Origin of the sequence: Streptomyces sp. NPDC087215 (assembly GCF_044744885.1) — a bacterium.
Taxonomy (GTDB): Bacteria; Actinomycetota; Actinomycetes; order Streptomycetales; family Streptomycetaceae; genus Streptomyces.
Genome location: NZ_JBIUZD010000017.1, coordinates 1 through 55,629, shown reverse-complemented (window position 1 = coordinate 55,629; position 55,629 = coordinate 1). Strand labels below are relative to the sequence as shown.

Annotated in this window: 56 protein-coding genes (1 of these 56 only partly in view); 22 read left to right on the top strand and 34 right to left on the bottom strand. The window is 73.9% G+C overall.

Going from position 1 to position 55,629, the window contains the following annotated elements; genetic code table 11:
* A protein-coding gene (locus ACIO92_RS30070) for a DeoR/GlpR family DNA-binding transcription regulator (RefSeq protein ID WP_402283592.1) crosses the window boundary here: on the bottom strand, window positions 1-117 show its beginning. Its footprint begins 690 nt before the window's first position; only the first 117 of its 807 coding nucleotides appear in the window; it begins with the start codon at window positions 115-117; the stop codon falls past the left edge of the window.
* Between the two features lie 149 nt (window positions 118-266).
* Between ACIO92_RS30070 and ACIO92_RS30065 the strand changes: the two genes are divergently transcribed.
* Both ACIO92_RS30065 and ACIO92_RS30060 read left to right on the top strand, forming a co-directional pair.
* A complete protein-coding gene (locus ACIO92_RS30065) occupies window positions 267-1,190 on the top strand; it encodes a sugar isomerase (protein ID WP_366443680.1) in 924 nt (307 codons plus the stop codon).
* Between the two features lie 34 nt (window positions 1,191-1,224).
* Window positions 1,225-2,061: a class II fructose-bisphosphate aldolase gene (locus ACIO92_RS30060; RefSeq protein ID WP_366443681.1), complete on the top strand. Its 837-nt coding sequence runs from the start codon at window positions 1,225-1,227 to the stop codon at window positions 2,059-2,061.
* Between the two features lie 173 nt (window positions 2,062-2,234).
* Here ACIO92_RS30060 and ACIO92_RS30055 read toward each other — a convergent pair whose 3' ends face one another.
* Window positions 2,235-2,681: a nitroreductase family deazaflavin-dependent oxidoreductase gene (locus ACIO92_RS30055; protein WP_366443682.1), complete on the bottom strand. Its 447-nt coding sequence runs from the start codon at window positions 2,679-2,681 to the stop codon at window positions 2,235-2,237.
* 198 nt (window positions 2,682-2,879) lie between these two features.
* Between ACIO92_RS30055 and ACIO92_RS30050 the strand changes: the two genes are divergently transcribed.
* Window positions 2,880-3,863 carry a serine/threonine dehydratase gene (locus ACIO92_RS30050; protein WP_401240523.1) on the top strand — a complete coding sequence of 328 codons (984 nt, stop codon included), beginning with the start codon at window positions 2,880-2,882 and terminating at the stop codon, window positions 3,861-3,863.
* A gap of 38 nt (window positions 3,864-3,901) precedes the next feature.
* Here the strand turns inward: ACIO92_RS30050 and ACIO92_RS30045 are convergent, their stop codons facing one another.
* Complete coding sequence (locus ACIO92_RS30045) at window positions 3,902-4,312, bottom strand: hypothetical protein (RefSeq protein WP_366443684.1); 411 nt, start codon at window positions 4,310-4,312, stop codon at window positions 3,902-3,904.
* Between the two features lie 128 nt (window positions 4,313-4,440).
* Here ACIO92_RS30045 and ACIO92_RS30040 point away from each other — a divergent pair, with 128 nt between their 5' ends.
* A complete protein-coding gene (locus tag ACIO92_RS30040; protein WP_366443685.1) occupies window positions 4,441-4,974 on the top strand; it encodes a GNAT family N-acetyltransferase in 534 nt (177 codons plus the stop codon).
* A 19-nt stretch (window positions 4,975-4,993) separates the two neighbouring features.
* On the opposite strand, the gene ACIO92_RS30035 is transcribed toward ACIO92_RS30040, so the two are convergent.
* Together ACIO92_RS30035 and katG are read right to left on the bottom strand one after the other, a co-directional pair.
* The gene (locus tag ACIO92_RS30035) at window positions 4,994-6,253 is read right to left on the bottom strand and encodes a serine hydrolase domain-containing protein (RefSeq protein WP_402283596.1); all 1,260 of its coding nucleotides are present in this window, start codon (window positions 6,251-6,253) and stop codon (window positions 4,994-4,996) included.
* 242 nt (window positions 6,254-6,495) lie between these two features.
* On the bottom strand, window positions 6,496-8,727 hold the full coding sequence (gene katG / locus ACIO92_RS30030; RefSeq protein ID WP_402283598.1) for a catalase/peroxidase HPI: 2,232 nt from the start codon (window positions 8,725-8,727) through the stop codon (window positions 6,496-6,498).
* 229 nt (window positions 8,728-8,956) lie between these two features.
* Here katG and ACIO92_RS30025 point away from each other — a divergent pair, with 229 nt between their 5' ends.
* The gene (locus tag ACIO92_RS30025; RefSeq protein WP_366443688.1) at window positions 8,957-9,367 is read left to right on the top strand and encodes a Fur family transcriptional regulator; all 411 of its coding nucleotides are present in this window, start codon (window positions 8,957-8,959) and stop codon (window positions 9,365-9,367) included.
* Window positions 9,368-9,490: 123 nt separating this feature from the next.
* Here ACIO92_RS30025 and tpx read toward each other — a convergent pair whose 3' ends face one another.
* Complete coding sequence (gene tpx / locus ACIO92_RS30020; protein WP_366443689.1) at window positions 9,491-9,991, bottom strand: thiol peroxidase; 501 nt, start codon at window positions 9,989-9,991, stop codon at window positions 9,491-9,493.
* Between the two features lie 231 nt (window positions 9,992-10,222).
* Here tpx and ACIO92_RS30015 point away from each other — a divergent pair, with 231 nt between their 5' ends.
* From ACIO92_RS30015 to gap, 3 genes are all read left to right on the top strand, one after another.
* Entirely contained in the window at window positions 10,223-11,500 is a 1,278-nt protein-coding gene (locus ACIO92_RS30015; protein ID WP_402283600.1) for a ricin-type beta-trefoil lectin domain protein, read from the top strand.
* A gap of 221 nt (window positions 11,501-11,721) precedes the next feature.
* The gene (locus ACIO92_RS30010) at window positions 11,722-12,681 is read left to right on the top strand and encodes a helix-turn-helix domain-containing protein (protein ID WP_366443691.1); all 960 of its coding nucleotides are present in this window, start codon (window positions 11,722-11,724) and stop codon (window positions 12,679-12,681) included.
* 120 nt (window positions 12,682-12,801) lie between these two features.
* Window positions 12,802-13,797 carry a type I glyceraldehyde-3-phosphate dehydrogenase gene (gene gap / locus ACIO92_RS30005; protein WP_366443692.1) on the top strand — a complete coding sequence of 332 codons (996 nt, stop codon included), beginning with the start codon at window positions 12,802-12,804 and terminating at the stop codon, window positions 13,795-13,797.
* A 76-nt stretch (window positions 13,798-13,873) separates the two neighbouring features.
* Here gap and ACIO92_RS30000 read toward each other — a convergent pair whose 3' ends face one another.
* From ACIO92_RS30000 to ACIO92_RS29935, 14 genes are all read right to left on the bottom strand, one after another.
* Complete coding sequence (locus ACIO92_RS30000; RefSeq protein ID WP_366443693.1) at window positions 13,874-14,419, bottom strand: HAAS signaling domain-containing protein; 546 nt, start codon at window positions 14,417-14,419, stop codon at window positions 13,874-13,876.
* On the bottom strand, window positions 14,416-14,787 hold the full coding sequence (locus ACIO92_RS29995) for a PadR family transcriptional regulator (protein WP_402060107.1): 372 nt from the start codon (window positions 14,785-14,787) through the stop codon (window positions 14,416-14,418). Before ACIO92_RS29995 ends, ACIO92_RS30000 begins: the two co-directional genes overlap by 4 nt.
* 110 nt (window positions 14,788-14,897) lie before the next feature.
* Window positions 14,898-17,978: a glycoside hydrolase family 3 N-terminal domain-containing protein gene (locus ACIO92_RS29990; RefSeq protein ID WP_402283603.1), complete on the bottom strand. Its 3,081-nt coding sequence runs from the start codon at window positions 17,976-17,978 to the stop codon at window positions 14,898-14,900.
* Between the two features lie 68 nt (window positions 17,979-18,046).
* Window positions 18,047-19,993 (bottom strand): ricin-type beta-trefoil lectin domain protein, encoded by a 1,947-nt coding sequence (locus ACIO92_RS29985; protein ID WP_402283605.1) that lies wholly within the window; start codon window positions 19,991-19,993, stop codon window positions 18,047-18,049.
* Between the two features lie 205 nt (window positions 19,994-20,198).
* Window positions 20,199-20,354: a hypothetical protein gene (locus tag ACIO92_RS29980; protein ID WP_402283607.1), complete on the bottom strand. Its 156-nt coding sequence runs from the start codon at window positions 20,352-20,354 to the stop codon at window positions 20,199-20,201.
* Window positions 20,348-20,494, bottom strand: a complete 147-nt coding sequence (locus ACIO92_RS29975; protein WP_402060115.1) for a hypothetical protein — start codon at window positions 20,492-20,494, stop codon at window positions 20,348-20,350. Before ACIO92_RS29975 ends, ACIO92_RS29980 begins: the two co-directional genes overlap by 7 nt.
* Before the next feature lie 160 nt (window positions 20,495-20,654).
* The gene (locus tag ACIO92_RS29970; RefSeq protein ID WP_402283609.1) at window positions 20,655-21,962 is read right to left on the bottom strand and encodes an NADase-type glycan-binding domain-containing protein; all 1,308 of its coding nucleotides are present in this window, start codon (window positions 21,960-21,962) and stop codon (window positions 20,655-20,657) included.
* Between the two features lie 4 nt (window positions 21,963-21,966).
* Entirely contained in the window at window positions 21,967-22,536 is a 570-nt protein-coding gene (locus tag ACIO92_RS29965) for a phage tail protein (RefSeq protein ID WP_351788143.1), read from the bottom strand.
* Window positions 22,533-24,521, bottom strand: coding sequence for a putative baseplate assembly protein (locus ACIO92_RS29960; RefSeq protein ID WP_366443699.1), 1,989 nt, complete (start codon window positions 24,519-24,521; stop codon window positions 22,533-22,535). The genes ACIO92_RS29965 and ACIO92_RS29960 overlap by 4 nt, the downstream gene beginning before the upstream one ends.
* 10 nt (window positions 24,522-24,531) lie before the next feature.
* On the bottom strand, window positions 24,532-24,930 hold the full coding sequence (locus ACIO92_RS29955; protein WP_366443700.1) for a GPW/gp25 family protein: 399 nt from the start codon (window positions 24,928-24,930) through the stop codon (window positions 24,532-24,534).
* Between the two features lie 13 nt (window positions 24,931-24,943).
* Window positions 24,944-26,758, bottom strand: a complete 1,815-nt coding sequence (locus ACIO92_RS29950; RefSeq protein ID WP_366443701.1) for a VgrG-related protein — start codon at window positions 26,756-26,758, stop codon at window positions 24,944-24,946.
* Window positions 26,755-27,495: a LysM peptidoglycan-binding domain-containing protein gene (locus ACIO92_RS29945; RefSeq protein WP_366443702.1), complete on the bottom strand. Its 741-nt coding sequence runs from the start codon at window positions 27,493-27,495 to the stop codon at window positions 26,755-26,757. The genes ACIO92_RS29950 and ACIO92_RS29945 overlap by 4 nt, the downstream gene beginning before the upstream one ends.
* A 1-nt stretch (window position 27,496) precedes the next feature.
* Window positions 27,497-27,934, bottom strand: coding sequence for a phage tail protein (locus ACIO92_RS29940; RefSeq protein WP_351788129.1), 438 nt, complete (start codon window positions 27,932-27,934; stop codon window positions 27,497-27,499).
* Window positions 27,935-27,998: 64 nt separating this feature from the next.
* Entirely contained in the window at window positions 27,999-28,688 is a 690-nt protein-coding gene (locus ACIO92_RS29935; protein WP_402283613.1) for a hypothetical protein, read from the bottom strand.
* Window positions 28,689-29,007: 319 nt separating this feature from the next.
* On the opposite strand from ACIO92_RS29935, the gene ACIO92_RS29930 reads away from it, so the two are divergent.
* Window positions 29,008-30,198 (top strand): hypothetical protein, encoded by a 1,191-nt coding sequence (locus ACIO92_RS29930; RefSeq protein ID WP_402596799.1) that lies wholly within the window; start codon window positions 29,008-29,010, stop codon window positions 30,196-30,198.
* Between the two features lie 773 nt (window positions 30,199-30,971).
* Here the strand turns inward: ACIO92_RS29930 and ACIO92_RS29925 are convergent.
* The 4 genes from ACIO92_RS29925 to ACIO92_RS29910 all read right to left on the bottom strand — a co-directional run bounded on the left by ACIO92_RS29925 (window position 30,972) and on the right by ACIO92_RS29910 (window position 33,644).
* Window positions 30,972-31,124 (bottom strand): DUF6760 family protein, encoded by a 153-nt coding sequence (locus ACIO92_RS29925; protein ID WP_351788123.1) that lies wholly within the window; start codon window positions 31,122-31,124, stop codon window positions 30,972-30,974.
* Window positions 31,121-31,540: a hypothetical protein gene (locus ACIO92_RS29920; protein WP_351788120.1), complete on the bottom strand. Its 420-nt coding sequence runs from the start codon at window positions 31,538-31,540 to the stop codon at window positions 31,121-31,123. Before ACIO92_RS29920 ends, ACIO92_RS29925 begins: the two co-directional genes overlap by 4 nt.
* Window positions 31,540-31,983, bottom strand: a complete 444-nt coding sequence (locus ACIO92_RS29915) for a phage tail protein (protein ID WP_351788117.1) — start codon at window positions 31,981-31,983, stop codon at window positions 31,540-31,542. Before ACIO92_RS29915 ends, ACIO92_RS29920 begins: the two co-directional genes overlap by 1 nt.
* 95 nt (window positions 31,984-32,078) lie before the next feature.
* Window positions 32,079-33,644, bottom strand: coding sequence for a phage tail sheath subtilisin-like domain-containing protein (locus ACIO92_RS29910; RefSeq protein ID WP_366443705.1), 1,566 nt, complete (start codon window positions 33,642-33,644; stop codon window positions 32,079-32,081).
* A gap of 309 nt (window positions 33,645-33,953) precedes the next feature.
* Here ACIO92_RS29910 and ACIO92_RS29905 point away from each other — a divergent pair, with 309 nt between their 5' ends.
* Window positions 33,954-35,600: a hydrolase gene (locus ACIO92_RS29905; RefSeq protein ID WP_402283618.1), complete on the top strand. Its 1,647-nt coding sequence runs from the start codon at window positions 33,954-33,956 to the stop codon at window positions 35,598-35,600.
* Between the two features lie 144 nt (window positions 35,601-35,744).
* Here the strand turns inward: ACIO92_RS29905 and ACIO92_RS29900 are convergent, their stop codons facing one another.
* The 5 genes from ACIO92_RS29900 to ACIO92_RS29880 form a co-directional block, all read right to left on the bottom strand.
* On the bottom strand, window positions 35,745-37,757 hold the full coding sequence (locus ACIO92_RS29900) for an ATP-binding protein (protein WP_366443707.1): 2,013 nt from the start codon (window positions 37,755-37,757) through the stop codon (window positions 35,745-35,747).
* Window positions 37,754-38,398, bottom strand: coding sequence for a DUF4255 domain-containing protein (locus tag ACIO92_RS29895; protein ID WP_402283620.1), 645 nt, complete (start codon window positions 38,396-38,398; stop codon window positions 37,754-37,756). Before ACIO92_RS29895 ends, ACIO92_RS29900 begins: the two co-directional genes overlap by 4 nt.
* Window positions 38,398-39,105, bottom strand: a complete 708-nt coding sequence (locus ACIO92_RS29890; RefSeq protein ID WP_401240574.1) for a LuxR C-terminal-related transcriptional regulator — start codon at window positions 39,103-39,105, stop codon at window positions 38,398-38,400. Before ACIO92_RS29890 ends, ACIO92_RS29895 begins: the two co-directional genes overlap by 1 nt.
* Before the next feature lie 336 nt (window positions 39,106-39,441).
* Entirely contained in the window at window positions 39,442-39,639 is a 198-nt protein-coding gene (locus tag ACIO92_RS29885) for a hypothetical protein (RefSeq protein ID WP_366443711.1), read from the bottom strand.
* A gap of 120 nt (window positions 39,640-39,759) precedes the next feature.
* Window positions 39,760-40,491: a TetR/AcrR family transcriptional regulator gene (locus ACIO92_RS29880; RefSeq protein ID WP_366443712.1), complete on the bottom strand. Its 732-nt coding sequence runs from the start codon at window positions 40,489-40,491 to the stop codon at window positions 39,760-39,762.
* Between the two features lie 152 nt (window positions 40,492-40,643).
* Between ACIO92_RS29880 and ACIO92_RS29875 the strand changes: the two genes are divergently transcribed.
* The 6 genes from ACIO92_RS29875 (at window position 40,644) to ACIO92_RS29850 (ending at window position 50,118) form a co-directional block, all read left to right on the top strand.
* Window positions 40,644-42,125: a flavin-containing monooxygenase gene (locus ACIO92_RS29875; protein ID WP_402283623.1), complete on the top strand. Its 1,482-nt coding sequence runs from the start codon at window positions 40,644-40,646 to the stop codon at window positions 42,123-42,125.
* 47 nt (window positions 42,126-42,172) lie between these two features.
* Window positions 42,173-43,135, top strand: coding sequence for a diiron oxygenase (locus tag ACIO92_RS29870; RefSeq protein ID WP_366443714.1), 963 nt, complete (start codon window positions 42,173-42,175; stop codon window positions 43,133-43,135).
* Window positions 43,136-43,419: 284 nt separating this feature from the next.
* Window positions 43,420-45,060, top strand: coding sequence for an FAD-dependent oxidoreductase (locus ACIO92_RS29865; RefSeq protein ID WP_366443715.1), 1,641 nt, complete (start codon window positions 43,420-43,422; stop codon window positions 45,058-45,060).
* 307 nt (window positions 45,061-45,367) lie between these two features.
* On the top strand, window positions 45,368-45,961 hold the full coding sequence (locus tag ACIO92_RS29860) for a TIGR03086 family metal-binding protein (RefSeq protein WP_366443716.1): 594 nt from the start codon (window positions 45,368-45,370) through the stop codon (window positions 45,959-45,961).
* 186 nt (window positions 45,962-46,147) lie between these two features.
* Window positions 46,148-47,347 (top strand): MFS transporter, encoded by a 1,200-nt coding sequence (locus tag ACIO92_RS29855; RefSeq protein WP_402283626.1) that lies wholly within the window; start codon window positions 46,148-46,150, stop codon window positions 47,345-47,347.
* Between the two features lie 77 nt (window positions 47,348-47,424).
* On the top strand, window positions 47,425-50,118 hold the full coding sequence (locus ACIO92_RS29850) for an AAA family ATPase (protein ID WP_402283628.1): 2,694 nt from the start codon (window positions 47,425-47,427) through the stop codon (window positions 50,116-50,118).
* A gap of 4 nt (window positions 50,119-50,122) precedes the next feature.
* Here the strand turns inward: ACIO92_RS29850 and ACIO92_RS29845 are convergent, their stop codons facing one another.
* Complete coding sequence (locus tag ACIO92_RS29845; protein WP_366443719.1) at window positions 50,123-50,269, bottom strand: hypothetical protein; 147 nt, start codon at window positions 50,267-50,269, stop codon at window positions 50,123-50,125.
* Window positions 50,270-50,356: 87 nt separating this feature from the next.
* Window positions 50,357-50,722: a class I SAM-dependent methyltransferase gene (locus tag ACIO92_RS29840; protein ID WP_402060135.1), complete on the bottom strand. Its 366-nt coding sequence runs from the start codon at window positions 50,720-50,722 to the stop codon at window positions 50,357-50,359.
* 228 nt (window positions 50,723-50,950) lie between these two features.
* Here ACIO92_RS29840 and ACIO92_RS29835 point away from each other — a divergent pair, with 228 nt between their 5' ends.
* Window positions 50,951-51,637, top strand: a complete 687-nt coding sequence (locus tag ACIO92_RS29835) for a TOPRIM nucleotidyl transferase/hydrolase domain-containing protein (RefSeq protein WP_366443721.1) — start codon at window positions 50,951-50,953, stop codon at window positions 51,635-51,637.
* Between the two features lie 82 nt (window positions 51,638-51,719).
* Window positions 51,720-52,223: a GyrI-like domain-containing protein gene (locus ACIO92_RS29830; RefSeq protein ID WP_366443722.1), complete on the top strand. Its 504-nt coding sequence runs from the start codon at window positions 51,720-51,722 to the stop codon at window positions 52,221-52,223.
* Between the two features lie 77 nt (window positions 52,224-52,300).
* On the opposite strand, the gene ACIO92_RS29825 is transcribed toward ACIO92_RS29830, so the two are convergent.
* From ACIO92_RS29825 to ACIO92_RS29815, 3 genes are all read right to left on the bottom strand, one after another.
* Entirely contained in the window at window positions 52,301-52,927 is a 627-nt protein-coding gene (locus ACIO92_RS29825) for a hypothetical protein (protein WP_402060139.1), read from the bottom strand.
* Window positions 52,928-52,932: 5 nt separating this feature from the next.
* Complete coding sequence (gene htpX / locus ACIO92_RS29820) at window positions 52,933-53,853, bottom strand: zinc metalloprotease HtpX (RefSeq protein ID WP_366443724.1); 921 nt, start codon at window positions 53,851-53,853, stop codon at window positions 52,933-52,935.
* A 171-nt stretch (window positions 53,854-54,024) separates the two neighbouring features.
* Entirely contained in the window at window positions 54,025-54,147 is a 123-nt protein-coding gene (locus ACIO92_RS29815; RefSeq protein WP_402283640.1) for a hypothetical protein, read from the bottom strand.
* Between the two features lie 157 nt (window positions 54,148-54,304).
* Between ACIO92_RS29815 and ACIO92_RS29810 the strand changes: the two genes are divergently transcribed.
* From ACIO92_RS29810 to ACIO92_RS29795, 4 genes are all read left to right on the top strand, one after another.
* A complete protein-coding gene (locus ACIO92_RS29810) occupies window positions 54,305-54,499 on the top strand; it encodes a hypothetical protein (protein ID WP_402283632.1) in 195 nt (64 codons plus the stop codon).
* A complete protein-coding gene (locus ACIO92_RS29805) occupies window positions 54,496-54,780 on the top strand; it encodes a hypothetical protein (RefSeq protein WP_402283634.1) in 285 nt (94 codons plus the stop codon). The genes ACIO92_RS29810 and ACIO92_RS29805 overlap by 4 nt, the downstream gene beginning before the upstream one ends.
* The gene (locus tag ACIO92_RS29800) at window positions 54,750-54,914 is read left to right on the top strand and encodes a hypothetical protein (RefSeq protein ID WP_402283636.1); all 165 of its coding nucleotides are present in this window, start codon (window positions 54,750-54,752) and stop codon (window positions 54,912-54,914) included. The genes ACIO92_RS29805 and ACIO92_RS29800 overlap by 31 nt, the downstream gene beginning before the upstream one ends.
* A 429-nt stretch (window positions 54,915-55,343) precedes the next feature.
* Entirely contained in the window at window positions 55,344-55,577 is a 234-nt protein-coding gene (locus ACIO92_RS29795) for a hypothetical protein (RefSeq protein WP_402283637.1), read from the top strand.
* Window positions 55,578-55,629: the final 52 nt, after the last annotated feature.

Below are 55,629 nucleotides of genomic sequence, written 5' to 3'. Positions count from 1 at the left end.
GTCCCGGCGGATCGTGGCGGCGGAGACGTCCAGTGTCGTCGCCGCCTCCTCCACCTCCAGCTTCCCCGAGGAGGCCAGGAGTTCGAGGAGCGTGTTCCACCGCTCGTGCTTGGACATGGGTCCCTCCCTGGGGATCGTGCGCACGTCCGATTCTATCCGCCGACGCATCCGGGATCTGGAAACAGAATGCATGTTTCTGCTTGAATGGCTCTGGCTTCGAACAGTTTTCATCACCACAGTGCCCCCTTCTTGCAAGGAGACCGGTCATGAGCACCACCCGTACCGCCGTGGAGATCGCTTCCCAGCCGACGACCTGGCGGCAGGCCGCCCGCACCCTCCCGCAGCACACCGCCGCCCTGCCCCGGCGCGGCGAGCGGGTCGCGGTGATCGGCTGCGGCACCTCCTGGTTCATGGCCCTGGCCTATGCCGAACTGCGCGAGTCCGGCGGCCACGGCGAGACCGACGCCTTCGCCGCCTCGGAGTTCCCCTACGGACGCCACTACGACCGGGTCGTCGCCATCACCCGCTCCGGCACCACCAGCGAGGTCCTGGCCGTCCTGTCCCGGCTGCGCGGCACGGTCCCCACCGGCGCGATCACCGCCGACCCCACGACCCCCGTGATGGACCTCGCCGACGAGGTCGCCGTCCTCGACTTCGCCGACGAGGAGTCCGTGGTCCAGACCCGCTTCGCCACCACGGTCATCGCCCTGTTCCGCGCGCACCTGGAGGCGGAGGACGCGCTGCCCGAGGGCGTGGCCACCGTCGAGGACGCCGCACGGGACGCCGAACAGGCCCTGGGGTCCCCGCTCGACGAGAGCGTCCGCGACGCCGAGCAGTTCACCTTCCTCGGCACCGGCTGGACCTACGGACTCGCCCTGGAGGCAGGCCTCAAGATGCGCGAGGCGGCCGGGGCGTGGACCGAGGCCTACCCCGCGATGGAGTACCGCCACGGCCCCATCAGCATCACCGGACCCGGCCGTGTCACCTGGGGCTTCGGAGTCCTGCCCGCCGGGCTCGCCGACGAGGTCCGCAAGGTCGGCGGCACCCTCTCCGAGAGCGACCTGGACCCGCTCGCCGACCTCGTCCGGGCCCAGCGGCTCGCCGTCGCCGTCGCCGAAGCGCAGGGTCTCGATCCCGACAGCCCCAGGAACCTGACCCGCTCGGTCGTCCTCACCGACCCCGCCGCCTGACCGCCGCCCGCACCCGCCACCCCGGAGAAGCACCATGCCGTTGACGCCGACCGATGAGATCGTCCGCCGCGCCCGCGCGGCGGGCACCGGCGTGGGGGCGTTCAACGTCCTCCAGCTCGAACACGCCCAGGCCATCGTGGCCGGAGCCGAGACCGCCGACCGGCCGGTCGTCCTCCAGATCAGCGAGAACACCGTCCGCTACCACGGCGCCCTGGAGCCGGTCGCCCTCGCCTCCCTCGCCGTCGCCCGCGCCGCCAAGACCCCCGTCGCCGTCCACCTCGACCACGCGGAGAACCCCGACCTCGTCCGGGAGGCCGTAGCCCTGGGACTCGGCTCGGTCATGTTCGACGCCTCGAAGCTCCCCTACGCGGAGAACGTCGCCGCGACCCGCGAGGTCGTGGAGCACTGCCACCGCCACGGCGTCTGGGTCGAGGCCGAACTCGGCGAGGTCGGCGGCAAGGGCGGCGCCCACACCCCGGGCGTCCGCACCGACCCCGCCGAGGCCCGCGCGTTCGTCGAGGCCACCGGAGTCGACGCCCTCGCGGTCGCCGTCGGCAGCTCCCACCAGATGCTGACCCGGGACGCGGTGCTCGACTTCGACCTGATCGCCCGGCTGCGCGCGGCCGTCGACACCCCGCTCGTCCTGCACGGCTCCTCCGGCGTCCCGGACGCGGACCTCACCACCGCCGTCGCCGCGGGCATGACCAAGGTGAACGTCTCCACCCACCTCAACAAGGCCTTCACCCGGGCCGTCCGCGACCACCTGGCGGAGCACCCGGCCACGGTCGACCCCCGCCACTACCTCACCCCCGCCCGCGCGGCCGTCGCCCACGAGGTCGCCCATCTCCTGACGGTCCTCGCACCCAACTGACCCGGCCCGCCGGACCGGGAGCCCGGCGCGGTGGCGCACCCCCTCCGCACCCCCTCCGCACCACCGCGCCGACCGGGCCCACGGAAAGCGGCCCCGACGGGGGCCGCGCTTCCGGAGCCGTACGGCGGGGCCCGCGCACCGAAGCACCCGCGCGGGCCCGCCGTACGGCCGCGTCAGCCCTCCCCGTCGATCCGCTCCGCCACGAACACCGGGATCTCCCGCTCGGTCCTCACCGCGTAGTCCGCGTAGTCGGGGAAGGCCGCCACCGCCCGCTCCCACCACGCCTCGCGCTCGGCGCCGGTGACGATCCGGGTCCGCATGTCCCACACCCGGGGGCCGTCCCGCACCTCCACGAGCGGCGAGGCGACGAGGTTGTGGTACCAGAAGGGGTGCTCGGGCGCGCCGCCCTTCGAGGCCACCAGGGCGTACGCCCCGTCGTGCTCGACCCGCATCAGCGGGGTCTTGCGGAGCTTCCCGCTGCGCGCGCCGACGCTGGTGACCAGCACGACCGGCATGTCCCGCATGGTCGTGCCCTGGGTGCCGCCGGACGACTCGTACAATTCGACCTGGTCACGCACCCACTGGCTCGGGCTGGGCTCGTACTCGCCTTCGAGGGGCATGGAAGTCCTTTCGGGTCGTTCCGGGACCCCGCTGGTCCCCGGGACGTCGTCAGTACCATCTCGTACAGTGACGCATGACGGCGGTGCGGTGGCACGACACGAGGGGGAACGGCCCGGACGGGGGAGTTGTTCCTACGGCCCGGCCCCCTCCCGGTCCCCGACCCGCCCGGCCCGCACCCGTTCCCAGGAGCCGCATCCGTGCCCAGCATCGAGTACGCCGACATCAGGACCGCCGCCGAGCGCGTCCACGGCCACGTCCGCCCCGTCACCGTCGCCCCCGCCGACCCCGGCACGCTGCCGTACGAGCTCCACTACGCCCTGGAGCTCATGCAGCACACCGGCTCCTTCAAGGCCAGGGGCGCGCAGAACTTCCTCCTCGCCCACCGCGAGGCGGGCACCCTGCCCACCGCCGGTGTCACCATCGCCTCGGGGGGCAACGCGGGCCTCGCGTGCGCCTGGGCGGCCCGGCGGCAGAACGTCACCGCGACCGTCTTCGTGCCGACCACCGCCCCCAAGGTCAAGGTCGACAAGCTCGTCGCCCTGGGCGCCGACGTCCGGCTCGTCGGCAGCGAGTACGCCGAGGCGCTCGCCGCCTGCGAGGACTTCGCGGCCACCACCGGCGCCCTCGCCTCCCACGCCTACGACCACCCGCTGATCGCCGCGGGCGCGGGCACCCTCCTCGACGAGATCCACGCGCGCGTGCCGGACCTCGACACCGTCGTCGTCGCGGTCGGCGGCGGCGGGCTCCTCAACGGCGTCGCCGTCGCCGCCCGGCACCACGGCATCCGCACCGTCGCCGTCGAACCCGAGGGGTCCCGCGCCCTCGACGCCGCCCTGCGGGCCGGTCACCCCGTCGACGTCACCGTCCGGTCCGTCGCCGCCGACTCCCTCGGTGCCCGCCGCGCCTCCGCCGCCGCGGTCGAGACGGCCCGCCACGACGACGTCCGCGGCGTCCTCGTCGGGGACGCCGCGATCGTCCGCGCCCGCCGCGCCCTGTGGGACGACCGCCGCCTGGCCGTCGAGCACGCCGCCGCCACCGCCCTCGCCGCCCTCGCGCCGCAGGACGACGGAACCGACGCGCCCTCCGGCTACCGCCCGGCCCGGGGCGAGAAGGTCTGTGTGGTCCTCTGCGGCGCCAACACCGACCCGGGCGATCTGACGGGGGAGCCCGAGGCCCGGTAGCCACGGCGACAGGACCGGCCTCCGCCACGGCCCCGGGCTCAGATCTCGATGCGGCACTCCCACCAGGGCCGGCCGGAGAAGCCGAAGGGGTCGTTGGCCGTGCGGGCGAGGACACGCGCGTCGACCGGGGCCAGCGCGGCCCGCAGCTCCCGGCGGGCGCGGGGGCGAAGGTTCCACACAGCCAGTTCCAGCAGGGTGCGGATGTGCCCGGTCGGGACGTCCGTGTAGCCGTAGCGCCACTCCTCGGCCCTGCGGGGGCGTCCGGCGAGCAGCGCCCAGCGATGCAGCGAGAGGGCGATCTCACCCCTGTCCAGGCCCCGGTCGCGCTCGAACCGGGCTATCTGCCGGTTCGCCGACGCCGACAGCCCCGGAATGACGGTTCTCCTGGCGCGCCCGGTGTCCCGAAGACGCAGCTGTGACCTGATCTCGCCCGGTGTCCGGCGAGGCATGGTGACTTCCCTGAAAGGGTGGGTGTCCGGCAGGTACCGGAACGATAACCCCACCGCCGATGATCGTCCATGCCCCGCCATCCGGACCCGCCCCCTCACCGTGACGGCGGGTGCGTCAGGATGGGGGCATGACCGAGATCCTCACCCCCCGTCTCGTCCTCCGGCGCTGGAGCGACGACGACCTCGTCCCGATGTCCGAGATCAACGCCGACTCCGAGGTCATGCGCTGGATCCGCGACGGCTCCGTCCTCGACCTCGAACAGACCGCCGAGGCCATCGAGCGCTGGGAGGACGAGTGGGACGAGGAGGGCTTCGGGCTGTTCGCCGTCGAGCTGCTCGGTTCGGGCGAGCTGATCGGCTTCGCCGGGCTCTCGGTCCCACACTTCCTGCCCGCGGTGCTGCCCGACGTGGAGATCGGCTGGCGTCTCGGCCGCTCCTACTGGGGCCAGGGCTACGCCTCCGAAGCCGCCCACGCGGTCCTGGAGTTCGCCCTCCAGGACCGCGGGCTCGACCGGCTCGTCTCCCTCATCCAGCCTTCCAACGAAGCCTCCGTGAACGTCGCGGAGAAGCTGGGCATGACCTTCGAGCGGGAGACGGTCCACCCGGAGTTCGGCCTGCCGCTCCAGGTCTACGCGATCGACCTCACCGAGTACCAGGCCTGACGACCCGGTCCCGGGACGCTCAACCGCGCTCGGGCAGGTCCCGCTCGGCGGGCAGCGACGTGACCGCGCTGTCCCCGACCGCGGCGCGCGAGGCCGCGGCGGCGGGCTTCTTCCCGCAGAACGCGGCCTCCAGCGTCCCGCCGAGCGCCGTGTTCGCCGCCCCCCGGTTCGAGGTGTTCGCCATCGCCGAGAGGCTCCGACGGCCGTCGCGGGTGGCGAAGGCGTACGTGTAGAAGCCCTGCACGGTGCCGGTGTGGCCGTACACCCGCGTCCCGCACGACAGGTCGTAACGGCGCAGGCCGAGCCCGTAGAACCGGGTGTTCGTGGTGTCGGTCGGGGTGACCGAGGTCATCGCCTCCATCATCGCCGGGGACAGCAGCCGCCCCCGCGTCAGGGCGCTGATGAAGGTGTTCAGGTCGGCGGGGCTGGAGATCACGGCCCCGGCGGACTGCGCCCAGGAGACGGTCTGCTCCGTGGAGTCGACGAGCGCGCCACCGGGCTCGTCGGGGTGCAGATAGCCGCGCGCGTGCGGTCCCGTGATCCTGACGTCGGGGTGCACGTACGAGGTGTCGCGCAGCTTCAGGGGCTTGAGGACGCGGCGCTGGTAGGCGTCGGACACCGGCTTGCCCGTGAGCTTCTCGATGAGCATCCCGACCACCACGAAGTTGGCGTTCGAGTACTTGTAGGAGACGCCCGGCTCCGTCGTACGGGGCTCGCTCAGGGACAGGTCGACCAGCTCCTGGTAGCTGAACACCCGGTTCCGTACGGACTCGAAGCCCGGCACGGTGTCGGCGAACATCGCGTTGGTGTAGTCCGCGAGCCCACTGCGGTGGGTCAGCAGGTGCCGGACCGTGATGCGGTCGTCCGGCAGCAGACCGGGCAGGTACGTGTTCACCGGGGCGTCCAGCTCCAGCCTGCCCTCCTGCACCAGCTGGAGCAGCACGACCGTGGAGAACGTCTTGCTGACACTGCCGATGCGGAAGCGGGACCGGATGTCCATCGGCGCGTTCGTGACGCGGTCCTGGACGCCGACGGCCCGGCTCCGGACCCCCTCGGGTCCGGTGAAACGGGCCATCGCGCCGGGCGCGCCGTTGGCCATGGCCGCGTTCAGGGCGGCGGTGACCCCGTCCATGTCGGGCGCGGGCACGGCGGGCGTCGTGGCGGCGGTCGTGGCGGGGGCGGGGGCGGCGAACGCGCTCGTGGCGGGGACGACACCCGCGGCGAGGGAGGCGATCAGAGCGGCGCTCACGGCCAGGCGTCGGTGCGACGTCAGGGGCACGGGATTCCTCAACTTCTTCCGGGTCGTTCGGCACGGCACACGGCCCGGTGTGCCGGGGGCACGGCGGCCATGGCCGCGCGGCCCCGGTCCCGTACCCATGGATCATGAGTGCGGGTACGCGGTGAACGGTTCCTGACACGCGGCGGACGATCCGGACCCGGCCGTTCCGAACGGCGGCCCCGACACGCGCAACCGGTCGGCCGAAAGGGATCGGCCGACCGGTTGCGCCGGGGGAGCGGGGATCAGACCGCGTCGAAGCGGTCCAGCTCCATGACCCGGCTCCACGCGGCGACGAAGTCCGTCACGAACTTCTCCCTGGCGTCGTCGCTCGCGTAGACCTCCGCGAGCGCGCGCAGCTCCGAGTTCGAGCCGAAGACCAGGTCCGCGCGGGTGCCCGTCCACCGGACCTCGCCGGTGGCGGTGTCACGGCCCTCGAACGTCGTCGCGTCCTCGGAGGTCGCCGTCCACGCCGTGCCCATGTCGAGCAGGTTGACGAAGAAGTCGTTCGTCAGGACGCCCGGGGTCGCGGTCAGGACACCGTGCGAGGACTGCTGGTGGTTCGCGCCGAGGACGCGCAGACCGCCGACGAGGACCGTCAGCTCGGGCGCGCTCAGGGTCAGCAGGTTGGCGCGGTCGACCAGCAGGTACTCGGCGGGGAGCCGGTTGCCCTTGCCGAGGTAGTTGCGGAAGCCGTCGGCCTGCGGCTCCAGCGCGGCGAAGGACTCCACGTCCGTCTGCTCCTGCGCGGCGTCCACCCGGCCCGCCCGGAAGGGGACCTCGACCTCGAAGCCCGCCTCCTTCGCGGCCCGCTCGACGCCGACCGCGCCGGCCAGGACGATCAGGTCGGCCAGCGACACCTTCTTGCCGCCGTCCTGGGCGTCGTTGAACGTGTCGCGGAGGCCTTCCAGGACGCGCAGCACCGACGCCAGCCGGTCCGGGTCGTTGACCTCCCAGCCGATCTGGGGCTGGAGGCGCACCCGGGCGCCGTTCGCACCACCGCGCTTGTCGCTGCCCCGGAAGGAGGAGGCGGCGGCCCACGCGGTCGAGACCAGCTCGGACACCGTCAGACCGGTGGCGGCGACCGCGCTCCTGAGCGAGGCGATGTCCGCCGCTTCCACCTGCTCGTGGTCGGCGGCGGGCAGCGGGTCCTGCCAGAGCAGGACCTCGGAGGGCACCTCGGGGCCGAGGTAGCGGGCGACCGGACCCATGTCGCGGTGGGTCAGCTTGAACCAGGCGCGGGCGAAGGCGTCGGCGAACTCCGCCGGTTTCTCGTGGAAACGCCGCGAGATCAGCTCGTACGCCGGGTCGAACCGCAGCGACAGGTCCGTCGTCAGCATGGTCGGCGCGTGGGTCTTCGACGGGTCGTGGGCGTCCGGGACCGTGCCCGCGCCCGCGCCGTCCTTCGGACGCCACTGGAAGGCGCCCGCCGGGCTCTTGAACTGCTCCCACTCGTAGCCGAAGAGGATGTCGAAGAAGCTGTTGTCCCAGGCCGTCGGCGTGTCGGTCCAGATGCCCTCCAGACCGCTGGTGATCGCGTCGCCGCCCCTGCCGGTGCCGTGGGTGCTGCTCCAGCCGAGACCCTGCTCCTCCAGCGCGGCGGCCTCGGGGTCGGCGCCCACGCGGTCGGCGGGCCCGGCGCCGTGCGTCTTGCCGAAGGTGTGGCCGCCCGCGATGAGGGCGACGGTCTCCTCGTCGTTCATCGCCATCCGGCCGAAGGTCTCGCGGATGTCCCGCGCGGCGGCGATCGGGTCCGGAGTGCCGTTGGGGCCCTCGGGGTTGACGTAGATGAGGCCCATCTGCACCGCGCCGAGCGGGTTCTCCAGCTCGCGGTCGCCGGTGTAGCGCTCGTCGCCGAGCCAGGTGGTCTCGGGGCCCCAGTAGACGTCCTCGTCGGGCTCCCACACGTCCGCGCGGCCACCGGCGAAGCCGAAGGTCTCGAAGCCCATCGACTCCAGGGCGACATTGCCCGCGAGGATCAGCAGGTCGGCCCAGGAGATGTTCTGGCCGTACTTCTTCTTCACCGGCCACAGCAGACGGCGGGCCTTGTCCAGGTTGCCGTTGTCCGGCCAGCTGTTGAGCGGCGCGAAGCGCTGCTGGCCCGCCCCGGCGCCGCCGCGTCCGTCGCTGACGCGGTACGTGCCCGCGCTGTGCCACGCCATCCGGACCATCAGCGGGCCGTAGTGCCCGAAGTCGGCGGGCCACCACTCCTGCGAGGTGGTCAGCACCTCGGCGATGTCCCGCTTCACGGCCGGCAGATCGAGGTTCCCGAACGCCTCGGCGTAGTCGAACTCCCCGCCCAGCGGGTTCGCCACGGCGGGGTTCTTCGCGAGGATCTTCAGGTTGAGCCGGTTCGGCCACCACTGGCTGTTGCCGCCGCTCTGGGTGGGGTGCGCGGCACGGCCGTGCGCGACAGGACAGCCACCGCCGCCCTCCTCCTTCGCGTCCACGACGATCGCTTCATGGTTCTCAGACATGGAGTCCCTTCCGGACCAGGCGGTTCTTTCGCAGTGATCAGGAAGCGCGGTCGGCCGCTCGGCCGGACACCGGCCGCTCCCCGCGGGTGGACCGGCGCGCCCTGGTGAACGCCCCCGCCCCGCCCGCCGTGCCGGAGTCTTCCTGTCCCTTGGCCATCATCGAATCCGATCCTACGATGGACGAAGTCCAAGTCAAGAAGAAACCCAATCATTCGAAGGGGTGAGCCGGATGAGTGACCTGCTGGCGCGACTGCGCGCGCGTGGCTGGCGGATGACGTCCCAGCGGCGGGTCGTCGCGGAGGTCCTCGACGGCGACCATGTGCACCTCACGGCGGAGGAGGTGCACGTACGGGCCGTGGCGCGGCTGCCGGAGATCGCGCGGGCGACGGTCTACAACACCCTCGGTGAACTGGTCGCGCTGGGCGAGGTGGTGGAGCTCTCCACCGACGGGCGGGCCAAGCGGTACGACCCCAACGCGCGCCGCCCGCACCAGCACCTGGTCTGTTCGGGCTGCGGTGTCATCCGGGACGTCCACCCGACCGGTGACCCGCTGGCCGACCTCCCGCCCGGCGAGCGGTTCGGGTTCGCCGTGTCGAAGGCGGACGTCACGTACCGGGGGCTCTGTCCGGCCTGTTCCTGACGGCCTGTTTCTGGTGGGCCGGGTGGTGCGGGTGAGGCGGCGGGTGCGGCAGGAACGGCGGGAGCCCCTCCACCCGGTGGTGGAGGGGCTCCTCGTGTGCCGCGCCGCCGTGCGGCGGACGGTCTACTTCAGGACCGCGAGCGCGTCCTCGTAGTTCGGCTCGTCGGCGATCTCGCCCACCAGCTGCGCGTGCAGCACGGTGTCGTTCTCGTCCAGGACCACGACGGCGCGGGCGGCCAGACCGGCCAGCGGGCCGTCCGCGATGTCCACGCCGTAGTTCTCGTGGAACTCGCGGCCGCGCAGGGTCGAGAGGTTCTTGACGTTCTCCAGGCCCTCGGCGCCGCAGAAGCGGGCCTGGGCGAAGGGCAGGTCGGCGGAGACGCAGAGCACGACCGTGTTGTCGAGGTCCGCGGCCTTCTCGTTGAACGCGCGCACGGAGGAGGCGCAGGTGGGGGTGTCGACGCTCGGGAAGATGTTGAGGACCTTGCGCTGACCGGCGAAGTCCTTCAGGGACTTGTCCGCGAGACCCTCGGCGACGAGCGTGAAGTCAGGAGCCTGGCTGCCCGGCGTCGGCAGTGCGCCGTTGACCTGTACCGGGTTGCCCTTCAGCGTGACCTGGGCCATGGGGAATCTCCTTCGGAGGGATGGGTGGCGACGGGGGAATCGTACGGCGTGGTGGCGGACGTGCCGGACAGGGCCTCCGGGAAGGGGGAGCCGAGCCCCCTTGACTCCCCCTTCTCTCACTTCTTAAATCATGGATGCGGCTAAGGCTCATGACCTCCATTCATGTCATGCCCATGATGTTGTGTGTCCCGGGTCCGGCCGCCTCCCCCACACCCGACGGAAGTGAGAGCCATGAGCCCCTCACGCACCTCCCGCCGCCCCCTGCTCACCGCCCTCGCGGCCCTCGCCGTGGCCGCCGCCGCGCTGGGCCTCGGCCCCGCCGGAACCACGGGCCCCGCCGGGGCGGACGTACGGCTCCGGCCCGTGGCCGGGGCCGCCGCCGTCACCTTCTCCGACGACTTCGACGGCCCCGCGGGCTCCGCGGTGAACGGCTCCCGCTGGCAGACCGAGACCGGCGACAACGTCGACAACCACGAGCGGCAGTACTACACGGCGGGCACCGCCAACGCCGCTCTCGACGGCCAGGGCCGTCTGGTGATCACCGCCCGGAAGGAGAACCCCGCGAACCACGCCTGCTGGTACGGCCGCTGCGAGTACACCTCCGCGCGGCTCAACACCGCCGGAAGGTTCACCACCACGTACGGGCACGTCGAGGCCCGGATGAAGGTGCCGCGCGGCCAGGGCATGTGGCCCGCCTTCTGGATGCTCGGCAACGACATCGGGCAGGTCGGCTGGCCCGCCTCCGGCGAGATCGACGTGATGGAGAACGTCGGCTTCGAACCGTCCACCGTCCACGGCACCCTGCACGGACCGGGCTACTCGGGCGCGGGCGGCATCGGCGCCGCCCACACCCTGCCCGGCGGCCAGGCGTTCGCCGACGCCTTCCACACCTTCGCGGTCGACTGGTCGCCCGGCCGGGTCAGCTGGTCCGTGGACGGGACCGTCTACCAGACCCGTACGCCCGCCGATCTCGGCGGCCGGACCTGGGTGTTCGACAAGCCGTTCTTCCTCATCCTCAACCTCGCCGTCGGCGGTTACTGGCCCGGCGACCCGGACGGCTCGACCTCCTTCCCCCAGCAGCTCGTCGTCGACCACGTCCGGGTGACCACCTCCGACGGTCCCGCCACCGGCGGCCCGATCACCGGCATCGGCGGCAAGTGCGTGGACGTGGCCGGTGCCGACAGCGCCGACGGCACCCCCGTCCAGCTCTACGACTGCAACGGGACCGGCGCCCAGCGGTGGACCCTGGCGGCGGACGGCAGCGTCCGCGCGCTCGGCAAGTGCCTCGACGTCACCGCCGCGGGCACGGCCGACGGCACCCGCGTCCAGCTCTACGACTGCAACGGCACGGACGCCCAGCGCTGGACCGCCGACGTGGCCCGGGACATCGTCAACCCCCGGTCCGGAAAGTGCCTGGACGCCACCGGCAACAGCTCGGCCAACGGCACCCGGCTCCAGATCTGGACCTGCGCGGGCACCGCGAACCAGAAGTGGAACGTGACCCGCTGACCGGCCGACAGGGCCGACCGCCGACAGAGCCGTCCCACGGGTGGAGCCGACCGGCCGGCGGAACCGGCCTTCGGGCCGGAGCCGACCGGCCGGCCCCTTCACGGAGGCGGCCGGTCGACCACGCCGATCCGCCGCTCCCGGGCGGGTCCGCGCCCGACCGGCCCACCGCGCCGGGCCCCTTCCGGCGTCGGCCCCGCCGCCCTCCCGCGTACGCTCGTCCCGTGCCGCCCACCCCACGCCTCCACCGTGTCGCCGTCCTCGTGCTCGAAGGGGCGAAGCCGCTGGACGTCGGCATCCCCGCGCAGGTCTTCACGACCCGCGCGAGTATGCCGTACGAGGTACGGGTGTGCGGCGCCGAACCCGGACTCGTCGCCGGGGGCGACGGCCTCTCGTACGCCGTCGCCCACGGCCTCTCCGCGCTGGCCTGGGCCGACATCGTCTTCGTCCCCGGCTACCGCTTCCCCGACCGGGAGGACCCGCCGAGGGCCGTGCTCGACGCCCTCGTCGCCGCCCATGAACGGGGCGCGCGGCTCGCCGCGATCTCCACCGGTGCCTTCGCCCTCGCCGCCACCGGACTCCTCGACGGCAAGCGCGCCACCACCCACTGGCACTACACCCACGCCCTGATGGCGAAGCGTCCGCTCGTCCGGGTCGACGAGAACGTCCTCTTCGTGGACGAGGGCAGCGTCCTCACCTCGGCGGGCGCCGCCTCCGGCATCGACCTCTGTCTGCACATCCTCCGGGGCGACCTCGGCGTCGCCGCGGCCAACCACGCCGCCCGGCGGCTGGTGGCCGCGCCCTACCGGAGCGGCGGTCAGGCCCAGTACGTGCCGCGCAGCCTGCCCGAGCCGCTCGGCGAACGGTTCGCCGCCACCCGGGAATGGGCGCTGCACCGGCTCGCCGAACCCCTCACCCTGGACGCGCTGGCCCAGCACGCGGCGGTCTCGCCGCGCACCTTCTCCCGGCGCTTCGCCGAGGACACCGGATACACCCCCATGCAGTGGGTGATGCGCGCCCGCGTCGACCTCGCCCGTGAACTCCTCGAACGCTCCGAGCGGAGCGTCGAGCAGATCGCCGCCGACTCCGGACTCGGCACCGGCGCGAACCTGCGGCTGCACTTCCAGCGCATCCTCGGCACCACGCCCAGCGAGTACCGGCGCACCTTCACCAAGGGCGAGTAGCCGCTCCCGGGGGCCTCCCCGGGATCTTGGCACGATCCTTGCGGACCGTGGCGATCACGCCTCTGTCGGGCCTGCTCCCGGCGCGCGAACCTGGTGGTACCGCAGAAGGGACACCTCATCATGACTCGCATCGCCATCAACGGATTCGGCCGCATCGGACGCAATGTGCTGCGCGCACTGCTGGAGCGCGAGACCGACCTCGAGGTCGTGGCCGTGAACGACCTCACGGAGCCCACCGCACTCGCGCGCCTGCTCGCCTTCGACTCGACCTCGGGCCGCCTCGGCCGCCCGGTCACCGTCGAGGGCGACACCCTCGTGGTCGACGGGCGCCGCATCAAGGTGCTCGCCGAGCGCGAGCCCGCGCAGCTGCCCTGGGCCGAGCTGGGCGTGGAGATCGTCCTTGAGGCGACCGGCCGTTTCACCTCCGCCAAGGCGGCCCGCGCCCACCTCGACGCCGGTGCCAAGCGCGTGCTCGTCAGCGCGCCCTCGGACGGCGCCGACGTGACGCTCGCGTACGGCGTCAACACCGACGCGTACGACCCCGAGCTGCACACCATCGTCTCGAACGCCTCGTGCACCACGAACGCGCTCGCGCCGCTGGCCGCGGTCCTCGACGACCTCGCGGGCATCGAGCACGGCTTCATGACGACGGTCCACGCCTACACGCAGGAGCAGAACCTGCAGGACGGTCCGCACCGCGACCCGCGCCGCGCCCGCGCCGCCGGTGTCAACATCGTGCCGACCACCACGGGTGCCGCCAAGGCCATCGGCCACGTCCTGCCGAACCTCGAAGGCAAGCTGTCCGGCGACTCGATCCGCGTCCCGGTGCCGGTCGGTTCGATCGTGGAGCTGAACACCACCGTCTCCCGCGACGTGACCCGCGAGGACGTCCTCGCGGCGTACCGCACGGCGGCCGAGGGCCCGCTCGCCGGTGTCCTGGAGTACTCGGAGGACGCCCTGGTCTCCGCCGACATCGTCGGCAACCCGGCCTCGTCGATCTTCGACTCGGAGCTCACCCGGGTCGAGGGCCGCCACATCAAGGTCGTCGCCTGGTACGACAACGAGTGGGGCTTCTCGAACCGCGTGATCGACACGCTCCAGCTGCTCGCCGGCTGACCCGGAAGTCCGTTCTGCCCGACGCCCCCGCCGCATCCACGGACGCGACGGGGGCGTCGGGCGTTCCCGTACGGGTTCAGCGGCGCACGGCCCGCCACAGCAGCACCGAGCCCAGCACCGGCACGCCGAGACCGAAGACCGCGACCAGCGTCAGCTCCGTCGGCCCGATGCGGCCCGAGGCGCCGAGCCCGACGCTCAGGAACAGCAGCACCGGCACGGCCGCCCCGGTGACGGTCCCGACGATCTTCTCCCGGCGCTGCCACTGCGGGGCGCGCCACAGCAGGAACAGGGTCCCGATCAGCACCGCCGCCCCCAGCAACGGGGCGAGCACGAGGAGCAGTCCCGAAGCGGCGAGCAGCGCCAGGACGCGCCGGGTGCGGGGAGCCGCGGGGGCCGCTCCCTCCTCGCTCAGGGCGGAGGCGGCCACGGTCCGCGGGTCGCCCAGTCCGGTGAGGACCGCACGGACCCGGTCGTCGTCCGTGCTCCCGTCCACTCCGTTGACCTCGATGTGCTCGCGGAGGTCCGCGAGGAGTTCGGCGCGCCGCTCGGCGGGCAGGCCGGTGGTCTCGCGCCCGACGGCGTCGAGGTAGGCGGCCGCGAGCGGGTGGTCGACGGCGTTCATGTGGGATCCCCCTGTGGGTCGGTGAGGAAGTGGTCGACGGCGTCCCTGAAGTGCGGCCACGCCCGGGTGAACTCGGTGAGCGAGGCCCGGCCCGCGCCGGTGAGCGTGTAGTAGCGGCGCGGCGGTCCGCCGGAGGCGTCGCGCAGCTCGGTGTCGACGAGCCCCTCGCGGCGGAGCCGTGACAGCAGGGGGTACATCGTGCCCTGACTGGTGGTCATGGCACTCACCGAGGACAGCTCGGCGACGATCTCGACGCCGTACTTCGGCTCGTCCCTGAGCAGCGCGAGGACGCAGTACTCCAGAACTCCCTTGCGGAGCTGGCTCGGGACCCTGCCGCCGAAGTCGTTCATTGCGTTACCAGGAGCCATGCAATGCAAGATACTCGGCGCGGGGGACTCCGACAAGCCCGTTTCCCGGGACGTGCCCCGGGAAACGGGCGGATCACCCGGCCGACCCCACCGCCGACCGGGTGCCGGGCTCAGCCCGTGGCGCGGTACGCCGTGGTCAGTCGGGCGACCGCCCCGGGGAGGTCGCCCGTGAGCAGCAGGTGGTCGGCCTCGGCGAAGGGTTTGGCCACCGCCTCCGTGACGTTCCCGCCGATCTTCTTCTGGACGATCAGCCGGGCCGTCCCGACGAGCCGACGGCCCTCCGCCGAGTCGCCCCGCCCGGCGGCCTGGAGCACCTTCGCGGCCGTCCCCAGCACCCGCAGCGCGCTCTCCCCGCCGGTCGGCACCGGGCTGAGGGTGGTGAGCCCCCAGCCGTACGGGAACTGGGGGTCGTACCGCTCGTCCCCGACGTTGACCGGCAGCTGGGACTCCGACCTCGGCCAGGTCACCGGCAGCCGACCGGTGAACGGCCGCCTGCCGTAGAGGACATCGGCGACGCCGTCGCCCTCCGTGCCCGGCAGCCAGGACGCGACGAGGGCGTCGATCTCCGGGAGCCGGTCGCCGATCAGCTGGGGGCGGCCCGAGACCACGAGCACCGCGCACGGCATCGCCGCGCACACCCGGTCCACCGCCGCCTTGTCCGCCGCGCCCAGTTCGAGGTCATGGCCGTTGCCGACGTCCCCGATCCCCTCCGCGTACGGGGTCTCGCCGACCACGACCACGCCCACGTCGTAGCCGCCGGTCGGCGCGGAGGCGTCCTTCGACCAGGCGATGTCGGCGCCCGGCGCGGCCCGGCGCATCCCTTCGAGGATCGTCGTGCCGGTGGTCGTACGGCCGGAGGCGCCCTGCCAGCTGACGGTCCAGCCGCCCGCCTGGTTGCCGAGGTCGTCGGCGTCGGACCCGGCCACGTACACCTTCTGGCCCGGCCTCAGCGGCAGGACGGGGCCTTCGTTCTTCAGGAGGACCTGGGACTTCGCCGCCGCCTCGCGGGCCACCGCGCGGTGCGCCGCGGAGCCCACCGACGGCAGGTTCGTCCGGTCCGCGTACGGCTTCTCGAAGAGGCCGAGGCGGAACTTCTGCGTCAGGATCCGTGCCACGGCGTCGTCGATCCGCGCCGCCGTGACGCGCCCGGCCTCCGCCTCGGCGGTCAGCGTCCGGGTGAACTCCCGGTAGTTCGTCGGCACCATGATCATGTCGAGGCCCGCGTTGACCGAGGTCCGCACATCACTGGCGTAGTCGCCGGGGATCTGGTCGATGGCCTGCCAGTCGCTGATGACGAAGCCCTCGAAGCCCATCCGGTCCTTCAGGACACCGTTGATCATCTCGGCGTTCGCGTGCATCTTCACCGGCCCCCGGCCGTCGCCGAGGACGTCCAGCGAGGAGTACGAGGGCATGACCGTCCCGGCACCGCGCCGGACCGCCTCGGCGAACGGTGCGAGGTGCACCGCCTCCAGCTCCGCCCGGGTGACCCGGGTGATCCCCTGGTCGATGGTGTACGAGCCGGTGGACGAGGAGCCGTAGGCCGTGCCCCCGTCGCCCACGAAGTGCTTGGCGCTGGTCAGCACCTTGTCGGCGCGGTCGAGGTCCGAGCCGTCCCGCGCGCCCTGCATCCCGTCGATCATCGTCTCCATGGCGGTGACCAGCGCCGGGTCCTCGCCGAACGCCTCGTAGGAGCGGCCCCAGCGTTCGTCCCGGGTGACGCAGACGCAGGGGGCGAAGTCCCAGGGCACCCCGGTGGCCCGCACCTCCTTCGCGGTGACGGCGCCGGTCCGCGCGGCGAGCCCGGGGTCGCGCCCCGCGCCGATGCCGATGTTGTGCGGCATGACGGTCGCCCCGACGACGTTGTTGTGCCCGTGGACCGCGTCGACGCCGTAGATCAGGGGGATCTGGAAGCGGGTCGCCCGGGTGCGCAGCTGGAAGGCGTCGATCATCGAGGCCCAGGCCTCGGGCGTGTTGGGGGTGGGCACCGAGCCGCCGCCGGAGAGCAGCGAGCCGAGCGCGTGTCCGGCGATGTCGCCCGGCGACCGCAGCGCGTTCCGCTCCGCCTGGGTCATCTGGCCGACCTTCTCCGCGAGGGACATGCGGGGGAGCAGATCGGTGACGCGCTCGCGGACCGGCAGCCGTCCGTCGAGGTACGGCAGCCCGTGCGCGTTCACCACGACCAGCGGGTTCTCGGCGGGTGCCTCGGCGCCCTCGACGGTCAGCCGCAGCGGGATCGTCTCGGCGCTCTCGGCGGCGCCGTCCCTCAGCGTCGGCACGGTCACCGATCGGGTGGTGCCGGAGGGCGTCCCGGCGGGGAACACCAACCGGCCGGAGACCGGCCGGTAGTCCTCGCCCGGCTCGGCGGTGCCGTCGCCGCCCTCCGTCGTGTACGCCACGGTGACCGGAGCGCCGGTCGGCCCGGAGCCGGTGGTGGCCACCGAGACGTCCACCCGGGCGGCGCGGCCCTCCTCGACCGGGTGCACCACGGAGCGGGTCACCACCCGGGTGGTGAGCGAGGGTTCGGCCGTCCCGTACAGCTCGACGCCGTCCAGGGCGAACCTGCCGGGCGCGCCGGTCGGCAGGGTGACGGCGTACCCCCACATCCGGTCGAGGCCGAGGATCCGGTCGATGCCGCCGACGGGCTGGTAGTCGGTGCGGTAGACGAAGGCGGAGAACGGGATCTCGACCTGGTGCCAGCCCTCCCGGTCGTCGGTGAAGGAGGTCGTCCACAGCTCGGACGCCTCGCCGTTCGCGCCACCGTCCTTGATCTCCAGGGCGATCCGCCTTCCCGAGCCGGGCGGCAGGGGCGCGGTGTTCTGCCCGTACCACCAGAAGCGGATCCCCCGGTACGCGGTCCAGTCCTGGGCCGGGCGGTCGAAGGCGAAGTCGTGGGTGAAGCCGCCCCAGCCGCCGATGGCGTAGTCGCCTTCGAGGACGGAGCCGCCCTCCGGGGCGTCGGCGCGCTCCACGAGTCTGAGGTCCGGGTGGGAGGAGGCGGTGTCGCCCCAGGTGAACAGCCCTTCGGCGGGGGGACCCGCGAACGGGACCTCGCCCTCGAAGCGGTCGACGATCCGGGGCACGGGTTCCTGCGCGGCGGCGCTCGGGGGACCGCCGGAGAGCAGACCGGTGAGTACGGCGGCGGTGGCGATCACCGCCGAGACCACCGTCCTTCGGGGACGTGCGGATGCCATGCGGGCTCCTCGGGACGGGCCGGGCCCGTCGAAGGGGACGGGGGAGAGGGGGCGGAACGGGTGCGGGATCAGGCCGGGTGGTGGGTCCACTTCTGGTTGGCCCCGCCGGTGCGGCTCCAGATCTGTGCCCGGGTCCCGTCGGCGGAGGAGCCGCCGGTGACGTCGAGGCACTTGTCCGCGCCGGTGTGGACCACGTCGTGCGTGGCGGGGTCGTACCGCCAGCGCTGGGCGGCGGTGCCGTTGCAGTTGTACAACTGGACCCGGGCGCCGTCGGCGGTCGAACCGCCGGTGACGTCGAGGCATTTGCCGAGGGCGCGGACGCTGCCGTCCCCGGCGAGGGTCCAGCGCTGGGCGGCGGTCCCGTTGCAGCCGTACGACTGGACGGGGGCGCCGTCGGCGGTGGCGCCGCCCGCGACGTCCGGGCACTTCCCGGCCGGACCGGTCAGGGCGCCGCCGGGCGGGCCGCCGCCGGGCGTCCCGGACCAGGTGAAGGTGGCGGTGGTCCGGGCCGGGAAGGTGTACGTGAACGACTGGTCGCCCCACACGACCCGGACGGACCGGGCGGAGGTCCCGCCGTTGTGGGCGATCAGTGCCTTGGAGCCGTCGGTGTTGCGCCAGGCCACGTTCTTGACGGTGCCGTCGGCGGTGGAGCCGATGCGGTACGCGCCGGGCCGGACGAACTTCGTCAGATGACCGGTCGCGTAGTACTCGATCGTGCGGTCGACCTGTCCGGCGCGGGGCCCGCCCTGCTGGACGGTGACGAGGCCGGTACAGGTGCCGCAGCCGCCGTTGTGCGGGCCCATGTCCTGGTTCAGGGCCAGGCTCCACTTGACCAGGCTGCTGCTCCAGTCGCGGGCGTGGCCGACGATGTCGTTCAGGTCCTCGTCGTGCTGGTTCGCGATCCAGGTGCCGCCGGAGTGCTCGGTGCTGAACTGCGGGACCGACGGGTACTGGTCGTGGACCTGACCGCCGGCGGCCGGGTCGCCGGAGTAGCCGTGCCAGGCGATGCCGCCGAACAGCGGGTCCTCGCGCACGCCCGCGTCGCCGAGGACCCCGGCGCCGAAGTTCGCGTAGTCGCCGTAGTTCCCGTCGTGCACCAGGACCTCGGTGTCGAGTCCCGCCGCGCGCAGGGCCGGGTGGAGGTGGTTCTTGGTGAACTCGACCAGACCGGCCGGGTTCCAGCTCATGCCCGGGTAGTCCATGGCGGCCGGGTCGCCCGGCCGGCGGCAGTTGGGCTCGTTCTGCACGGAGAGGTAGTCGACCCGCACCCCGGCGGTCCGGTGGCTCCGCACGTACTTCACCAGGTACCGGGCGTACAACGGGTAGGACTCGGCCTTCAGCCACCCCATCCGGTCCATCCGGCCGTTGTCCTTCATCCGGCCGGGGGCGCTCCACGGCACGCCCTTCACCCGCAGGTCCGGGTTGGGCCGCCGGGCCTGGACGGTGAGCAGCCGGACGTCGGTGTCGTAGCCGTTGTTCCCGAAGCCGTCCGGGTCGCAGCAGGTGTCGTCCAGGGACACGTTCCCCGGCCGGGACAGGTCGGAGGCGCCGATCGGGTTGCGGACGAAGGACAGGCCGATGCCGTCGGTGGGGGAGAACAGCGCGCGCGTCACCTCGTCGCGGGTGGCGGCGCCGACGGCGCCGCCGCGCAGCAGATGGGCGGTGGGGTCGGTGATCGACGCGCCGCCGCCCTCGAACCGCCGGTAGGTGGTGCCCTCGTCGACGGTGAGGGTGCGGTCCGCGGTGCCGCCCGCCGGTCCGAACGCGATCGGCGCCTGCGGGGCGAGCCCACGGGTGACGGTGCGTCCGCCCGCGTCGGACGTGGTGGTGAGCCGGACGTCGACCCGCTCACCGGCCGCCCGCGCGGTGCCGGGCCCGGTGAGGACGAGACTCCCGGCGAGGAGGGAACCGGCGGCGAGGACGGTGAGCGGCCGGAGGCCCTGGACCGGTCCGCGGCGCGCGGTGCCGGTGCGCCCGGGTCCACCGCCGCGCCGGAGGAACGCACGGAGACGCATAAGTGTGTTATGCACCTGACAAGCCTTTCGCCGTTCGTGCCCGGCAAGCGACAGCAGCAAGCCTTTTATCAAGGCATGAAGTTATGAGGTGCCCCGAGACCCGTCAACCCTCCGCGCGCAGGCACCCCTCTCCGGGTCCCGGAGCCGGGCGTGTCGGGTGCGCCGAGCGGTGGGGCACGCCGGGGCGGCCCGGGCGCGGGCGCCGTCACGGCAGCCGTACGCCGCCCCTCTCCGCCTCCGCCACGAGCGTCTCCTCCCCGTACGGCCCGTCCCCGTCGGCCGCCCGGTGGCGCCCGCTGATCGCGGGGAACGCCCGGCGCGCGGAGCCGACGGCGGCGACCGGGATCGCGGCGGTCACCACGGCGCCGACCGCCCCGGCGGGCAGGAGCCGTCCGGGCCCGCGCCGTCCTTCCGGACGGCGTACGCCACGAGGAGGAGGACCGGCCCCGCGACTCCGCACGACAGCGGGTTCCCCATGGACGCCCCGGCACGCTCGCGCACGGGCCCTCCTTCGCTCGGCTTCCGGGAACGGCCCGGCTTCCGGGAACGGCCCGGCTCCCGGGGAACAGTTCGGTACCCGGGATCATCGTCGTGCCCGGAGCCGTCCCCGAGAAGGGGGCCGGGAGCCCTTCCGCGCCACCGGCCCCGCCCGTCTGGGGGTTCAGGAGACCGATCGGCCGAAGAACTCCAGCTCCGCCACCGCCACCTGCTTGCGCGGGTCCGCCCGCCACGCCGTCCGCAGCACCAGTCGCACCGAGAGCGCGTCGCGCACCCGGACGTCGACCCGCTGGGTGCCGCCGTCGTTCACCCGGTGCTGGGACACCCGGGTCTCGCCCGAGGAGTCCTTGACGACGAGCTCGAAGGTCCGGGGGGTCGCCTGGCCGTCCGCCTGGGTGGTGTTCTTCGAGCTGCCGGGGGTGATGAGCAGGCTCAGCAGATCGGTCGGCTCGGCGAACGTGGCCTCCAGGTACTGGCCCGCCGAGTCCCCCGCGTAGCCGGTGCCCCACCAGGTGTTGGAGTACCCGTCACCCGCCAGCTTCGGATCCTGCGTGGGCGCCGAGTGCGAGGCCGTCCACGACACCGGATGCACCGGGACCCGCTTGGCGAAGTGGTCCTGGACGGCGCGGACGGCGGGCGGACCGCCGATGATCCCGCCCACGAGCACCACGACGGCCCCCGTGACGATCAGCGCGCGGACGGCCCACCGGCCGCGGTCCCTGGCCAGCGCGGGACGTCGGCCCGCGTAGGGCCCCTCGGCCGTGGACAGCCGCTCCGGCGTCATCGGCGTCGCGCAGTACCGGCAGAACCGGCGCCCGGGGACGTTCGTCAGCGCGCACGCGGGACAGGGCGTACCGCCCTCGACGGGCGCGGGCGCCGCCGCACCGCGCGACACGGGCCGGGCCGCTTCCGGACGGGCCGGGAGCACGGGCGCGGCCACGGACGGCTCGGCCGGACGGCTCCCCGGGACCGGGACGAGAAGGGACCGCGCGACGGTGTCGGAGGAGCGCGCGGTGGTGTCCGAGGAACGCGCGGCGGGCGCGGGAGCGGCCTCGGCCCCGGTCCCGGCCCCGGATTCGGTCCCGGCCTCGGCCCCGGATTCGGTCCCGGCGGAGGCGAGGGGTGCGGTTACGGTCGCCGTGGCCGGTTCTCGCTCCTCGCGTACGGCGGGCAGTGGCGCCGTCACCTCCTCGGCACCGGCCGCCTCCCGGCCGTCCGCACCGGACGCCCGGCCTTCGACGGCCGTCGGCTCCGCCGCGCGCTCCTCCGTGCCCGCTTCCTCGTCCGGCCGCTCCGACACCGGAGCGGGGACGGGTGTGGAGGAAGGCACGGGAGCGGAGGAGGGCGCGGGCGCCGCCGCCGGAGCGTCCCAGCGCAGGAACGCTCCACAACTGTCGCAGAACGACTGGTCCTTCGTCCGCACCGGGCTCGCGCAGTCCGGGCACGGCCGGGTCTGGGGCGCGTCACTCATCAGGTCAAGCTCCTTCGGAAGTACGGGAAGTGGTCACCGCGACCGTGAACGGAAGGTGCGCGGGACGGGCCGCGGCCACCACCGCGCGCAGCCGGTGCGGGTCCACGGCGGCCGGGTCCCCGACCCGCAGGACGACCCGCAGACCGGCCACCGGTGTCCCGGGGAACGGCCCGAGCGGCCCGGCGGACCAGCTCGCGCCGCCGCTCTCGGTGATCTCGGGGGGCACGCCGAAGGCGAGCCGGACCGCCGCCGCGAGCCCCTGCCGCGTCCCCCGGACCCGGTGCAGCGCCACGGCGGACGCCACCGCGTGCCGCCGCAGCTCGACGGGTTCCCCGCCGTCCAGCTCCGCGCCCACCCAGGTCGCCAGGTAGTCCACGAAGTCCGCCGGGGCCAGCGCGGGCGAGAAGTACGCGTCGAGCGAGTCCAGCACGTTGAACAGGGGCGCCAGGACCACATCGAGACCGGCCACGAACCGCTGGCCGAAGTCGTCCTCCGCGTACACGGCGGGCAGCGCCGCCCCCAGCGGGTACGGGGTCGCGAGCCCCGGCACCGTACCCCGCGCGGAGCCGCTCACCGCGCCTCGATCACACGGACGCGGTGGTCGAACGGGAACAGCAGCGCGGACGGCGCCAGCTCGATGCGGTCCGTCGTGTCGCCCCGCCGTCCGGTCAGCGGGTCGGCCGGATGCAGCAGCACCTCGTCCACCAGCTCCACCCCCGGCACCCGCTGGAGCGCCGCGAACACCTCCCCGGCCCGCAGCGGACGCCCGAACGGCCACCCCTCGCCGTGCGCCCCGCCCGTCAGCGGGTCCAGATACGCGTACAGCGTGTCCAGGGCGTCGGCCCGCACCCGCTCCACCTCCGCGGAGCGGAACGCGTGCAGCGTCGCCACCACCGTCACCCCCTGGTAGAACGGCGGCCCCACGGCCAGCCGCGTCCCCAGCGGGCGCCGCTCGTCCAGGAACCCGGTCACCCGCGACAACAGCTCCTCGCCCGGCACCAGTTGCTCGAACCGCAGCCGGCCGCCCCGGTCCGGCACCGCCTGCGGCACCACCAGCACCCGGACCGCGTTGTCCCCCGCCTCCGCCGAGTCCGCCGCGAGACACGCGATCCGCGCGGTCTCCGGCGCCGCGCGCCGCGCCAGCTCCTCGTAGTCCCGCGCGGTCACGGCCCGCTCCTGTGCCCGCAGGGTCACCGGCGCCCTGGTCTTCGCCTCCTCGACGGTCTCCCCGTCCACCCCGCCCCGGGCGGCCTCCCGGTTCTCCACCCGCGCGATGTACGGGATGGAGCTGCGCAGCACGCAGATCGTGGCCCGTGCGACGTTCCCCGCCCGGCCGCCCCCGGTGCCGTACCGCACCGCACGGATCGCCGCGCCCTTCGGCGGCACCGCCCCGTACTGCCGCAGCGTGCCGTCCGGCTGCCGCACCGAAGGACCGAACGCGATCTCACCGGTCGTCGCGTCCAGCGTGAAGTGCCGGTCCCCGGGGCGCGACGACGCGAAGTCCCGCACCACGTCCCACTCCTCCCAGCCCTCCTCCGGGTCGTCCCCGGACCCGGCCCCGTCGGCCCGCGCCGCGACCTGGAGCAGCAGCGGCGGCCGGTCCACCACCGGCGCGTGCGCGAGCCGCACCCGCTGCCCGGCGACCCCCTCGGACTCGCCGAGCGGCTCGTCCCGCACGGTCTCCGCGTGCGCCGCCCGGACCGTACCGCCGATGGTGAACGCCTCCGCCGCCCGTACGGTCGGCGAATCGCTGTACGACGGCAGCCCCTCCAGCGGCTCCACCACCCGGCAGCGCACCCACCCGGCCTCGTGCCCGCCGAGCCGCGACACCGCGTGCCCGGACGGCAGGTGCAGCACCACCTCGCCCGGCCGGTTCAGACCGCCGGTGGAGTCCTCGTCCACCTCGCACTCCACCCAGCCCTCGGCCGCCGACCACGCCTCCCACACCAGCGGCGGACGGCGCGGATCCACCCCCACGCCGTCGACCCGGCTGTCCAGATCGAGGACGAGGACACAGTCGGGCGCCGCCGCCGAGAGACCGAAGAGCAGCAGGTCACCGACCCGGGGCGACGGAGTGAACGCGGCCACGTCCTCCCCGCCCAGCAGATCCTGCGTACGGTCTTCCGGAGTACCGCCCGCCTCCTGGCGCACCAGCCGCGCCAGCGAACAGGGCACCACCGTCAGATCGGCGGAGGTCGCGAACACCACCGCCTCCTCCGTCTCCGTCCGCCCGGTCGACACCTCCGTCCCGGCGGGCAGCAGCACCGGCTCCGGCTGCGGCGCCGACAGCCGGAAGGTGACGTCGGCGTGCGCGGCGCCCGGCGGGAACAGCGTCACGCCCAGCAGGTCCAGGAAGGCCAGATGGTTCTTCTCCGGCACCCGGTTGAGGCGGTAGACGAGCTGGTCCGCCATGTGCGCGACGGCCTCGACGAGGGTCACGCCCGGGTCCGAGACGTTGTGGTCGGTCCACTCCGGGCACGCCTGCTGGATGTAGCGCTTGGCGTCGTCCACGAACTGCTGGAAACGACGGTCGTCGAGATGGGGGGCGGGCAGGACCATGGCGGCTCTTTCAGTCCTCGGAGGGGATGACGTAGAAGGGGAAGACGAGGTTGCGCGGGCTGTTCGCCCCGCGCACCCGGTAGTGGACGTCGATGAACAGCGTGGTCGGCTCCCCGGGCGCCGGGGCGACGGTGACGTCCTCCACCTCGATGCGCGGCTCCCAGCGGTCCAGCGAGGACATCACCTCGTACCGGATCCGGCCCATCGTCGCGTCGTTGACCGGCGAGAACACCAGCTCGTGCACCGCGCAGCCGAACTCCGGCCGCATCGGCCGCTCACCCGGCGCGGTGGCCAGGACCAGCCGCATCGACTCCTCGATCTCGCGGCCCCGCCGCACCAGGGCGATCGAACCGCTCGGCCCGGTCCGCAGCGGGAACGCCCAGCCCGCGCCGACGAAATGCTCACTCAAGACGGCCTCCTCCTCAGATCGGCAGCTTCGCCGCAATGGGGTTCGGCAACAGCGGGGTCGCCGTCACGAACGCCAGCGTGTTCACCGCCACCTGCGCGTCCGCCGACACCTTGAACCGCTGGCCCGCCTTGACGTCCACGCCCAGGCCCGCGTCCAGCCGGATGTACCCCTTCGCCGCCAGGGTCAGATCCGTCCCCGACTCCACGGTCACCCCGCGCGCGCCCGTGATGGTGACCGTGCCGTCGCTCTCCACCGTCAGCGTCGTGCGGGCCTCGTTCAGCTCGACGCTCAGCGCGCCCTTCGCCGTCCGCAGCCGGATGCCGTGCGTGGCCCGGGTCCGCCCGCCCTCCTCCCGCAGCTCCACCGTGTGCCCCGTACGGGAGGTCAGCGCACGCCACTGCACCCGCCCGCTCGTCGGATCGACCGGCGGCACCCGGTCCGTCGCCGGGGCGTGCCGGTCCACCCCGTTGTACAGACCCGCGAGGACGTACGGATGTTCGAGGGAACCCCGGTCGAAGGCGCACAGCACCTCGTCGTCCACCTCCGGCAGCATCAGACCCCCGCCGCCGCGCCCGCCCAGCTGCGCCACCCGGCACCAGCCGCTCTCGTACGTCGCCGACAGCCACGGGAACCGCAGCCTGACCCGGCCCAGCGACAGCGGGTCCTTGGTGTTGGTCACCAGGGCCACCGCGACCCCCGGCATCGGCGGCGCGGGCTCGCCACCGCCCGACGCCGTCCCGTACAGCGAGCGGAACTGGCGCCCCGACACCGTCAGCCAGGTCGCGAACTGCCGCCCCGACGCGAAGACATGACGCACGCCCGTCGCCGTGTACCGCCCCTCGAAGGGGAACCCGGCGCCCTTCACCGCCACCGGCTGCCCCGGCTTCAGCGCCGGATTGCCGGTGACGGAGACCTCCAGCTCCGCGAACGAGCCCGTCACGTCGTCCGCGAGCGCGGTGGCCGCCCGGGTCACCTCCGACTGGGTCGTGAACGGCGTCGCGGTGTACGTGAGTTCGGCGGGTCCGAACGGCGCGGCCAACTGCGCCGGAGTGATGTCGGAGATGATCTCCCGGCTCGCCACGGCCGGGGTCGGCGAGGACAGTGCCTGCTTGGTACGGGGGTCCCAGCCCCGCACGTCCACCTTCGCCACCTGCCCCGCGGCCGTCACCGACATCCGGCTGTGCAGGGTGTTCGCCCCGAAGTCCAGGACGTACGGGCTGGCCGCCGCGGGCGTGGTGTCGGACGGCGCCGTCGACGCGGGCGGCAGCGCGGCGAAGACCAGCCTGCCCGCCGTGTCCAGCGACAGCCGGACGTCGTTCTCCCGCGCGAGCCGGGACAGGAAGTCCCAGTCCGTGATGTTCGGCTGGGTCGCCAGCTCGTACACCGTGGGCGTGGCGTCCACCCGCCCGATCGGAATCCGGTTGAGCGCCGCCAGCTTCCGCACGATGTCCGAGGCGGTCATGTTCGGATAGCCCTCGACCCGCCTGCTGCGCAGCAGCCGGTGCCCCGGGTCGTACCCCCGCAGGATCAGGTACCGCCCGTGCCCCGGAGCCCCGTCCACCTCCAGGGCCGTCACCTCGCCGGTGAGCATCGGCTCACCCAGCTTCCCGTCGGTGAACGGCGACAGCACCGCCATCGCCCCCACCTTCAGGAACGGGAACTTCCCGGTGAGAGTGCCGTCCTTGTCCGCGAAGGTCAGCTGGAAGGCGGACGGCACGTTGACACTGGAGTCCACCCAGCCCTCGGTGAGCCGGACCGCCAACGGGTCCGGGAGGGGCGTCCCGTCCAACTGCACGTGCAGGACGGTGGTGAAGGTCTTCTCGCTCATGAGGTGCCCTCGATGGCCGGCGTTTCGGTGGTGGACGGGAGCAGCAGTTCCGTGCCCGGACGCAGACGCATCGGATCGTCGATGCCGTTCGCCTCCGCGATGACCCGCCAGCGCGTCGCGTCGCCGTACTCGCGCCACGCCAGGGAGGCCAGCGAGTCCCCGGCGACCGTGCGGTGCACCCGCCGGGCCGAGAGCGCGCCGGACGTCGGATTCTGCTTCTTGGTCGCGCTGGAGATCTCCGTCAGCGCGAGCGAACACGTGGCCCGGATCGGAATGCCACTGGGACTGAACAGGGTGTACGTCGCCGACACCGACGTCACGTACGCCACGAACTGCACCGTCGAGAACGATCCCCAGGAGAACCGCACCCACGGCGGCGACGGAGCCTTCGCGCTGATGCTCTGCTGCGTCACCTCACAGCACGAAAGCAGCAGTTCCACCTGCTGCTGCACGTCGTTCGAGGACGGATCGCCCGAACGGTCCAGGAACACCTCCAGCTGGAGCTCCGCCGGAAGGCTCCCGGTGAACTTCGGCGGCGCCCCCCGGTCGTACGCCACGGCCTGCTCCGTCAGCCAGCTCGCGGACCGGCTCAGCCGCAGCTCGTCCGGATTGAACTGGAACTTCACCTCGCCGAGCTTCCCGCCGTAGCTGCTCGACAGGTCCGTCGGCGGCTGGTGGATCGACAGGGTGGCCCGTGAGAGACCGCGCGCCGCTATGGCGCCCATGAGCCCGGCCATCTCAGGCGCCTCCCGCGTCGGTGAAACCGTGGTGCGCGATCTCCAGGGTCTCCGTCGCCACCGCCGGGCTCGCCGGGTCGAGCGTCGGACCCGTCCACCGCACCGGCAGCACCTCGACCAGACCCCACTGCGCCACCACCGACTTGTCCGCCCGCAGCGCCGCGATCTGCGCCGTGGGACGCGTGATCCCGGTCGCCAGCGAGGAGATCCACGCGGCGACCTTCGCGGTGTCCGGGGTGAGCGGACGGGTCAGCCGGATCGTGGAGAACGTGACACGGGTGGGCAGTTGCCACACGAAGCCGTTGTTGCCGCCCTCCTGGCGCCGCTCCACCTCGACCTCGGAGGAGAGGCCCTCGCAGCCGTTGAACAGGCCGAGGTCCTGGCCGTCGATCGTGAGCTTGAAGAAGATGGTGGAGGCGGGATCCAGCTCGTTGGGCATGGTGAGGGTCTCTCGGATCGGGGGTCACGGGCGGGGGATGCGGCGGGCGGGGTACGGGGCCGGGTCAGCGCCCGTGGTCGCGGAGGCGGCCCACCCGCTCCCGGTCGGCGCGCAGTTCGGCACGGAGCAGCCGCGACAGCGGGGTCACGAGCCGCCGGGCCAGCTCGTCGAGCTGGGTGGGGGACTCGGCGTCCGGCGCGGCGGCCCCGGAGGCCTTCCGCTGTACGGCGACGGGGGCCGAAGCCGTACGGGGCACCGGCGCGCCCCGGGTCCCGGGAGCCCCGGCGGGCACGGCCACCGAGGTCCGCTGGAGCGGTACGGGGGCGGGCGCGGGCACCGGAGGGACGGCCGGTACGGGCGCCGCCTCGGGTACGGCCTGCCGCTGTACGACGACGGGCCGGGCGACGGGCCGCACGGCGGAGGGCGCGGCCAGCGGCACGACCTCCCGCTGCACGGACGGTCCGGCGGACGGGGTGAGCAGGGGAGCGGGCGGTGTCACCGGGGCAGGGGCGGCCGGAGCACTCCCGGCGACGCCCGGTGCGAGCGGCCGTCCCCCGGCGAGCGGCAGCACGGCCGCCGCCCGGCGCTGCGCGGGGCGCGGCACCCGGACGACCGGCAGGGGTCCGGCCCGCCGCTGCACGACGGGGGCGGGCGGCGGCTCGGCCACCGGGGCGCGGGGGGCGGGAGGCGCCGCCGCCGGTTCCGGGGTACGGGGGGCGGGGGCCGCTTCCGGTCCGGGGCGCGGGTCCGCCATGGCGGGAGAGGGAGAGGGAGGGGGAGAGAGGGCCGGGACCGGTGGGGTGATGGGCGCGCCGATGGGGGAGCGCCGGGGGGCGGGGCCGACCGGGCGGGCGGGGGAGGCGGGCAGGTGGGAACGCTGGAGCGGCGCACCGAGCCCGGCGCGGGGGGCGGTCGAGGCCGCAGGAGCGGGGGATGTCGGGGCGGGCGGCTTCCTGACGACCGGAGAGTCCGGCGCGGAGGCACGGCCGACCGGGGCCGTGGGCGCGGCGGAGGCCTCCGAGGGGGTCGCCGGAGCGCGGGACGCGGTGGCCGAGGGGGTGGTCCCGCCGGACGTGTCCGGAGTGCCTGGGACGACCGGCCGTACCGGGACGGCCCGGGGTACGGGGGTGGTGGCGGGTGCCGTCCTGACCTCGGGGGCCGCCGGAGCGGGCCGTTCGCCGGGCGTGGACGGGGAGCCGGATGTGGACGGGGAGCCGGGCGTGGGCAGGGCGCCGGGGGCGCGCTGGACGGCCGGTGCGTCCGCCGGGGGCGTGGCTCCGGACGGCGCGGGGGCCGGGGGAACCGGCGTCCCGGCACGGTCGGGAACCGCCGGACGGGGGGCGTCCGCCGAGCTCCGCGCGATGGGCGGCGTCCGGGTGAGGGGGCTGGTCGACGGAGTCGGCGCGGCGCCGCCTCGGGCCGCCGCCGGACGAGGAGCGTCCGGCGCGGTCCGGGCGGCCGGTGCCGTGCCGGTGCCGGGAGCGGCGGCGGAGTGCTCCCGGGCAGCCGGGGCCCGGCCGGTGGGAGCCGTCCGGGAGGCGGGCGCGGTCGGCGGTGTGACGGGGCCGCCCTGGCCCGCCGCCTCGTGGGGAGCGCCCGGTGCGGTCCGCACGGTCGGCGTGGCTCCCGGGACGGGGGAGGGCGTGGGCGTCGACGCGCTGGAGCCGTCCCGGGCCGCCGCCGTACGGGACGTGCCCGACTCGGCCGGGGCCGTCTGGACGACCCGGGCGGTCTTCGGCCCCGCTCCGGCAGGTCCCGCCGGGGTGGCGGGCGTCTTGGGCGCGGTCGAGGGCGCGGGGAGGGGCATCGGCGTGGCGGAGCCGCCCCGGGGTCCGGTCAGGGGGGCGGCGCCCGGTCCCGCCGGAGCGGTCCCGGTGTTCACCGGCACGGACGCGCCCGGTCCCGCCGGTGCGGCGGACGGCCTCGGAGCGTCCGTCGCCGGGGGCACGGGTGCCTTCCGCGCGGTCGGTGCGGCGGGCGCCGTCCGGACCGGCGGCGGGGTGGGCGCGGTCGGCGTCACCGGGGCGACGGACGCCCTCCGGACGGTCGGCGCCGTCTGCGGCACAGGGGCCGTGGGCGCCTTCGGCGCGGTCGGCGGCACCGGGCTGCCCGATGTCTTCGGCGCGGCCGGTGCCCTCTGCACCGGCGGGGCGACCGGCGGGCTCGGCGGCGTGGACGCCGTCGTGTTCCAGTCCTCGCCGGGCGCGCGCCAGGAACGCCGGATCTGCGGGCGCCGCTGGACCGGGGCGGCGGGCGTGCCGTGAGGAGTCCCGGGCCCTGCGGGGGAAACAGGACCCGGGACGTTCTGGGGCCGTGCGGCGGACGGTGCCCCGGGCGGCGGCGCCGGGGCGGGCGGCTCGACCGGCGCGGTCGGGGCCGTCGCCCGGCGCACGGGGGCCGCGCCGACCGGAGCCAGCGGACGCGGCGGCTGCTCGGGCCGGGCGGAGACGTACGCGTCCCGCCGCACGGGCGTGGGCCGTACGGGCGCGGGAGGCGTCGCACCGCGCGGTGCGGACCCGGCGGGCCCGCTCACCGGCCCGGCCCCCGCCCGCTGCACCGCCGCGGCGGCCGGAGCGGCCCCGGCCGCCGGGCGGAAGACGCCCGGCGACCCGTCCCCCCGTACCGCGGAGGTGTCCGGGGCGGTGGCAGCGGCGCCCGCCACCGGCAGCCGGAGGCCCGGCAGTTCGGCGCCCGGCGCGGTGGGAGCGGCCACCGGCCGTACCGCGTCGAGCAGCACACCGCCGGGCGCCCCGGGCACGGCGCCGTGCCCGAGGTCGCTCTGGAAGGACGGGTTCCAGTGGGTGGCGAGGGAGGCGGAGAAGCCGTGCTCCGAGACCGTGCGCGGACCGTCGAGGACCCGCTGGACGGGCGGCAGCGCCCGCCAGGCGTCCCCCGGCGCCGCCGGGGGCGCGACGGGGGCCGGAGCCCCGTCCCGCGCGTCGCCGCGCGCTCCCCGCGCGGCCCGCCACTTCTCGAACATGCCCATCTTCTCCTCCGCCCTCCTTCCCCCGTCTTCCCGGTCTCCCGGGCCCCGCCGTCACGCCTGGGACCGCTCCACGAGCGAAGCGGCCTGGGCCACGTACCGCCGCCGGTCCGTGTGCTCCAGATCGAGGATGTCGTCCATGCCCCAGTGGAAGTGGAAGGCGAGGTACGCGGTCTCCTCCTCGATCCGGTCGGCCGCGTACGTCACGATTCCCCCAGGCGGCTCCCGGCCAGCTCGACCTCGAAGGACTCCTCGCAGTGCGGGCAGGCGACGGCGGCCCTGGTGTGGCCCTCGGCGTTGATCTGCCGGTAGAAGTCCTGGAGGAACGCCAGGTCGGAGGCGAACATGTTCTCCACCGTCCCGTCGTGGACCGACGGGAGCGTGCCCAGCCGGGTGATGACCCGGCCGAGCAGCACCACGGACAGGTAGGCCGGGTTCTCGCGGACCCGGATGTCCCGCAGCGGGAGCAGCTCGTCCCTGGCCGTGGCGAGCCGCATCGCCCCGTGGCGGTGCACCGTGCCCGCCTCGTCGACGAACCCGCGCGGCAGCTCGAACTCGAACTCCGTGCGGAGCGGCTCCTGTGGGCGGTCCTGCCGGGTCCCCGCCGATCCCTCGCGCCGCATCAGCCGAGCGTCAGCTCTTCGAAGGTGATGGTGACCTGCTCGGTGAGGGCGGCGGCGTCCCCCGCCTTGGTGGCGCTCAGCTCGACCTTGGTGCACCAGGCGTTGCGCAGGTTGTACCGCTTGACCTCGGCGAGCTGGTAGTCGAGGAAGATGATGGACGCGTCCTTGCGGGCCGAGCCCATGTCACCGGCGATGGAGGCCGAGATCCACTCGGTGAACGCGGCGGACTGGGTCGCGCCACGGGTCACCGTGCACTCGCCGGCCTTCTTCACACCGGGCAGCTTCTTGATGATCGGCTTGCCGTCCGCCGAGACCTGCTGGAACTCGATGACGTCCTGCTCCATCGAGAGACCGCTGATCTCCTGGAGGGTCTCGACCATCACGCCGTCGATCTGCAGGCCGAAATTATGGGTGGTGAGGGCGTCACCGGTGTCCAGGGACATGGGAGTTCACTCCTGTGCTGAGGGGCGGTCCCCCGCGCGCGGCGCGCGGGGAACCAGGACGGTTCGGGGTAGGAGAGCGGACGGAGCGGAGGGGACTACTCCTCCAGCTCGCCGCCGCCCCCCTGGAACTGCGCGAGACGGAAGACCACGAACTCGGCGGGCTTCACCGGGGCGATGCCGATCTCGCAGACCACACGACCGAGGTCCACGGACTCCGGCGGGTTCGTCTCCGCGTCGCACTTCACGTAGAACGCGTCCTCGGCCCGCTGGCCGAACAGCGCGCCCTGGCGCCACTCGTTGACGAGGAACGCGGAGATGTTGCGGCGGATACGGGCCCACAGCGACTGGTCGTTGGGCTCGAACACCACCCACTGCGTCCCGACGAGGATCGACTCCTCCAGGTAGTTGAAGTAGCGGCGCACGTTCAGATAGCGCCAGGCGGGGTCGGAGGCCAGGGTCCGCGCGCCCCACACCCGGATGCCACGGCCGGGGAAGGCGCGGATGCAGTTCACCCCGATCGGGTTGAGCAGGTCCTGCTCGCCCCGGGTGATCTGGAGCTCCAGGTCGACCGCGCCGCGCACGATCTCGTTGGCCGGAGCCTTGTGGACACCGCGCTCGGAGTCGTTGCGCGCCCAGACGCCCGCCATGTGCCCGGACGGCGGGACCGTACGGGTCTGGCCGCTCGCCGGGTCGAAGGACTTGATCCACGGGTAGTAGAGCGCGGCGTACCGGGAGTCGTAACCGGCCACCTCCTGGCGCCACTTGCGGACGTCCCGCGCGTTGAGGCCCGGCGGCGGGTCGAGGATCGCCATCCGGTCGCCCATCAGCTCGCAGTGCGCGATCAGACCGAGCTGCACGGCCTTGACCTGCTCCAGGTCGATGAGCCCCTGCTGGTAGGCGGCCATCAGGTCGGGCACGGCCACCATGTTGATCTCGTCGTACGCCTCCAGACCGCCGAAGCCGGTGCGGTCGGCGGAGTCACCGATGAACCGGCCGGACTCCAGGGCGGTGCCGGTGGCCGGGACCGGCGCCGGGGCCTGGACCGGCGGGGCGAGCGTCACGGCCTGCGCCTCGGGCCGCGCGAGCTGCCCGCCCGCCACGGCCTCCTCCAGCACGATGGTCTTGGAGCGCTGCTTGACCTGCGTGACCACGTAGTTGCGGGCGCTCTTCTTCGCGGAGGCGTCGAAGCTCTCGACGACCTTCTCGCCGTCCTTCACCACGAGCTTGAAACGCTCGGCGTCGCCCTCGACGTCCTGCACCTCGACGGTCAGCCGACCGCCCGCCTCGGTCCCGGCGGCCAGGGCGGCCACCCGGAAGGTGCCGAGCGCGGCGGCCTCACCGGCGACGAGCTCCAGGGGAGCGGTCGCACTGGCGGACCCGGCGGCACCCGCCGCGTCACCGCCGCCGACACGCACCACGTACGCGGCGGAACCGCCGTTGTTGAAGAAGCCGTACACGGAGTGGGCGAGGTAGTAGCCCTCCGCGAAGTCTCCGAACGACGCGACGAACTGCGACCAGTTGGTGACCAGCACCGGCTCGTCGAGCGGGCCCTCGGGCGCGAGCCCGACGAACGCGGCGACGGACGTCCCGACGCCCTCGATGGGCCGGGACCCGCTGGCGACTTCCTCGACGTAGACGCCGGGGGACAGATAGGTGGGCACGTTCGGTTGCTCCTCGCTGGTGGGGTCTGCCGACCGGGGGCCGCCGTGCCACGGAGGCACCGGCCGGGGGCGTCGGAGTCGTCGCGGCGCAGCGCTCTGACGCGTACCACTCTCCCGCGCGCGGACCGGACCGGGGGAGGGGGGAACGGGCGGTCGCGGGGGCAGCCCGAGCTGCCCGAACGTCCCGGCGAACCGCCCGATCCCCTTGCCGCTGCCGGGCCGGTCGGGCGCGTGTGGGCACGGCACGCTGCCCCCGGTCGAGGACTTTCGGGCAGCCGGACACCCACCCCGTGCCCTTAACGTTCGCCCATGACCATGTGGACCTCTCTGGACCCGGCCGAGGTGACCGTCGAGCCCGGAGCGCGGACCGGTGCGCGCCTGCGGGTGCGGAACACCGGCGACACCGTCGAGGAATACCGACTTTCGCTCGTCGGCAAACCTTCGGGCTGGTCCCGGGTCGAGCCGGACGTCCTCCGCCTCTACCCGGGCAGCGAGGGCGTCGCCGAGATCTCCTTCGCCCCGCCGCGCTCCTCGGACGTCGAGGCCGGGCCGCTCGCGTACGGCATCCGGGTCGACCCCCGGGAGAACAGCGCCGCGCGCGACGTCGTCGAAGGCCGGCTGACGGTCACCCCCTTCACCGAGACCCGCGCCGAACTGCTGCCTCCCGCGCTCGTCGGCCGCTTCCGGGGGCGCGCCCGCATCGCCGTCGACAACCTCGGCAACACTCCGCTGACCGCCTCCCTGGTGGTCCGCGACGATGCCAACCGGCTCACCTTCGACGTACGGCCCAACGCCGTGCAGATCGCGCCGGGCCGCGCCGCCTTCGGCGAACTCGTGATACGGCCCCAGGCCGTGCGGTGGACCGGCGCCCAGGAGTCGCACCGCTTCACCGTCTCCGTACGGCGCGCGGGCGACGACACCGCCCTCGACCTCGACGCCACCTTCGACCAGCGGCCCGTCCTCGGGAACTGGCTCGTCGTCGCGGGCGGCCTCCTCCTCACCGCCGCCATCGCCTTCGCCTTCCTCTGGTTCAACTTCTCCCCGAAGGTCACCAGCGCGGCCAAGGACCTGCGGGCGTCGGGCGCGCCCAAGCCCGCGCCCCAGGGCAGCGGGGACACCCTGCCCGAGGCGCCGCCCCCGCCGAGCGGCCCCGGCGCGCCCCCGCCCGGCGCGGAGAGCCCCGGCGCCCCGCCGCCCGGCACGGACGGCGGGGCTCCGCCGCCCGCCGACCAGGGCGGTCCGGGCGGCGGTTCGGGTGGTGGAGGCTCGGGCGGTGGTTCGGGAGGCGGCTCCGGCGGCGGTGCGCCGACGACCGCGCCCCGGCCCACCGAGGGCGGCGCCCCCGAGCCCGGCAGCCCCCAGCAGCCCGCCGTGCCCCCGCCCGCGCCGAAGGCGCTTCCTCCGTGGACCTACGGCAACACACCGGACGTGGTGGTCGAGTTCGCCCAGGAACGTCTCGCGGCCATGGGCGACAGCAACCCCTGCACGCTCAAGCAGTCCTGGAAGCGGGGCGTCATCGACACGCCCACCTACCACGCGATCGTCTGCTACCAGGACGCCGTCAAGGCGGCCGGTGACCAGGGGAAGAACTCCGGCGCGATCTTCGTGACCGACAAGCGGGGCACCCTCGGCCACGCCACCCTGACCTCCCTGTGGGCCCAGGGCCTCACCCCCGCCTCGGTCAAGTCCGGTTCCACCAGCTGGGAGAACTACAAGCTGATGGCGGCGTTCTGGTGGGCGATCAACCGGGACTTCAGCCCCGCCGACCTGGAAAAGGGCCGGGGCCACGCCCAGGCCGGTGTCGACTACTTCCGTACGGGCGCCGAGAAGACCGCCAAGTACAACAGCAACGTCACCGCGCACATCAAGAACTACCAGCAGTCCGTCGGCCTGTCGCCCAGCGGCACCGTCGACTGGGCGACGCTCCGCAAGATGGTCGGCGGCAGCGTCAAGTGACCCGCTGACCCGCTGACCCGGGAAGCGACAGCAGGAGGGGGCCACCCGCATCGGGTGGCCCCCTCCTGTTTCCTGTCGTTTCAGCCGGTCAGCCGGTCAGCCGGTCAGCCGGTCAGCCGGTCAGCCGGTCAGCCGGTCAGCCGGTCACGGCGACCAGGGCGCGTAGGCCGAGGGCACGAGCCGCCCCGCCTTGAGGTACTCGCGCCGCGCCCCCGCCCGGATGTCCTCACCGGTCACCGAGGAGCCACGCCCCGCCGCCAGATAGCCGGCCGTCACCGCCGCCGACCGGATCGCGCCGCCCGCCAGCTCGAACTCCCCGGCACAGCGCGCGATCTCCTCCTCGACGTCCGCCCCGCAGGGCGCGCCCGCCAGACACGTCCGCCACAGCTCGACCCGCTGCCCGGGGTCCGGGAAGGGGAAGTCCACCACCAGATCGAGGCGCCGGGTGAACGCCTCGTCGATGTTGGCCCGCAGATTGGTCGTGAGCACCGCGATCCCGTCGAACGCCTCAAGGCGCTGGAGCAGATACGCGCTCTCCAGGTTGGCGTACCGGTCGTGCGAGCTCTTCACCTCGGAACGCTTCCCGAACACCGCGTCGGCCTCGTCGAAGAGCAGCACGCAGTCCGTCCGGTCCACCTCCGAGAAGATCCGCTCCAGGTTCTTCTCGGTCTCGCCGACGTACTTGTCGACCACCGCCGACAGGTCCACCACATACAGGTCCAGGCCCAGTTCGCCCGCGACGACCTCGGCCCCGAGCGTCTTGCCCGTCCCCGAGTCCCCGGCGAACAGGGCGACCACCCCCCGGCCCCGTCCGCCGCCGGTCCGCAGCCGCCAGTCGCCCAGCACCCGGTCCCGGTGACGGGCCCGGCCGGTCAGCTCGCGGAGCATCCCCATCGGCTCCGGCGGAAGCACCAGATCGGCGAAGCCCACGGCGGGCCTGACGCGCCGGGCCCGGCTGTCGAGCAGCGGCGCCGACACCAGCCGGGCGCTGCGCTGCACCTGTGCGAGCGTCAGAGCGGTGCCCTCGAACGCGGCGAGCGCCCGCGCCGAGCGGGCCGCCCGGCGCACCTGCTCCCCGCTGAGCCGGAACGGCGCCGTGGCCTCGCCCAGGTCGAAGTCCACCGGTCCGGGGCCGAGTTCATGGCGCCAGAGGTCCCCGGTGCCGCTCGTCGAGGGCGCCCCGTCGAGCGCGATCAGCTCCGCGTCCGGCGCCCACCGAGGATCGGGCGCGTCCGCTCCGGCGAGCACCACGGTCGTGCCGGAGGACGCCAGGGCGCGCACCAGCGGACCGGGCCGGTCCGGCAGCGGCTCGACCACCAGGGCGGCGCCCCGCAGCCGCGCCTCGCGCAGCAGCGCGCGCGCCACGGCCGTCGTCCGCTCGGTCGGTTCCGTGGACTCGGGCCGGTGCCGCAGCACCGGCCGTCCGGCCGCGAGCAGCGCCGCGACCACCCCGTCCACGGCCGCCCCGGGCACCCGTTCCCGCAGGTGGACGGTGACGGCCCCGGCGGCGGCCACCCGGAGCCCGAGCCCGCTCGGCGGGGCCACCGCGGCCTCCGTGCCGGGGGAGAGCAACTCCACGCCCGCGCCCAGAAGACGCCCGTCGAGCCTGCCGTCGTCACCCAGCAGGTGCGCCACCACCCGCTCCGGTACGCGCAGGGAGCGGCCGGGCAGCGGCCGCTCCTCGTCCTCGACGTCGAGCAGCCCTCCGGCGCGAAGGGGCGCGGCGGGATGGAACCGGTCGCGGGCGCCGGGATCGGCGGGCCCGGTCCCCGCGAGGTCCAGGGCGAGCGCCACGGTGGCGCGGCGCCGTCCGACGTCGTCGTTGAGGTACCCGTACAGCGTCTCGAAGCCCCGGTCCACGTCCGGTGCGAGCGCGGCGACGAGGATGTGCGCGTCGAGCGGCGCGAGCCCGAAGGCCCGTGCCAGCGTTCCGAGCCGGTCCGTGCCGTCGGTGTCCGGCAGCGGGACGAGGCCCTCCCGCGGCGCCCGGCCCGGTTCGGCCCCCGCGATCCGACGGGCGGTGTCCCCGGTGACGTACAGACCGCGCAGCGGATCGCCCGCCGTGGGGTCGTCGGCGCTGCGGGCGTCCACGAGCGCGGCGACCCGGGTCCGCAGGACCGCCACCCGCACCCGGATGTCGTCCCCGTCGCCGCTCATGAGCCGTTCCCTTCGGGCGTACGGGCGCCGCCGGGCGCCGTGACCCGGCGCACCACCCGGGGGCGCGGGTCTCCGGGGGCGCCGCCGGTGGTCCGGACGCCGATCTCCACCTCGGTGACCGGCGGAGCCACCGGGTGCGCGGGGGTGACCGGGAACGGGGTGGTGATCACGACGTCCAGGGAGGGCTTCAGTTCGCCGCCGAGCGCCGACCAGATCTCGGCGAGCGACCGGGAGTCGGCGGGCGGTACGGCGACGGTCAGCGGCAGCACGGTGCTGATCGGGCGCACCGACTCCGGTACGGCTCCGTCCGGCAGCACCTCGTGGGGGAGCAGCAGCGCGAGGACCCCCGAGAGGAGCCGGTGCTCGTCCTCGGGCCGGGTCGTCCAGGCGGTCACCAGGTAGGAGAGCCGGAACCAGCGCGGCGGCTGAAGCCTGCGCGTGACCACCCCGTGGGCGTCCCGCTCCGCGAGCGCACCGCGTTCGCGCCGGGCGACGTCCTCCCGGATGTCGTACAGATAGGCGTTGAGCGTCGGGGCGTTGCGCCGGGCCGCCCAATCGCGCGTCGGCGCGTCGAAGGCGACCTCGCCGGTGACGGCGGGCGCGAGCAGCCCCCGCAGGGCCTCGTCCATCTCGTGGATCATCAGATGTAGCCTTCGCGGAGCGCGTACGCGACGGCATGCGCCCGGTTGGTGAGCTGGAGCCGCGTCATCAGCGCGTGCAGGACGTTCTTGACGGTGCGTTCGGAGTAGGCGAGCTTCTCGCTGATCTGCCGGGTGTCCAGGCCCTCGGCGAGCAGCCGCAGGACGTCCACCTCGCGCGGCGCCATCCCGAACAGCGGCACCGCGCCGCCCGTCGAGGTGCCCGCCGTGGAAGCCCGCTGGAGCCGTCCCACCTGGTTGAGCAGACGGCTGACGAGGTCCGGCGGCAGCTCGCCCTCGCCGCGCGCGGCGCTCTGCACCGCGCTCAACAGGCGCTGTTCGGTGGCCTGGTGGCGCCAGATGATGGCCCGTACCCCGTACTCCACGACCGCCAGCAGATCGGGCTCGCGCAGTTCCCGCGCGATGAGCACGACCCGCTGGTCCCGGCCGCGCAGCAGCCGCCGCAGTTCGGCCGTGGTCGGTTCGTCGATCCGTTCGGCGAGCAGCACGGCCACCGCCGGAGCGGTGTCCCGGCAGCCCGTGCCCGTTCTGTCCCGCCCGTCGCCCGCCAGGTCGGCGCAGTCCTGGTCAGGGACGACGTCGATGGCCGGCTGGTGCCGCAAGTGGCTGATGAGTCCGGCCCTGCTGAGGGGGTCGGACGCGTGGACGGTCACCGCCACCCGCTTGGTGAGCACTTCCGCTGCCTGCATTTTCTCACTCCCCTGGAGCACCCCGGGCGCGTCAGGACGTCCGGGCAGGTCCGTGGAGGCGGCTGTACCGGTGTCGCCCGTCCGGTGGTCGGCACACATGGTGGGCCCCCGAGGTCGACAGTTCGCGGCGGACGCCGTCGGCCACCCTGGTCGCTCCCCAGGGTCCCGTGCGTGACTCACGTCCCACTGCCGTCGCGCTAACGTTCTACTGCCGTTTTCCGGAACTCACTTGCCCCCGGCTCGCCAACTCTCGGCGCGTATGGCGCGCGTCACTGCGGAATGGGTGCTTCCGCCGTGGTGGACATGATGCGTCATCACCCGTTCGGCCTCGTGGGGTCATTCGGTGCGCCGGGTGAGGAGGACCTGTGCGAGCAGGTCCCGGGTGAGGGCGAGGTGGGACTCCTCCGGGTGGGTGGTCAGCCGGATCCTCACCCAGGCCTCGTCGAGGTCCACTCCGGTGACCCGCGAGAGTCGCCTGGCCTGCCAGGAGGTGATGGGGGACCAGATCCAGCGGTGTTCTCTGAGCGGCTTCATGGGCTGATCAACGAGAGGGGCGGACGGACGGAACAGCGCGGACCGGGTGATAGATGACCGGGCGATGGATGACCGGGTGATGGATGAGCGGGTGGAGCGCACGGCCCGGCGCGGTCCTGGTCAGCGCCCGGCCGTCCCGTCCCCCGGGGGCGTCGCGGGGCCGATCGGCTGGTCGGGGTCGAGCACCAGGCCGAGGCGGGGAGTGGCCGCCGAGAGGACCCCCCACAGGGCGTCGCCCAGGAAGAGCGTCAGCTCGTCGAGCGAGCTGCGCGTCCCGGGGTGGGCGGCCCAGTGGTTGACCACCCCGTCCACCAGACCGACCATGCCGACCGCCAGGTTCAGACTGAAACCGGCGGGCGGCTCGCGGCCGTCGAGGAACTGGTCGCCGTACGCGTCGAGGACCAGCGCCAGATCGCGGGCGACCGCCGTACGGGTGTCCGCCACGGCGGGGGAGCCGGTGAGGGGCCGCCCCCGCGCGCCGGTGCCGAGGAACTGATGGAGCCGGGGATGCTCGGCGACCCAGCCCACGTACGTCCTCGCGGCGAGGTCGATCGCGCCCCGGATCGTGCCCCTCGGGTCGAGCGCCGGAGCCAGCGAGGCCACCAGGTCCTGGAGGATGCGGGCCCGGATCTGCTCGTCCAGGTCCTCCCGGCTCCGGAAGATCCGGTAGACGACGGACCGGGGCATGTCCGCCTCGGCGCCGATCGCCGCCACGCTGACCGAGGTGCCGTCGCGCGAGATCACCGCGAGCGCGGCCGACAGGACCCGTTCGCGCCGCTCGGCGCGGTGCCCGGTCCAGCGGGTGTCCCGTCCGTCGGGCCGTCCGTCGTCGCGCAGCTGTCTCTCCGTCACGGCGTGGATCGTACCCGTCGCCGAGGAGGGGCCGAGGGGCCCGCCGGGCTCCTGAGGGGGTGGCGCAGATCACGTTACCGCCGGTACCCTGGACGTCGTGACACAGGTAAATTCCCCGTACCGGACGAGAGTTCCGATCTGAGGGGACGCACATGGAGTACGAGCACGTCGACGTGCTGATCATCGGCGCGGGCCTCTCCGGAGTCAGTGCCGCCTGCCACCTGAGCACCGCGAACCCCGGCCTCAGTTACACGATCCTCGAACGGCGCACCAGGATCGGCGGCACCTGGGACCTCTTCCGCTACCCCGGCATCCGCTCGGACTCGGACATGCACACCTTCGGGTTCAGCTTCCGCGCCTGGCACGGCACCAAGGTCCTCGCCGACGGCACCGCCATCCGCCGCTACCTCCAGGCCACCGCCGACGAGCACGGCGTCACCGACCGCGTCCTCTTCGGGCGCAGGGCCGTCCGGGCCGACTGGTCCGGCGACGAAGGACGCTGGACCGTCGAGACCCTCGACGAGGCCACCGGCGAGACCGAGATCCGCACCGCCCGCTTCCTCGTCGGCGCCACCGGCTACTACGACCACGACCGGGGCCACCGGCCCGAGTTCCCCGGCGAGGAACGCTTCGGCGGCACCCTCGTGCACCCCCAGCACTGGCCCGAGGACCTCGACCACACGGGCCGAAGGGTCGTCGTCATCGGCAGCGGCGCCACCGCCATCACCCTGCTCCCCTCGATGGCCGCCGACGCCGCCCACGTCACCATGCTCCAGCGCTCACCCACCTACATCATGGCGCTGCCCGCCGACGACCCCGTCTCCCTCCTCCTGCGCCGCCTCCGGGTCCCCGCCCGGCTCGTCCACCGGCTGGGCCGCGCCCGCAACATCGCCCTCCAGCGCGCCCTCTACGTCCTGTGCCGCAGAGCGCCCCGGACCATGCGGCGCATCCTCCTCGGCGCCGTGCGCGCCCGGCTCGGCGGCGCCGTCGACATGCGCCACTTCACCCCCGCGTACAAGCCCTGGGACCAGCGCCTGTGCGTCGTCCCCGGCGGCGACCTCTTCACGACGCTCAGGAGCGGCCGGGCGTCCGTCGTCACCGACCACATCGACACGTTCACCGAGACCGGCATCAGGCTCAGGTCAGGCGAGGAGATCCCCGCCGACATCGTCGTCACCGCCACCGGCCTCAGGATGCAGCTCGCCGGAGGAATGGAACTCGCCGTGGACGGCGAGCCCGTCACCACCCGCGACCGCCTCCTCCACAAGGGCGTGATGCTCGACGGCGTCCCCAACCTCGCCATGATCATCGGCTACACCAACGCCTCCTGGACCCTCAAGGCGGACCTCGCCTCCGCCTACCTCAGCAGGCTCCTCACCCACATGGACCGGCACGGACACACCAGCGTCACCCCCGTCGCCACCGAGGCCGACCGCTCCCCGGTCTCCGTCCTGGGCGAATCGCTGACCTCCGGCTACATCGCCCGGGGCGACGCCACCATGCCCCGCCAGGGAACCCGCGACCCCTGGCGCGTCCGCAACGACTACTACCACGACCGCCGCGCCCTGCGCCGCTCCCCGGTCGACGACCCGGCGCTGCGCTTCGAAGGACCGGCGGCACCCGCGCGGACCTGACCCCGACGACGAACGAACCCACCGAAACGAGAGAGAGGAACGGAACGATGACGACCAGTCGGGAGACCTACCACGCCAGGCTCCGGACCCTGTCCGAAGCCTCCGTGCACATCCACTTCGACGCCTTCGCCGACATCGACTGGGACGACCCCGACCACGCGGTCGACCCCACGGACCCCCGCTGGGTGCTCCCCGCCGCCGACCCGCTCGGCGGACACCGGTGGTACCGGGAACAGCCGCTGGAGGTCCGCGCCAGGATCGGACTGTGGCGGTACGCCAACATCGTCAAGGTGGGAATGCAGTTCGAGAACATCCTCATCCGGGGGGTGATGGACTACCTCTTCGCCCTGCGGAACCAGAACCCCGAATTCCGCTACCTCACCCACGAGGCCACCGAGGAGTGCCACCACACCCAGATGTTCCAGGAGTTCGTCAACCGCTCCGGCGCCGACGTGCCCGGCGGCCGACGCTCCTTCCGGGTGCTGAGCCGCTTCCTGCCCCTGACCGGCTCCCTCGTCCCCGAGTCGTTCTTCACCGGCGTCCTCGCGGGCGAGGAACCCATCGACCACCTCCAGAAGGCCATCCTGCGCGGCGGCGAGGACGTCCATCCGCTGATGCGGCGCATGATGCAGATACACGTGGCCGAGGAGGCCCGTCACATCTCCTTCGCCCACGAGTTCCTGCGCGAGAAGGTCCCCGGCTACGGCAGGGCCCGCAGGGGCGCGCTGTCGATCGCCTTCCCCGTCATCATGCGGGTCCTCGGCGACGTCATCGTGGTCCCCGACCGCAGGACCGCCGAGAAGATCGGCGTACCCTACTGGGTCATCAAGGACATCTTCTGGAAGTCCCCCGACGGCGAGAAGCTGCTCCGCGACCTCTTCGCCGACGTCCGGAAGCTCGCCGAGGACATCGGCCTGATGAACAAGGCCTCCCGCCGCGTCTGGCGCGCCCTGCGCATCGACGGCCGCCCCGCCCGCTACCGGGGCGAACCGGCCCGCCTGAGCGCCTGACGCCCTTCCCGGCCGGACTCTCCCGGCGGCCGGACCCGCCCAGTTCCGTCAGGGCCCGACAGACCTGGGCGCGACCAGAACCGACCCGACCAGACCAGACCTCAGCCCGGCCCGACCAGACCGAACCTCAGCCCGACCAGACCGGACCGGACCTCAGCCCGGCCTGTCGAGGCAGGCGGCCCCGTCCTGACCTGCCCCAGGTCCGGCCTGATCCGCCCAGGCGCCCCTTCCCGACCTCGTCCCGGCCGGACCCGCCCGTCCGCACCCCGAACGGAGAACCCCCCTTGCCCTACGTCGTGACCCGTTCGTGCTGCGCCGACGCCTCCTGCGTCCTGGCCTGCCCGGTCAACTGCATCCACCCCGCCCCCGGCGAACCCGGCTTCGGCACGACCGAGATGCTGTACGTCGACCCCCGCACCTGCGTCGACTGCGGAGCCTGCGTCACGGCCTGCCCGGTGGACGCGCTCAAACCGCACACCGCGCTCGCCGCCGCCGAACTGCCCTTCCTCGAACTGAACCGCGCCTACTACGACACCCACCCCCACGAGGACCGGACACCGATGGCCCTCGTCCCGCCCCAACGCCGCATCCGCCGCGGGGAACTGAGGGTCGCCGTGGTCGGCGCGGGCCCCGCCGGACTGTTCGCCGCCGACGAACTGCTCCGCCACCCCGGCGTGAGCGTCACCGTCCACGACCGGCTGCCCACCCCGTACGGGCTCGCACGGGCGGGCGTCGCCCCCGACCACCAGGACACCAAGCAGGTCACCGGACTCTTCCGCGCCATCGAGAGCCAGCCCGGCTTCACCTACCGGCTCAACACCCACATCGGCCGCGACCTCCACCACGAGGACCTGCTCCGCGACCACCACGCCGTCCTCTACGCGGTGGGCGCGGCCACCGACCGGCGCCTCGGCATCGAAGGCGAGGACCTCCCCGGCTGCGCCTCCGCCACCGACTTCGTCGCCTGGTACAACGGCCACCCCGACCACAGCGCGGACACCTTCCCGCTCGACGGCGAACGGGCCGTCGTCGTCGGCAACGGCAACGTCGCCCTCGACGTGGCCCGCGTCCTCACCGCCGACCCCGAGCGGCTGGCCCGTACGGACATCTCCGACCGGGCCCTCGACGCCCTGCGCGCCAGCCGCGTCCGCGAGGTCGTCGTCCTCGGCCGCCGAGGACCCGCCGAAGCCGCGTTCACCCTGCCCGAACTGCTCGCGGCCGCCGCGCTCGACGACATCGACGTCCTCGTGGAGGGCTGGCCCGCCGACGTACCGGCCGACGCCACCCCCAGCACCCGGGTGCTGGCCGAGATCGCGGCCCGCCCCCGGAGACCGGGCAGCCGCCGCCTGGTCCTGCGCTTCCTCACCGCCCCGGCCCGCGTCGTCGGTGACGACCGCGTCACCGGCCTCACCGTGGTCCGTACCGCGCTGCGCACCCGGTCGGGCACCGTGGAAGCCGTGCCCACCGGGGACGAGGAGACCCTCGGGGCCCCGCTCGTGCTCCGGGCGGTGGGCTACCGGGCCCGGCCCGTCCCCGGCCTCCCGTTCGACGAGGACACCGGCACCGTCCCGCACGAACGGGGCCGTGTCTCCCCCGGCGTCTACGTGGCGGGCTGGATCAAACGGGGACCCACCGGCTTCATCGGCACCAACAAGTCCTGCGCCCAGGAGACCGTCGAAGCCCTCCTCGACGACTGGGACGCCGGTCGTCTCGCCGACCCCGCCGCCCCGGCGGCGGGCCGCCCGGCCCCTCCGGACACCGTCGGCCTCGACGGCTGGCGGGCCATCGACGCGTCCGAACGCGCGGCGGGCCTCGCCGAGGACCGCCCCCGCGTCAAGCTCGTCGACCGGGAGCGACTGCTCGCCGCCGCGCGGACCCCCGCGCCGAGTGGTCCCGGCGCCGCCGGGGGAGGACGCTGGAAGTGAGCGCGTGCGGGTCCCGTGGGCGTCCGGACGGGTCGTCGGCCCGGTCGGAGGGCGACCGTGCGACGGAGGGCCCGGCGGGAGAGTCCGAACGCGCGGAGGCGGGCGGGACGTGCCCGCCCCCGGCCCCACGGCCGCCCGCGCCCCGGCCCCACGTCCGGCTACGGCCGCCCGCGCCCCGGCCCCCGGCCCGTCCCGGCCCCCGACCGGTGGAGGTTCACGGCCGCCGACCCATGAGTACGGGCCCCGGCGGCGGTCCATGCCTCCGAAGGCAGTCCTCCGAAGGCAGTCCTCATCAGGAACGGTGACCATGGACACGGAGACGTTCGACCTCGCACCACAGGCCCTGGTCGTGGCCCGGCTCGCGGCCGCGGTGCCCGACACACGGCTCGACGGCCCGACCCCCTGCCCCGACTACCGGGTCCGGGAGCTCCTGGGCCATCTCACGGGCCTCGCCGTCGCTTTCCGCGACGCCGCCCGCAAGGACCTCGGTGCCTCGACCGCCACCCCACCCGGCACCACCCGGCCCGTCCTGCCCGCCGACTGGCGCGAGGCACTGCCCCGCGCCCTCGACGAACTGGCCGGTGCCTGGCGTGCCCCGGCGGCATGGACGGGTGCGACCCGCGCGGGCGGAGCGGACCTGCCCGGCGCGGTCGCGGCGGCGGTGGCCGCCGACGAGCTGGTGATCCACGGCTGGGACCTCGCCCGCGCCACCGGCCAGGCGTACGCCCCCGACCCGATCGCACTGGCCGTCTCGCACGCCTTCCTGAAGGCAGCGGAGGAGGACCGGGGCACGGGCGTCTTCGGAGCGGTCGTACGGGTCCCCGAGGACGCGCCGCCGCTCGACCGGGCGGTGGGACTGAGCGGCCGCGACCCCCGCTGGACCCCGACGCCGGAGCCGTAGCACCCGGGAAGCCCTCAGCTCCCGTGCCGGCCGGTACGCCCGCCCGCCCGGACCCGACCGCCACGGGCCCTGCGGACGTGTCCCCGCCCACCGGACCGGACGCGCGAGCACCCCCGCCGCCCGCCGGTTGACCCGTCCGCGCCGCGTTCCGCCCCGACCGCCGCCCCCGGGGATACCGTCGCCAGCATGGTTGGTGATCGTCAGGGCTGGCTCAGCTGTCTGCTCGCCGGAGCCGTGTTCGTCGTCTGCATGGCCGGCACCACGCTGCCGACCCCGCTCTACCCGCTCTACCAGGAGAAGTTCGGCTTCTCCGAACTGACCGTGACCGTCGTCTACGCCGTGTACGCGTTCGCCGTCATCGCCGTCCTGCTCCTCGCGGGAAACGCCTCGGACACCGTGGGACGACGGCCCGTCCTCCTCTGGGGCCTCGCCTTCTCCGCCGCGAGCGCCCTCTGCTTCCTCAACGCCGAGGGGCTGTCCTGGCTCTACGCCGGACGGCTCCTCTCGGGCCTGGCGGCGGGCCTCTTCACCGGCGCCGCCACCGCGTACGTGATGGAACTCGCCCCGCCCGGCGGCGCCACCCGCGCCACCTTCGTCGCCACCGCCGCCAACATGGGCGGCCTCGGCTGCGGCCCGCTCCTCGCCGGAGTGCTCGCCGAGTACGCCCCCGAGCCCCTCGTGCTGCCCTTCGCCGTCCACCTCGCCCTGGTGGTCCTCTCCACGGCCGTCCTGCTGAGGCTCCCCGAGACCGTGAGGGAACGGCGCCCCCTCAGCTCCGTACGCCCCCGGCTGCCCGCGCTGCCCGCCGGAGTCCGCACGGTGTTCGCCCCGGCGGGCGCGGCCTCCTTCGTCGGCTTCGCCCTCTTCGGCGTGTTCACCTCGGTCAGCCCCGCCTTCCTCGCCCGCTTCCTGCACGTGGACGATCACGCCGTGAGCGGCGCGGTCGTCGCCCTCGCCTTCTTCGCCTCCACCGGCGGACAGCTCGCCGTCGACCGGGTCGGCGTCACCCGCTCCCTCGCCCTGGGCTGCGCCGTCCTCTTCGCCGGGCTCGCCCTCCTCGCCGCCGCGCTGTACACCGACCTCCTGGTGTTCCTCGTCCTCGCCGCGGCCGTCGGAGGCACCGGCCAGGGCCTCGCCTTCCGGGGCGCGCTCTCCTCGATCACGGCGGTGGCCCCGGCGGACCGCAGGGCGGCGGTCGTCTCCGCCCTGTTCGTGGTCGCGTACACCGGCATCTCGATCCCCGTGATCGGAGTCGGCCTCCTGGCGGGCCCCCTCGGCCTGGAAGGCGCGGGCCTGGTGTTCATCGCCTGCATGTCGCTCCTGGTCGCGGCGGCGGCCACCTACCTCCGCCACCGCCCGACGCCCCACCCGCCGACCACCCCCTGAGACGCCCCGGAACACCCGGGGGCCGAGTCCGGGCATACGGCGTCCGCACCGCCCGCGCGACTGCCAGAATGACCGCCGTGTCCGACACGTCCGCGCGGCCCGGTGGCCCCGAACCCGGTGACGGCCCCCTCGACCCCGCCCAGCTCGTCCGCATCACCTCCCTGCACCGGGGCTTCCTCTACCAGCACCTCTACGCCGTCGGCTGTCTGCTGCGGCTCGGCGCCGCGGGAGCGGAACGCCTGCTGGTCGAGCGGGACGAGGACATCGAGGTCCTCCTCCCCGGCCGACGCCTCTACCTCCAGGTCAAGACCCGTGCCAGACCGCTGCGCGGCGGCGACGTCAACGGCGCCGTGGACGCCTTCTCCGCCGTACGGGCCCGGCACGCCGACGGCGGGCGCCCCGGCCGCCCCCGGCTCGTCGTCGTGTCGAACCAGCCCCCGGGACCCGGTCTCGCCGCACGGACCGCCGCCGACGACTGGCCGCCGGACGTCCTCCTCCTCACTCCCGGGAGCGAACCCCCCGAACCCTGGCTCCCTCCTGCCTGGACCACCCTCGACGAAGCCGTCGCCTGGTGCGCCGGGGAAGCGGCCCGGGTCCCCTTCACCTCCCTGTCACCGCACACCCTGGTGTGGAAACTGGCCGCCCGTGTCGTCCTGGCCTGCACCGGACACGGCGGGCAGGGCTTCACCGCGGACGAACTTCCCCCGCTGTACGAGCAGTTCGTCCAGGAGCTGCAGGCCTTCCCGGCCGCCCCCACCCCCTACCTGCCCCGGGCCACCGAACCCGAGCTGCTCACCGGAGCCCGGGTCCGTCTCGTCACCGGCTTCTCCGGGGCGGGAAAGACCGCCTGGGCCTCCCAGGCCGCCGCGCACTCGCCCGAACCGCTCACCTACTTCGACGTGGCCGCGCTCCCCGCCGAGGCGGTCGCGGGCTCCCTCGCCCGGGAACTCGCCGCCCGCCACCTCGACCGCGCGGCCCGCACCGCGCTCCCGAACGGCACCGGCACCGACACCCTCCGGGCGGTCCACCACCGGCTGGCCGGGACACCCGTCGCGATCGTCCTGGACAACGCGCACCGCCTGGACGCGAACGACCTGCGGCACCTGGTCGAAGCGCTGCCCACCGCCCGCTTCGTCCTCCTCGGACAGCCCCGCCCCGACCAGGCGGCCTTCGCCGCCCGTCTCGACGTCCTCCCCGAGACCCTCGACGGATGGACCGCCGACAGCGTCGCCTCGGTCTTCGCCGACGCCGACTGCCCCGTCGACCGGCCCACCGCCGAACGCCTGGTGGGACTCACCGGCGGTCTGCCCCTCTACGTGCGCAACGCGGCGCGGCTCACCCGCACCCACCACGACGGCGACGCCGCCCGGTTCTGCACCGCCCTGAGCGCCCGCGCGCACACCGCGCCCACCGTCCAGGACCTGATCCTCGCCGAGGTCTTCGACGCCCTCGACGGCACCGCGCGGACCACCGCGTACCTCCTCGCCACGGCCGAGGTCCCCCTCACCGACGAGGAGGTCCAGCGGCTCGCGCACGCCGCCGGACTCGGCGGACCGGCCCCCGCCCGCGCGATGCGGTCACTCACCTCGTACAGCCTCGTCCAGCGCACCGGCACCACGACCACCCTGCACGACGCCGTCCGCTCCCTCGCCACGGAGTACGCGCCCGATGGCGTCGACCGGCCGGTCGAGGAAGCGCTCCGTGACCTCCTGGCCCCGACCGCCGGGGGAGGGGGTACGACGCTCCCGCGCCTCGCCCGGTGGATGACGACGCTGCCCCGGACCGGCCGCACCGAGGAACTCCTGCGGTTCACGACCCACGACTTCTTCTTCGAACAGTCCTTCGCGGCGGGGCTGGCCCCCACCCTGCGCGCCGTCGCCTCGGACGAACGGGCCGCGCCCATGGACCGCTTCGACTCCCTGAACGCCCTCGCGATCCTGGCCCAGGAAGCCGACGAACGGGATGTCCACGGACGCCTCGTGGACGACCTCGACGCCCTCGTCGCCGCGCACCCGGAAGCGTGGGGGACCCGGGAGAGGAGCGTCCTCGCGACCCAGCGGATGGCCCGGTACGCCCACACCGGCGACCTGGCGTCGATGAACGCCGCCTACCTCGCGGCCAGGGCCGAGAACGCCGACGGATCGCTGGGATCACGCGTGCTGCGGTTCAACCAGGCACGGTGCTTCTTCCTCGCCGGTCGCCACGAGCAGGCGGACCTGCTCGCCCTGGACCTGGCCGAGGCGTCCTACGCGGCCCTCGGACTCACACCCGAGGACGTGCTCGGCGCGGGGCCCGAGGAACTGCGCGTGCTCCTGGGGGAGGAGACCACCCGGCTGGACGACTTCAAGCGCCTGGCGGACTGCCTGGCCCTGGTGGTCCGCTGCAGACGGGAACTCGGCACCTCCCACGGGCTCGCCGCGATGCACGCGCTGAAGTTCTACCACCTGGCCCAGGCCTGGCGTCCGATGGTCGGCATGGGCCAGGAGGTGGCCGACGACTTCGTCGGGATCGGCGACCTCCGGGCCTCCCTCGACCTGCTGGAACAGACACTGCTGCCCCTGGTGGAGCGGTACCGGCTCGACGACCTGGTGGTCGGAGTGCGCTCCCAGCGGGCCGTCGTGATCGCGCACACCGGCGATCACGCGACGGCCCTCGCCGAACTCGACGTCCTCCAACGCTACGACGTCCCCCCGGGGCAGGCCGAGGAACTGGCGCATCAGCGCGCGCTCGTCCTGCACCTGGCGGCCGGAGCGCGCGGCCGTCCCTCCTGACCCGCTACCTCCCGCCGGGGGAGCGCCGCTCCCGGCGGCGCCACCGCCCGCAGGCGTCGAGCACGTCGACCACCGCGCTCCCCACGTGCAGCGCGATCCAGCCCGCGCCCCTCAGCACCCGCACCACGGCGGCGCCCGCCACGTCCTCCATCTTCCGTACCCCTCTCCGTTCGCCCGTCGGCTCACTCCGGTCACACAGACGCACATCCCCGCCGCCGGGTTGCCCGGGGTGGTCCGGTCAGGCGCGGCAGCGCGGCATCTCCAGGGGCGGGTCCGCCCGGAAGCCCTCGCCGAACGCGCGGACACCGCCGTCGGACACCCGGAGCGGCACCCACTCCAGCGCCAGATCGAACGGCGTTCCCAGAAGGGGCAGTCCGGCGACGCCCCCGACCTCGTAGCGGACGCCCAGTGGCTCGCGCCGGTCGATCTCCCGGGCGGCGGCGACCATCTCGGCGGAGATGTCGACACCGACGACGTCCGAAGCACCCCGCCGCTCCAGCTCCCCGCTGTGGAAACCGGTGCCGCACGCCAGGTCGAGCACCGACCTGCCCCGGACGTCCCCGACCGGTTCGGGAACGCTCGGCACCTCCCCGTACCGCGTCAACGGCAGCGCCTTGAAACCAAGTCCCCCGGCACACACGGGTCCCGTGGGCCTCGCGCTCGTGGCAGAGGGTCTTCACCGGACGGCGCCGCGCCACGCACTGGCGAAGGGCACGAGACCCGGCACCCGGGAACCCGTATCACCCGAACGCCGGGAACCCCGTACCGCCCGAACGCCCCGCCGGAGAAACCGCTTGTGCCCCGCCCCGCCCCCACTGCCACACTGGACCGCGTGGACGAGACGAGACACTTTCGCCGGGCGGTCGTCACATGGGCCTCCGGCGGCGCGGGGGCAGCGGCGGCGGCCGAGACCGCCCGAGAACTGGCCGGTACCCTCCCGGTGCGCACGGCCGTCCTGGTGGAGGGCGTCAGTGACCTGACGGCCGTCGAGACCCTGGCCGCCCGCCACGGCCGCGACCTCGAAGCGGAGGGAGCCGTCGTCGTCCCGCTCGGCGGAGTGACGAACATCGGCAGGTTCCTGACCCTCCTCGGCCCCCGGGGCCTCGGCCTCGGTCTCGCCGGGCTCTGCGACGCCCCGGAGGAGGACCACTTCGCCCGCGCCCTGGAGCGCGAGGGCCTCGGCAGCGGCCTCACCCGCGCGGACATGGAACCGCTCGGCTTCCACGTCTGCGTCGCCGACCTGGAGGAGGAACTGATCCGTGCCCTCGGGCCCGCCCGCGTCCAGCAGGTGATCGAAGCCCAGGGCGACCTGAGGGCCTGGCGCGTCTTCCGCAGACAGCCCGCCCAGCGGGAACGGACCGTCGAGCGGCAACTGCGCCGCTTCATGGGCACCATGAGCGGCCGCAAGAGCCAGTACGCCCGCTCGCTCGTCGACGACCTGGACCTGACACACGTCCCCCGCCCCCTCGACGGCCTCCTCGCCCACCTGCCGACACGCCCGGCCCGCGCCTCCCGGTGACGTCCCGGCCCGCCTCCGGTCCGTACATTCCGAGGACACCCCCGGAGACGTCCCGGGGGACCCGGCCACGGACAGGAGCGACATGAACACGCGGGCAGCACAGCACGAGGACGACGGCCCCGGCGCCGCCGGACCGCAGGTCGTACGGCGGGAACCGGTCACGACGGCGGTGGTGCGCGGCCACGTGCCCTTCGCGGAACTGCGGGACTTCTTCGACAGCGCCTTCGGAACGCTCGGCCGGGTCCTGCGCGAACAGGGCGTCACCCCCCTCGGCGCCGCCTTCGCGCTCCACCACGGGACCTCCGGGGAGAAGGCGGACCTGGAGGTCGGCTTCCCCACCGACCGGGCGGTACGGGAAGAGGCCGGGGTCGTGGCCGCGACCCTGCCCGGGGGCCGGGTCGCCCGGCTCACCCACCACGGCGCCTTCGACGGACTCGGCGCGTCCTGGGAACGCCTGGGCACCTGGATGCGGGACCGGGGACTGGCACGGGGTGAGGACCGCTGGGAGGAGTACACGACCCAGCCGTCCCCCGACATGGACCCGCGCGACCTGCGCACCGAACTCCACTGGACGATCGCCGACTGACGCCCCCCCGGACGACGCCCCCGAGCCACAGCCCCGGACGACGCCCCCGAGGTCCGGCGTCCGGGCTCGGCGGCGGCTCAACCGCCGCCGAGCACCGGCGCGCCCCACAGGGGGAACCACCGGTCCGTCTCCGGCTCCATCGCCAGATCACCCCCGAGCAAGGACCTGACCTGGAGCTCCAGCACGTTGTCCCGGCTCTCCGACCGGTCCGCGCGCGGCGCGAACGGATAGAACGTCCCCCGCTTGTACAGGTACACGAGGGCCAGCTCGCGGGCCCGGTGCCCGTCCGCCTCCCCGGACCCCTCGCCCCCCGCCGCACGGAAGGACGTGAGGGAACAGAGCAGATCGGGCCCGAACCCCGCCTCCTCCAGCAGGGTGTTCACCGCGTGCAGATCGTTGACCAGCGTCACCAGATCGTCCGAGGGCCGCCGCACGGTCAGCCAGGTGTAGCCGTACGCGTCCCCGGAGTACGCCACCGGCCCCCCGGCCGCCTCCTCGTCGACGTCGAGGAGCTCCCGCACCTCCTCCTTCAGCCGCGCGAAGGCCCCGCCCTCCACCGCCGCGAAGCAGACCGCCCCGGCGCCCGTGGGCACGAACCCCGTTCCCGCCTGGAGCGTCAGCGCGGCGCCCGGCAGCCCGAACAGCCGGTCGAGGTCGGGCCGCACCGGCCGACTGCGCCCCAGGATGCCGTCGAGGAACCCCACCGCCCTCACGCCTCGCCGAGCTGGGCCGAGATCCGGCCGAGCTGTTCGAGACGCTGCTCCAGCGTGGGGTGGGTGGACAGCAGACGGCCCATGCTCTCCTTGGAGGAGAACGCCGGAGCGAACCAGAAGGCGTTGTACGGCTCCGCCTCGCGCAGGTCGCGCGTCGGGATGCGGGCCATGTCGCCGCTCACCTTGGTCAGCGCGGACGCCAGGGCCGAAGGACGGCCGGTGAGCAGCGCGGCGGCCCGGTCGGCGGCCAGCTCGCGGTAGCGCGAGAGCACCCGGGTCAGCAGGAAACTGATCATGTAGACGATGCCGCTGACGACCGGCACGAGGATGATGGCCGCGCCCATCGGGCTGTTGCGGGCGCTGCGGCCCAGACCGCTGTAGAGCGCGACCCGGGTCATCATCCCGGCGAGCACACCGAGGAACGAGGCGATCGTCATGACCGCGACGTCCCGGTGCGCCACATGGGACATCTCGTGCGCCAGGACCCCTTCCAGCTCCTCGGGCTCAAGACGCCTCAGCAGTCCCGTCGTGACACAGACCAGGGCGGTCTTCGCGCCCCGGCCGGTCGCGAAGGCGTTCGGGATGTCACTGTCGGCGATCGCCACCTTCGGCTTCGGCATGTCGGCCAGCGCGCAGATCCGGTCCACGGTGCCGTGCAGCTCGGGCGCCTGCTCCCGGGACACCTCGCGCGCGCCCATGCCCAGGGCGGCGATCCGGTCGCTGAACCAGAACTGCGCGACGAAGAGCAGCCCGATGATCAGCAGGACGACGGGCCAGGAACCGCGCAGCAGCACCAGCAGGACGCCGACGAACACCACGTACAGCAGCCCGATCAGGAACATCGTCGTCGCCATACGGGTCGAGAGCCCCCGGTCGGGGGCGTAACGGGAGCGGGACAAGGACCGCGCTCTGGCCATCCGGACACCCTCTTCCAGAACCGGCCGGAGCACCGACCGGACCAGCCTTCACTGCCCCCTGCTACCAGTGTGCTCCCCGAACGTCCGGAACGGGCGGCGGGCCGTCCGTGACCCGCACCGGGTCAGGGACGGCCCGCGGGGCCGGGGCGGTGAAGGGCCGGGGAACGCGCCTCACAGGCGCTTGGCGCTCCGCAGCGTCTTGGCGTAGTAGCCGTTGCCGTCCAGCCGGGACACCCCGCCGAGGTCGCCGATCATGAAGATCCTGAGCACCGTGCGGCTGGCGGGCGACCCCATCGACCCGCCGCGGTGACCTGCGGGCCGGACGTCGGGGCGCGTCGGGCGTTCTCGCACCGTCTGTGGCGGTCGAGGCCGTGAGGCCGAGGGTTCGGACTCCGGGGCCCGGCACGTTCTAGAGAACGGCTCTGGCCGGAATCTGCTCTACGCTGGCCCGATGGGGAAGCCGCGGCGTGGCGAGGCGACCGTCGATCTGATTCTGGCCACGGTGCTGCGCGTGTACGCCGAGTCCGGCCTGCAGGGCTCCACGGTCAACGCCGTCACCAAGGCCGGCAGGTCAGCCTCGGCAGACTCTACCATCACTTCGGCAGCTTCGACGGCCCTGCCGCCGCGCTGTACATCCAGTGCGTGAGCAAGCTGTGCGACGAGATGAACGAGGCTCTGCGGCGCAGCCGCCCCGCCTGCACCGGTGTCCGTGCCGTCGTCCGGGCCTGCCTCCGTTTCACCCAGGACCAGCGCGAGGCGGCTCTCTTCCCGCATGCCTCCGCCCATTCCGGCTCCCTGGCCCCGCACGCCGAGGAGATCCGGGTGGCCAAGGAGGTCAGGACGGCGCCGATGAACGAGTGGTTGCGCGCCAGGACGGCAAAGGGCGAGGTGCCCCCATGCCGGGGCTTGTGGTCGAGGTCCTCGTGATGGGCCCGGTCGCCGAGGCGGCCCGCCGCTGGCTCTCCCGTACGTACGACCTCGACCTCGCGGAGGCGGTGCGGCTGCTGCCGGACCGGATCTGGGGCTGGCCGTCGCCTTCGACGGCTGGGCCTTCGGGGTGACGATGCTCGGCCTGGCGGCGGCCCGCAACGCCTGGACGTGTCGGCACCCGTCCTGCGGGGACACTCCTTGACGGGCTGTAGCGGGAGCGCGGGGCGGTCGCCTCCAGAGGGTCCCGCGGCCCGCTCCCATGGACTTCGAGTCGCGCCGTACGGGTACGGCGGTCGACGTCGGCAACCCGCGGCCATACGCCTCGGCCGTCGACGGGAGCGGACGCACCCGCGTCTTCCGTGGCGATCCCGATCCCGTACGTGTGCCCTTCGACACGGGGAGCCGTGTCACCGCTTCATCGACGGCGAGACGGAAGGGTCTTCGTCCGCACGATGCCCGAGGGCGGGAATGCGAGAGGCCGTTGTTCCAGGAGGGGCGGGATTCGAGACGGAGCGGTACCCGTACGGACCAAGAAGCCTGACGGACATTGCCTGAGGGGTGTGAACAATGCCACGCTCCCCGCAGGTGGCAGGGCTTTCCGGCATTGCCGCGCCATCGGTTCGATTTCCTCGCGCGAGAGGCGAAAGACAATGGACGAGCCGCTTCAGGTGACACCGGTGAGTGTGTCGCCGAACCTGTTCCTCTACATCTACGACCTGGGGATCAACGGGGTCTTCACCCTGTCGTTCAGTGAGCTTCTTCGAGCGGACCACCGATCGGGTGACGGTCCGTGAAGCGCAACGAGCGAGGCCCCCGGGCAGTTGATCGAGATGTCTGACGTCTCAA

Excerpts from the sequence above, each read along its gene's own strand:
- ACIO92_RS29960 (WP_366443699.1), bottom strand. The coding sequence starts at position 24,521 with ATGGTCCTGCCCGCCCCCCATCTCGACGACCGTCGTTTCCAGCAGTTC.
- ACIO92_RS29985 (WP_402283605.1), bottom strand. The coding sequence starts at position 19,993 with ATGCGTCTCCGTGCGTTCCTCCGGCGCGGCGGTGGACCCGGGCGCACC.
- ACIO92_RS29920 (WP_351788120.1), bottom strand. The coding sequence starts at position 31,540 with ATGCGGCGCGAGGGATCGGCGGGGACCCGGCAGGACCGCCCACAGGAG.
- ACIO92_RS29845 (WP_366443719.1), bottom strand. The coding sequence starts at position 50,269 with ATGGAGGACGTGGCGGGCGCCGCCGTGGTGCGGGTGCTGAGGGGCGCG.
- ACIO92_RS30025 (WP_366443688.1), top strand. The coding sequence starts at position 8,957 with ATGAGTGACCTGCTGGCGCGACTGCGCGCGCGTGGCTGGCGGATGACG.
- ACIO92_RS29990 (WP_402283603.1), bottom strand. The coding sequence starts at position 17,978 with ATGGCATCCGCACGTCCCCGAAGGACGGTGGTCTCGGCGGTGATCGCC.
- ACIO92_RS29970 (WP_402283609.1), bottom strand. The coding sequence starts at position 21,962 with ATGAGTGACGCGCCCCAGACCCGGCCGTGCCCGGACTGCGCGAGCCCG.
- htpX (WP_366443724.1), bottom strand. The coding sequence starts at position 53,853 with ATGGCCAGAGCGCGGTCCTTGTCCCGCTCCCGTTACGCCCCCGACCGG.
- ACIO92_RS29885 (WP_366443711.1), bottom strand. The coding sequence starts at position 39,639 with ATGAAGCCGCTCAGAGAACACCGCTGGATCTGGTCCCCCATCACCTCC.
- ACIO92_RS29900 (WP_366443707.1), bottom strand. The coding sequence starts at position 37,757 with ATGAGCGGCGACGGGGACGACATCCGGGTGCGGGTGGCGGTCCTGCGG.
- ACIO92_RS29940 (WP_351788129.1), bottom strand. The coding sequence starts at position 27,934 with ATGCCCAACGAGCTGGATCCCGCCTCCACCATCTTCTTCAAGCTCACG.
- ACIO92_RS29935 (WP_402283613.1), bottom strand. The coding sequence starts at position 28,688 with ATGGCGGACCCGCGCCCCGGACCGGAAGCGGCCCCCGCCCCCCGTACC.
- ACIO92_RS29890 (WP_401240574.1), bottom strand. The coding sequence starts at position 39,105 with ATGCAGGCAGCGGAAGTGCTCACCAAGCGGGTGGCGGTGACCGTCCAC.
- ACIO92_RS29800 (WP_402283636.1), top strand. The coding sequence starts at position 54,750 with ATGCCGGGGCTTGTGGTCGAGGTCCTCGTGATGGGCCCGGTCGCCGAG.
- ACIO92_RS30055 (WP_366443682.1), bottom strand. The coding sequence starts at position 2,681 with ATGCCCCTCGAAGGCGAGTACGAGCCCAGCCCGAGCCAGTGGGTGCGT.
- katG (WP_402283598.1), bottom strand. The coding sequence starts at position 8,727 with ATGTCTGAGAACCATGAAGCGATCGTCGTGGACGCGAAGGAGGAGGGC.
- ACIO92_RS29895 (WP_402283620.1), bottom strand. The coding sequence starts at position 38,398 with ATGATCCACGAGATGGACGAGGCCCTGCGGGGGCTGCTCGCGCCCGCC.
- ACIO92_RS30040 (WP_366443685.1), top strand. The coding sequence starts at position 4,441 with ATGACCGAGATCCTCACCCCCCGTCTCGTCCTCCGGCGCTGGAGCGAC.
- ACIO92_RS29945 (WP_366443702.1), bottom strand. The coding sequence starts at position 27,495 with ATGGCCGGGCTCATGGGCGCCATAGCGGCGCGCGGTCTCTCACGGGCC.
- ACIO92_RS30015 (WP_402283600.1), top strand. The coding sequence starts at position 10,223 with ATGAGCCCCTCACGCACCTCCCGCCGCCCCCTGCTCACCGCCCTCGCG.
- ACIO92_RS29995 (WP_402060107.1), bottom strand. The coding sequence starts at position 14,787 with ATGGCTCCTGGTAACGCAATGAACGACTTCGGCGGCAGGGTCCCGAGC.
- ACIO92_RS29870 (WP_366443714.1), top strand. The coding sequence starts at position 42,173 with ATGACGACCAGTCGGGAGACCTACCACGCCAGGCTCCGGACCCTGTCC.
- ACIO92_RS29810 (WP_402283632.1), top strand. The coding sequence starts at position 54,305 with ATGGGGAAGCCGCGGCGTGGCGAGGCGACCGTCGATCTGATTCTGGCC.
- ACIO92_RS29875 (WP_402283623.1), top strand. The coding sequence starts at position 40,644 with ATGGAGTACGAGCACGTCGACGTGCTGATCATCGGCGCGGGCCTCTCC.
- ACIO92_RS29905 (WP_402283618.1), top strand. The coding sequence starts at position 33,954 with ATGACCATGTGGACCTCTCTGGACCCGGCCGAGGTGACCGTCGAGCCC.
- ACIO92_RS30065 (WP_366443680.1), top strand. The coding sequence starts at position 267 with ATGAGCACCACCCGTACCGCCGTGGAGATCGCTTCCCAGCCGACGACC.
- ACIO92_RS29855 (WP_402283626.1), top strand. The coding sequence starts at position 46,148 with ATGGTTGGTGATCGTCAGGGCTGGCTCAGCTGTCTGCTCGCCGGAGCC.
- ACIO92_RS29815 (WP_402283640.1), bottom strand. The coding sequence starts at position 54,147 with ATGGGGTCGCCCGCCAGCCGCACGGTGCTCAGGATCTTCATGATCGGC.
- ACIO92_RS30000 (WP_366443693.1), bottom strand. The coding sequence starts at position 14,419 with ATGAACGCCGTCGACCACCCGCTCGCGGCCGCCTACCTCGACGCCGTC.
- ACIO92_RS29950 (WP_366443701.1), bottom strand. The coding sequence starts at position 26,758 with ATGAGCGAGAAGACCTTCACCACCGTCCTGCACGTGCAGTTGGACGGG.
- ACIO92_RS29860 (WP_366443716.1), top strand. The coding sequence starts at position 45,368 with ATGGACACGGAGACGTTCGACCTCGCACCACAGGCCCTGGTCGTGGCC.
- ACIO92_RS30045 (WP_366443684.1), bottom strand. The coding sequence starts at position 4,312 with ATGCCTCGCCGGACACCGGGCGAGATCAGGTCACAGCTGCGTCTTCGG.
- ACIO92_RS29830 (WP_366443722.1), top strand. The coding sequence starts at position 51,720 with ATGAACACGCGGGCAGCACAGCACGAGGACGACGGCCCCGGCGCCGCC.
- ACIO92_RS29915 (WP_351788117.1), bottom strand. The coding sequence starts at position 31,983 with ATGTCCCTGGACACCGGTGACGCCCTCACCACCCATAATTTCGGCCTG.
- tpx (WP_366443689.1), bottom strand. The coding sequence starts at position 9,991 with ATGGCCCAGGTCACGCTGAAGGGCAACCCGGTACAGGTCAACGGCGCA.
- gap (WP_366443692.1), top strand. The coding sequence starts at position 12,802 with ATGACTCGCATCGCCATCAACGGATTCGGCCGCATCGGACGCAATGTG.
- ACIO92_RS30060 (WP_366443681.1), top strand. The coding sequence starts at position 1,225 with ATGCCGTTGACGCCGACCGATGAGATCGTCCGCCGCGCCCGCGCGGCG.